General features: G+C 72.4%; 49 protein-coding genes and 2 pseudogenes (1 of these 51 cut by a window edge). 25 read left to right on the top strand and 26 right to left on the bottom strand.

The annotated features are described in order from the left end of the window. Positions 1-388: 388 nt before the first annotated feature. Positions 389-688: pseudogene (locus tag ABGB06_RS14655) on the bottom strand (integrase core domain-containing protein); the annotation flags it as partial. 73 nt (positions 689-761) lie between these two features. Between ABGB06_RS14655 and ABGB06_RS14660 the strand changes: the two are divergent. Continuing rightward, a pseudogene (locus tag ABGB06_RS14660) lies at positions 762-1480 on the top strand (helix-turn-helix domain-containing protein); the annotation flags it as partial. A gap of 329 nt (positions 1481-1809) precedes the next feature. Here the strand turns inward: ABGB06_RS14660 and ABGB06_RS14665 are convergent. The 9 genes from ABGB06_RS14665 to ABGB06_RS14705 form a co-directional block, all read right to left on the bottom strand. Beyond that, entirely contained in the window at positions 1810-2652 is an 843-nt protein-coding gene (locus tag ABGB06_RS14665; protein ID WP_347589213.1) for a TIM barrel protein, read from the bottom strand. Next, complete coding sequence (locus tag ABGB06_RS14670) at positions 2649-3605, bottom strand: VOC family protein (RefSeq protein ID WP_347589215.1); 957 nt, start codon at positions 3603-3605, stop codon at positions 2649-2651. The genes ABGB06_RS14665 and ABGB06_RS14670 overlap by 4 nt, the downstream gene beginning before the upstream one ends. Beyond that, positions 3602-4006 carry a carboxymuconolactone decarboxylase family protein gene (locus tag ABGB06_RS14675; RefSeq protein WP_347589217.1) on the bottom strand — a complete coding sequence of 135 codons (405 nt, stop codon included), beginning with the start codon at positions 4004-4006 and terminating at the stop codon, positions 3602-3604. The genes ABGB06_RS14670 and ABGB06_RS14675 overlap by 4 nt, the downstream gene beginning before the upstream one ends. Then, on the bottom strand, positions 3999-4199 hold the full coding sequence (locus ABGB06_RS14680) for a tautomerase family protein (protein WP_347589219.1): 201 nt from the start codon (positions 4197-4199) through the stop codon (positions 3999-4001). The genes ABGB06_RS14675 and ABGB06_RS14680 overlap by 8 nt, the downstream gene beginning before the upstream one ends. 2 nt (positions 4200-4201) lie before the next feature. Continuing rightward, entirely contained in the window at positions 4202-4993 is a 792-nt protein-coding gene (locus ABGB06_RS14685) for a fumarylacetoacetate hydrolase family protein (protein ID WP_347589221.1), read from the bottom strand. After that, a complete protein-coding gene (gene dmpG / locus ABGB06_RS14690; protein ID WP_347589223.1) occupies positions 4990-6045 on the bottom strand; it encodes a 4-hydroxy-2-oxovalerate aldolase in 1056 nt (351 codons plus the stop codon). Before dmpG ends, ABGB06_RS14685 begins: the two co-directional genes overlap by 4 nt. Then, entirely contained in the window at positions 6042-6953 is a 912-nt protein-coding gene (locus ABGB06_RS14695; protein ID WP_347589225.1) for an acetaldehyde dehydrogenase (acetylating), read from the bottom strand. The genes dmpG and ABGB06_RS14695 overlap by 4 nt, the downstream gene beginning before the upstream one ends. Further along, positions 6950-7762, bottom strand: a complete 813-nt coding sequence (locus ABGB06_RS14700; protein ID WP_347589227.1) for a 2-keto-4-pentenoate hydratase — start codon at positions 7760-7762, stop codon at positions 6950-6952. Before ABGB06_RS14700 ends, ABGB06_RS14695 begins: the two co-directional genes overlap by 4 nt. A 271-nt stretch (positions 7763-8033) precedes the next feature. Then, complete coding sequence (locus ABGB06_RS14705; protein ID WP_347589229.1) at positions 8034-8774, bottom strand: IclR family transcriptional regulator; 741 nt, start codon at positions 8772-8774, stop codon at positions 8034-8036. 66 nt (positions 8775-8840) lie between these two features. Here ABGB06_RS14705 and ABGB06_RS14710 point away from each other — a divergent pair, with 66 nt between their 5' ends. From ABGB06_RS14710 to ABGB06_RS14720, 3 genes are read left to right on the top strand one after another with little or no spacing between them, the layout of a single operon-like run. Then, positions 8841-9713, top strand: a complete 873-nt coding sequence (locus ABGB06_RS14710) for a shikimate dehydrogenase (RefSeq protein ID WP_347589826.1) — start codon at positions 8841-8843, stop codon at positions 9711-9713. Positions 9714-9762: 49 nt separating this feature from the next. Beyond that, positions 9763-10230: a type II 3-dehydroquinate dehydratase gene (gene aroQ / locus ABGB06_RS14715; RefSeq protein ID WP_347589231.1), complete on the top strand. Its 468-nt coding sequence runs from the start codon at positions 9763-9765 to the stop codon at positions 10228-10230. A 50-nt stretch (positions 10231-10280) separates the two neighbouring features. Further along, complete coding sequence (locus ABGB06_RS14720) at positions 10281-11717, top strand: Nramp family divalent metal transporter (protein ID WP_347589233.1); 1437 nt, start codon at positions 10281-10283, stop codon at positions 11715-11717. 485 nt (positions 11718-12202) lie between these two features. Here ABGB06_RS14720 and ABGB06_RS14725 read toward each other — a convergent pair whose 3' ends face one another. Beyond that, positions 12203-13396, bottom strand: coding sequence for a Gfo/Idh/MocA family oxidoreductase (locus tag ABGB06_RS14725; RefSeq protein ID WP_347589235.1), 1194 nt, complete (start codon positions 13394-13396; stop codon positions 12203-12205). A gap of 135 nt (positions 13397-13531) precedes the next feature. On the opposite strand from ABGB06_RS14725, the gene ABGB06_RS14730 reads away from it, so the two are divergent. Beyond that, positions 13532-14398, top strand: a complete 867-nt coding sequence (locus ABGB06_RS14730; protein ID WP_347589237.1) for a helix-turn-helix domain-containing protein — start codon at positions 13532-13534, stop codon at positions 14396-14398. Positions 14399-14507: 109 nt separating this feature from the next. On the opposite strand, the gene vanX is transcribed toward ABGB06_RS14730, so the two are convergent. From vanX to vanH, 3 genes are read right to left on the bottom strand one after another with little or no spacing between them, the layout of a single operon-like run. Beyond that, positions 14508-15116 carry a D-Ala-D-Ala dipeptidase VanX gene (gene vanX / locus ABGB06_RS14735; RefSeq protein ID WP_347589239.1) on the bottom strand — a complete coding sequence of 203 codons (609 nt, stop codon included), beginning with the start codon at positions 15114-15116 and terminating at the stop codon, positions 14508-14510. After that, a complete protein-coding gene (vanA, locus tag ABGB06_RS14740; RefSeq protein WP_347589241.1) occupies positions 15113-16153 on the bottom strand; it encodes a D-alanine--(R)-lactate ligase in 1041 nt (346 codons plus the stop codon). Before vanA ends, vanX begins: the two co-directional genes overlap by 4 nt. Then, positions 16146-17153, bottom strand: coding sequence for a D-lactate dehydrogenase VanH (vanH, locus tag ABGB06_RS14745; RefSeq protein ID WP_347589243.1), 1008 nt, complete (start codon positions 17151-17153; stop codon positions 16146-16148). The genes vanA and vanH overlap by 8 nt, the downstream gene beginning before the upstream one ends. Before the next feature lie 222 nt (positions 17154-17375). On the opposite strand from vanH, the gene murF reads away from it, so the two are divergent. Then, a complete protein-coding gene (murF, locus tag ABGB06_RS14750) occupies positions 17376-18719 on the top strand; it encodes a UDP-N-acetylmuramoyl-tripeptide--D-alanyl-D-alanine ligase (RefSeq protein WP_347589245.1) in 1344 nt (447 codons plus the stop codon). A 63-nt stretch (positions 18720-18782) separates the two neighbouring features. Here murF and ABGB06_RS14755 read toward each other — a convergent pair whose 3' ends face one another. The 3 genes from ABGB06_RS14755 to ABGB06_RS14765 all read right to left on the bottom strand — a co-directional run bounded on the left by ABGB06_RS14755 (position 18783) and on the right by ABGB06_RS14765 (position 21898). After that, complete coding sequence (locus ABGB06_RS14755) at positions 18783-19919, bottom strand: peptidoglycan bridge formation glycyltransferase FemA/FemB family protein (RefSeq protein WP_347589247.1); 1137 nt, start codon at positions 19917-19919, stop codon at positions 18783-18785. 252 nt (positions 19920-20171) lie between these two features. After that, on the bottom strand, positions 20172-21269 hold the full coding sequence (locus ABGB06_RS14760) for an endonuclease/exonuclease/phosphatase family protein (RefSeq protein WP_347589249.1): 1098 nt from the start codon (positions 21267-21269) through the stop codon (positions 20172-20174). Next, complete coding sequence (locus ABGB06_RS14765) at positions 21266-21898, bottom strand: M15 family metallopeptidase (protein ID WP_347589251.1); 633 nt, start codon at positions 21896-21898, stop codon at positions 21266-21268. Before ABGB06_RS14765 ends, ABGB06_RS14760 begins: the two co-directional genes overlap by 4 nt. Before the next feature lie 88 nt (positions 21899-21986). On the opposite strand from ABGB06_RS14765, the gene ABGB06_RS14770 reads away from it, so the two are divergent. Continuing rightward, positions 21987-22682 carry a response regulator transcription factor gene (locus ABGB06_RS14770; RefSeq protein WP_347589253.1) on the top strand — a complete coding sequence of 232 codons (696 nt, stop codon included), beginning with the start codon at positions 21987-21989 and terminating at the stop codon, positions 22680-22682. Beyond that, positions 22675-23775, top strand: coding sequence for a HAMP domain-containing sensor histidine kinase (locus ABGB06_RS14775; protein ID WP_347589255.1), 1101 nt, complete (start codon positions 22675-22677; stop codon positions 23773-23775). Before ABGB06_RS14770 ends, ABGB06_RS14775 begins: the two co-directional genes overlap by 8 nt. A 1-nt stretch (position 23776) precedes the next feature. On the opposite strand, the gene ABGB06_RS14780 is transcribed toward ABGB06_RS14775, so the two are convergent. The 7 genes from ABGB06_RS14780 to ABGB06_RS14810 all read right to left on the bottom strand — a co-directional run bounded on the left by ABGB06_RS14780 (position 23777) and on the right by ABGB06_RS14810 (position 34406). After that, positions 23777-25555 carry an ABC transporter ATP-binding protein gene (locus ABGB06_RS14780; RefSeq protein ID WP_347589257.1) on the bottom strand — a complete coding sequence of 593 codons (1779 nt, stop codon included), beginning with the start codon at positions 25553-25555 and terminating at the stop codon, positions 23777-23779. Beyond that, a complete protein-coding gene (locus ABGB06_RS14785) occupies positions 25552-27363 on the bottom strand; it encodes an ABC transporter ATP-binding protein (RefSeq protein WP_347589259.1) in 1812 nt (603 codons plus the stop codon). Before ABGB06_RS14785 ends, ABGB06_RS14780 begins: the two co-directional genes overlap by 4 nt. An 89-nt stretch (positions 27364-27452) precedes the next feature. Continuing rightward, positions 27453-28658, bottom strand: a complete 1206-nt coding sequence (locus ABGB06_RS14790) for an FAD-dependent monooxygenase (RefSeq protein ID WP_347589261.1) — start codon at positions 28656-28658, stop codon at positions 27453-27455. Between the two features lie 50 nt (positions 28659-28708). Further along, complete coding sequence (locus ABGB06_RS14795; RefSeq protein WP_347589263.1) at positions 28709-30295, bottom strand: S8 family serine peptidase; 1587 nt, start codon at positions 30293-30295, stop codon at positions 28709-28711. 14 nt (positions 30296-30309) lie between these two features. Beyond that, the gene (locus ABGB06_RS14800; protein ID WP_347589265.1) at positions 30310-32898 is read right to left on the bottom strand and encodes a M64 family metallopeptidase; all 2589 of its coding nucleotides are present in this window, start codon (positions 32896-32898) and stop codon (positions 30310-30312) included. Positions 32899-33165: 267 nt separating this feature from the next. Further along, on the bottom strand, positions 33166-33930 hold the full coding sequence (locus ABGB06_RS14805) for an NAD(P)-binding domain-containing protein (RefSeq protein WP_347589267.1): 765 nt from the start codon (positions 33928-33930) through the stop codon (positions 33166-33168). Continuing rightward, positions 33927-34406 carry a hypothetical protein gene (locus tag ABGB06_RS14810; RefSeq protein ID WP_347589269.1) on the bottom strand — a complete coding sequence of 160 codons (480 nt, stop codon included), beginning with the start codon at positions 34404-34406 and terminating at the stop codon, positions 33927-33929. Before ABGB06_RS14810 ends, ABGB06_RS14805 begins: the two co-directional genes overlap by 4 nt. Before the next feature lie 92 nt (positions 34407-34498). Between ABGB06_RS14810 and ABGB06_RS14815 the strand changes: the two genes are divergently transcribed. After that, the gene (locus ABGB06_RS14815; RefSeq protein WP_347589271.1) at positions 34499-35074 is read left to right on the top strand and encodes a TetR/AcrR family transcriptional regulator; all 576 of its coding nucleotides are present in this window, start codon (positions 34499-34501) and stop codon (positions 35072-35074) included. Positions 35075-35439: 365 nt separating this feature from the next. Beyond that, positions 35440-35994: a YceI family protein gene (locus ABGB06_RS14820; protein ID WP_347589273.1), complete on the top strand. Its 555-nt coding sequence runs from the start codon at positions 35440-35442 to the stop codon at positions 35992-35994. Between the two features lie 35 nt (positions 35995-36029). Here ABGB06_RS14820 and ABGB06_RS14825 read toward each other — a convergent pair whose 3' ends face one another. Next, positions 36030-37052 carry a zinc-dependent alcohol dehydrogenase family protein gene (locus ABGB06_RS14825; protein WP_347589274.1) on the bottom strand — a complete coding sequence of 341 codons (1023 nt, stop codon included), beginning with the start codon at positions 37050-37052 and terminating at the stop codon, positions 36030-36032. Between the two features lie 304 nt (positions 37053-37356). Between ABGB06_RS14825 and ABGB06_RS14830 the strand changes: the two genes are divergently transcribed. Both ABGB06_RS14830 and ABGB06_RS14835 read left to right on the top strand, forming a co-directional pair. After that, a complete protein-coding gene (locus tag ABGB06_RS14830; RefSeq protein WP_347589275.1) occupies positions 37357-38247 on the top strand; it encodes a helix-turn-helix transcriptional regulator in 891 nt (296 codons plus the stop codon). 150 nt (positions 38248-38397) lie between these two features. After that, complete coding sequence (locus ABGB06_RS14835; RefSeq protein WP_347589277.1) at positions 38398-39057, top strand: lytic polysaccharide monooxygenase; 660 nt, start codon at positions 38398-38400, stop codon at positions 39055-39057. A gap of 48 nt (positions 39058-39105) precedes the next feature. Here ABGB06_RS14835 and ABGB06_RS14840 read toward each other — a convergent pair whose 3' ends face one another. Beyond that, positions 39106-40638, bottom strand: a complete 1533-nt coding sequence (locus tag ABGB06_RS14840; RefSeq protein WP_347589279.1) for a serine/threonine-protein kinase — start codon at positions 40636-40638, stop codon at positions 39106-39108. Between the two features lie 238 nt (positions 40639-40876). Here ABGB06_RS14840 and ABGB06_RS14845 point away from each other — a divergent pair, with 238 nt between their 5' ends. The 13 genes from ABGB06_RS14845 to ABGB06_RS14905 all read left to right on the top strand — a co-directional run. Further along, positions 40877-42274, top strand: a complete 1398-nt coding sequence (locus ABGB06_RS14845) for a hypothetical protein (RefSeq protein WP_347589281.1) — start codon at positions 40877-40879, stop codon at positions 42272-42274. A 129-nt stretch (positions 42275-42403) separates the two neighbouring features. Beyond that, complete coding sequence (locus tag ABGB06_RS14850) at positions 42404-43630, top strand: MoxR family ATPase (RefSeq protein WP_347589283.1); 1227 nt, start codon at positions 42404-42406, stop codon at positions 43628-43630. Next, on the top strand, positions 43627-44991 hold the full coding sequence (locus ABGB06_RS14855) for a VWA-like domain-containing protein (RefSeq protein WP_347589285.1): 1365 nt from the start codon (positions 43627-43629) through the stop codon (positions 44989-44991). Before ABGB06_RS14850 ends, ABGB06_RS14855 begins: the two co-directional genes overlap by 4 nt. Before the next feature lie 13 nt (positions 44992-45004). Next, positions 45005-45418, top strand: a complete 414-nt coding sequence (locus ABGB06_RS14860) for a VOC family protein (RefSeq protein WP_347589287.1) — start codon at positions 45005-45007, stop codon at positions 45416-45418. A gap of 135 nt (positions 45419-45553) precedes the next feature. Then, positions 45554-46957 carry a condensation domain-containing protein gene (locus ABGB06_RS14865; RefSeq protein WP_347589289.1) on the top strand — a complete coding sequence of 468 codons (1404 nt, stop codon included), beginning with the start codon at positions 45554-45556 and terminating at the stop codon, positions 46955-46957. Positions 46958-47181: 224 nt separating this feature from the next. After that, positions 47182-48450: a sedoheptulose 7-phosphate cyclase gene (locus ABGB06_RS14870; protein ID WP_347589290.1), complete on the top strand. Its 1269-nt coding sequence runs from the start codon at positions 47182-47184 to the stop codon at positions 48448-48450. Between the two features lies 1 nt (position 48451). Next, a complete protein-coding gene (locus tag ABGB06_RS14875; protein WP_347589292.1) occupies positions 48452-49570 on the top strand; it encodes a sugar phosphate nucleotidyltransferase in 1119 nt (372 codons plus the stop codon). After that, positions 49567-50631 (top strand): ROK family protein, encoded by a 1065-nt coding sequence (locus ABGB06_RS14880; protein WP_347589294.1) that lies wholly within the window; start codon positions 49567-49569, stop codon positions 50629-50631. Before ABGB06_RS14875 ends, ABGB06_RS14880 begins: the two co-directional genes overlap by 4 nt. Further along, a complete protein-coding gene (locus tag ABGB06_RS14885; protein ID WP_347589296.1) occupies positions 50628-51593 on the top strand; it encodes a sugar nucleotide-binding protein in 966 nt (321 codons plus the stop codon). The genes ABGB06_RS14880 and ABGB06_RS14885 overlap by 4 nt, the downstream gene beginning before the upstream one ends. Then, positions 51590-52765, top strand: a complete 1176-nt coding sequence (locus ABGB06_RS14890; RefSeq protein ID WP_347589298.1) for a VOC family protein — start codon at positions 51590-51592, stop codon at positions 52763-52765. The genes ABGB06_RS14885 and ABGB06_RS14890 overlap by 4 nt, the downstream gene beginning before the upstream one ends. Before the next feature lie 46 nt (positions 52766-52811). Then, positions 52812-54086, top strand: a complete 1275-nt coding sequence (locus ABGB06_RS14895; RefSeq protein ID WP_347589300.1) for a galactosyltransferase-related protein — start codon at positions 52812-52814, stop codon at positions 54084-54086. After that, positions 54076-55107 (top strand): 2-oxoglutarate and iron-dependent oxygenase domain-containing protein, encoded by a 1032-nt coding sequence (locus ABGB06_RS14900; RefSeq protein ID WP_347589302.1) that lies wholly within the window; start codon positions 54076-54078, stop codon positions 55105-55107. Before ABGB06_RS14895 ends, ABGB06_RS14900 begins: the two co-directional genes overlap by 11 nt. 4 nt (positions 55108-55111) lie before the next feature. After that, a protein-coding gene (locus tag ABGB06_RS14905) for a glycosyltransferase (protein WP_347589304.1) crosses the window boundary here: on the top strand, positions 55112-56587 show its 5' portion. It continues 441 nt past the right edge of the window; the window shows 1476 of its 1917 coding nt (coding positions 1-1476); it begins with the start codon at positions 55112-55114; its stop codon lies beyond the right edge, outside the window.

Raw genomic sequence — 56587 nt, forward strand, 5'->3', positions numbered from 1 at the left:
TAGCGCACCTGACTGGGGGTCAGGGGGTCGTGGGTTCAAATCCCGCCGTCCCGACCAGCATCTTCGCAGGTCAGAGGCTGTCTCCGCGTTTCGCGGGGGCGGCCTTTCGTATGTGCGCATGCTCCCATGGGAGCATGGGAGCCCTCGTGCTCCCATGCTCCCAAGACGTCAACCACAGTGACGCCGAGCTTCACTCCGTCCGGTCATGATCGGTAGCCGCCCGTTGGCCTTGGGGGCGGTTGTCAACCGTAGGGGTCGGTAGTCACCCGTTTCGGATGCCGCACTGTGTCCTGGGTTGCCCCTTGGCTCTCGTTGGGCGGGGAACGCGTCAGGGGTAATCGGTGGTGTGGACGTGGCAGGGGCCTTGACCCCGAATCCTGGACACGGGTTATGCGGCTGGTGCCAGCGTAGGTGATGTTGTTTCGGACGCTGTCTCGTAGGCGATCGGGCTGCGCTGCCCGAGGTGGGAGTGACGGCGTTGGGTGTGTAGCGGTTCAGCCAGCGGAACGCGTCGAGGCGGGCCTCGCGCTCGCTGCCAGGTCGTGCGGCCCTGGAGCGTCTCGCGTTTGAACGTCGCGTTGAAGGACTCGGCGAGCGCGTTGTCCGCGCTGGAGCCGATCGCGCTCATGGACTGGTGGACGCCGGCTTGGCGGCAGGCGTCGGTGAAGGCCCGGCTGGTGTACTGGGCGGATTCAATTGATCGTCGCAACACCTCACGGAACTGGGAGGAGGTTGTGGTGCGAGGGCAGGCGAAGAGGAATCTGGAGGCCGCCCGGGCGGGCGGGCGCGCTCCGTTGCGGTCACCGGGGCGACCTCCGGCCAGCACCTTGGAGGATCAGCGCCGCTTCTGGTGGAGGATCGCCGAGGGGCTATCCAGCGAGGATGCCGGCCTCGCATGCGGTGTGTCGCAGCCGGTCGGGACGCGATGGTTCCGTTTGGCTGGCGGATGCCACCGATGAGCCTCGATCCTCCTTCGGGCCGCTACCTGTCGTTCGCCGAGCGTGAGGAGGTCGCTTTGCTGAAGGCGGCGGGCGAGGGAGTGTGCGCTGTCGCTCGGCAGTTGGGCCGATCCCCGTCGACGATTTCGCGTGAGTTGCGGCGCAACGCCGCCACCCGCGCCGGCAGTCTGGCCTACCGAGCGTCGGTCGCCCAATGGCAGGCCGAGAAGCGCACCAAGCGGCCCAAGACCGCGAAGCTGGCCGCCAACGAGCAGCTGCGCCAGTACGTTCAAGACCGATTGGAAGGCACGGTCGCCGTGCCGGACGGCGTCGCGGTGCCGGGCCCTGCGACGGTCTGGATCGGGCGGCGACACGGCCGGCGCAAGGACCGCCGCTGGGCCACGGCGTGGAGCCCGGAGCAGTTCGCCAACCGGCTGCCGATCGACTTTCCCGAGGACGAGACGATGCGCATCTCCCACGAGGCCATTTACCAGGCGCTCTTCATCCAAGGCCGCGGGGCGCTGCGCCGTGAGCTGTGCGCGTCCTTTCGAGGTCCCGAACCTGACCCCCTGCTGCGCGGACCACGAGGAGACCTTCATCGCCATGAAGGGCCCCTCCTCCCCGGCCCCACCGGGGCCGGGCTCAGAGGTGTCCACCACCCGGGGACAGGTCCCCCGTCCGGCTGGCGATGGTGCTGCTCACTGGTTACTTGGCTCACGTACTCCCCTAGATCTAGCCGCCGCCGGAGAGGACAGGCGCTCCCTGGTTGCCGAGGGAACCGGTGCGCGAGCAGGTACTACCGCGGTGTTCCGGAATACGCGGTGACCCCGCGTCGAGAGCGGGCCGCGGGTGTCCGGTGGACCAGGTGGACTCAGTGCGTGGGAAGCACCCCCAGGGCGGCTGATGCCTTCATGAACGCCTGGGTGGCCATCTCGTCGACGGGGAGGTCCCGGTAGCCGGGGTAGTTGACCTCGACGCAGTAGGGGCCGCGGAAGCCGCGTTCGTGCAGGCCCAGCAGCAGGCCCCTGAGGTCCAGTTCGCCGTCGCCCGGCAACAGGCGGCCGCGTCGTGCCTCGGCGAGGAAGTCGTCATGCACGATGCGGCCGTCGTTGAGTTGGACGGCCGTGATGCGGTCCGGGGGCAGGCCGGTGAGGTCGGCGAGGGTGGAGCGACTGTTGTAGAAGTGCCAGACGTCGATCATCAGTCCGGCATTGGGGGCACCCGACGCCTCCAGCACCGCGCGCGCGGTGGCCACGTCCTTCAGGCCGGACCAGGGGAACGCCTCAACCGCGACGTGCAGACCGTGTTCGACGACGGCGTCACAGATCGCACGAAGCCGGGCGCCCGCGGCGGTGATGTCGAGTTCGTCGCCGGCGAACTCGCCCGCTGTGACGTGATGGGGGCGGAAGGCGTGGCCGAGCGCGTCGACGGTGGCGAGGTGACCGCCTTCGGGGTCCGCCGTGGCCCAGCCGCCGAGGAACTCGATTTCGCGCAGGGCCAGTCCATGCGTGTCGAGCAGCGTGCGTACGGACTCGTCGCTCGTTCCGGCTGCTCGGATCCGCTGATAGTCGTCGATGTGCAGGCCGATACCCGTGAAGCCGGCGGCGGCCGCCGCGCGGCAACGCTCGGCGAACGGCACGCGGGCCGGCTGAGCGAAACCGGCGCCGGAGAGGGTCACGAAGCTCGCGGTGAGTTCGGGGAGTGTGGGAGTCATGGCAGGGTCGGGGTGGCGTGGGAGTGGAAGCTGTCGGGCACGTCGAGGCCCCAAGCGGTGGAGCGACCCCGGCCCTCGGTGGTCCAGGTGACCGGTTCCCAGTCGGGGGCGAAGATGTGGAAGCCGCCGGAGAACACCTCGATGCGGTTGCCGCCTGGTTCCAGGACGTAGAGGAAGAAGCCCTGGGTGCGCGAGTGCTTGGCTGGGCCGAACTCGATCTCAGTGTCCAGCTCGCAGAAGATGTCGGCGGCGCGGAGCACGTCCTCGCGGTTCTCGACCGCGTACGCGAGGTGGTGCAACCGCCCGGTGACCCCGGGAACGGGCTCGCGGGTGATGGCGAGGTCGTGGGCCTTGTTCATCAGGCTGAGCCAGGCGCCCGCCTCGGGCCGGCCGGGTGGGATCAGGTGTTCGCGAAGCTTGAAGCCCAGCGTCTCGCACATGAACCCACGCGTGGCGGGCACGTCCTGCGTCAGGACGTTGATGTGGTCGATCCGCGCCGCGCCGACACCGGCGGAGACAGAGGACTGGGGCTGATTGGGCAGGTATGACGCCTTGGCCTCGGGAGCGCGGTACTTCTCGGACTCGTAGTAGAGCTCCATGCGCTGGCCGCTCGGGGCGATGAAGGAGTACGCCCTGCCGTGCCCGAAGTCCCCGTCGGTCCACTCCCCGTCGACGCCGCGTTCCTCCAGGGCCGCGACCCGGCGTGTCAGGGCCTGCGGGCTCACCGCGCGCCAGGCGACATGACCGAGTCCGGCGCGGTCGGCCGCGGTCAGTTTCAGGGTCGTCAGGTCGTGGTCGCCCCATGCGCGCAGATAGGCGCTGCCGCCGGACTCGTGCACCAGGTGCAGGCCGTAGACCTCGGTGAAGAAGGTCAGGCTCTGGTCGTACACGGGGGTCAGCAGCTCGGCGTGGCCGAGGTGGGCGAGCTCGTAGAGCGGCTCAGTCGTTGTCACCGCTTCTCGCCTTCTTTCGCCTTCTCCGCCAGCTCGGCGATGTCGGCGAGCACCTGGGGGCCGCGATTGATCGCGGAGAATCCGGTGAACAGGAACGCCAGGTCGATGACGGCGCGCAGTTCGTCCCAGCTGGCACCGGCTCGTAGTGCGGCGAGACCGTGCAGCTTGGCGGCGTCGCTGAGTTTGGCGTGCAGGATGCCGAAGAGCACGAGCTGGACGGTCTTCTGGTCCAGCGCCTCCGGATACATGATCATATTGCGCAGGCGCTCGTGCGCGAGCAGGAGTTCCGGATCGGTCTTTCCCGACGCCTCGAACCGGGCGGCCACCCGTGGGGGGACGAAGCCCAGCATCCGCTCGTAGGTCGCGCGGTAGTCCTCGGGGCTCTCCGGTCGGTCAGTCATGGGATGCCTCCTGTTCGGCTTTGGTGACGTCCCCCACCGCCCAGTGCTCCGGTGGGATTTCGCGTACGAGGACACGGATGGCCGTGTCGGGGGCGTTCAGGGAATCCCGTACGGCGGCGTGCACCCGGTGGATGAGGTCGCGGATCTTCTCCGGGGGGCGTCCGGCGATGACGCTGATCTCGACGAGTGGCATCTTCAGGCTCCTGTCATGCGCAGCGTGCCGAGGTGGGTGAACTCGGCGCTGATCTCCCGTCCGGGCTCGACGAAGACTGCGTCGGTGAGGCCACCGGTGAGCACAATCCAGCCAGGCTCGATGGCGAGGCCGCGCGCCCCGAGGGAGTTCGCCGCCAGCGCGAGCGCCTCGGCGGGGTGGCCCTGTACGGCGGCGCCGGTCGCGGAGTGGGTGATCTCGCCGTCGATGCCGAGCAGGCATGCCTCCAGTGCGAGGTCGAGCCCCTGTGCCGGCAGGCCGTTGCCGCCGACGACGAAGCGGGCGGAGGAGGCGTTGTCGGCGACCACATCGGGGAGGGTGAAGGCGAAGTCGGTGTAGCGGCTGTCGATGATCTCGAAGCCGGGGTGCACGCTGCTGACGGCGGCAAGCGCGGTCGCCGCGGTCACGCCGGGACCGGCCAGCCGCTCGCCCATGACGAAGACGATCTCCGGCTCGGCGCGCGGGTGGATGAGCTCACCCATCGGCACCGGTGTGCTTTCCGGAAGCACCATCGCGTCGGTGAGCCAGGCGGTGAGCGGGGAGTCGATGCCCATCCGCTGCTGCTTGGCGCGGGAGGTGAGACCGAGTTTGACGCCGACGAGCCGCTCCCCGGACTCGAGCTTGCCCCGCAGCAGCGCGTCCTGCACCTGGTAAGCGGTGGCCAGGTCAAGGCCAGGCCACGCGTCGGTGATCCGGCCACCGTCCCGGCGGTCCGTCTCCCGGCTCAGCAGCTCGGTCACCGCGCGGTCGATGGTCCAGTCAGTCGGACCTGTCATTGGCGCACACCTTCCAGGGCCGTGGCAGGGACCGTGGCGCGCGACGACAGGTCGATCGCCACATCGATGATCATGTCTTCCTGGCCTCCGACGTATCCGGCTTCGCCGACCGCGCGCAGGATGGCGTGCGCGGGGACGCCGTAACGCTCGGCGGCGCTCTGCGCGTGGAGCAGGAACGAGGAGTAGACGCCGTACCGCCCCTGCTCGATGGCCGGACGATCCGCGACGGGCAGTCGCGGCACCAGCGGAGTGAGGACCTCGTCCGCGGCGCGCAGTATGCCGTCCACGTCCAGGCCCGTGGGGATCGCCAGCCGGTCGAAGACGGTGGCCAGCAGCTCCGTCGGCGCGTTGCCCGCCCCGGCGCCGAGCGCGCACAGGCTGCCGTCGATCTGGCGGGCCCCGGCCTGGTAGGCGGCGATCGAGTTGGCGATGCCGAGCGAGAGGTTCTGGTGGCCGTGGAAGCCGACCTCCGCGTCCGCGCCGAGCTCGGCGCCCAGGGCCAACACGCGGTCGGTCACGTCGGTGGGCAGCAGCCATCCCGCGGAGTCGACCACGTACACGCACTGGCACCCGGCGTCGGCCATGATCCTGGCCTGCCCTGCCAACGCCTCGGGCCCGATCCGGTGCGAGAGCATCAGGAAACCAACCGTCTCCAGGCCCAGCTGGCGGGCGGCCTGGAAGTGCTGCACGGAGACGTCGGCCTCGGTGGCGTGGGTCGCCACCCGTACGATCTCGGCCCCCGCGTCCCGGGCACGGTACAGGTCAGCGACCGTGCCCAGGCCGGGGAGCAGCAGGACAGCGATACGCGCGTCACGGGCCTCGTCCACCGCCGCCTCGACCAGTTCGATCTCGTCGGTGTGTGAGAAGCCGTAGTTGAAGGACGACCCGGCGAGGCCGTCGCCATGGGTGACCTCGATGACCCGCACTCCCGCGTCGTCGAGGGCACGGGTCACGGTCCGCACCTGTTCGACCGTGAACTGGTGGGCCACCGCGTGGCTTCCGTCGCGCAGGGTGGTGTCGGTGATGCGCACCGCCGGTGTGGTCTCACTCATGGCGTCATGGCTCCCTGTCGCAGCGTGATCAGCTCGCCGACGCGGACGGCGGCGGCGGTCATGATGTCGAGGTTGCCTGCCCACGGCGGCAGGTAGTCGCCGTTGCCGCGCACCTCCAGGAAGACCGCCACCCTGGCCCGTCCCTGCCAGCCGGGGCGCGGGTCGTCGTACTGCGGCTCGGCGCGCAGCGTGTAACCGGGAACGTAGACCTGCACCTCAGCGACCGTCTGGTGGATGGACGCGGTGATCGCGTCGCGGTCGGCGTCCGCCGGGATGGCGCAGTAGACCGTGTCGCGCATGATCATCGGGGGGTCCACCGGGTTCAGGATGATGACCGCCTTGCCGCGCTCGGCGCCGCCCACAGCCTCGATCGCGTGTGCGGTGGTCTCGGTGAACTCGTCGATGTTGGCGCGGGTGCCGGGCCCGGCGGACCGGGACGCGATCGAGGCGACGATCTCGGCGTACGCGACGGGTACGACCCGGGACACGGCCGCGACGACCGGGATGGTGGCCTGCCCGCCACAGGTGATCATGTTGACGTTCCGGGCCGCCGCGTGCTCGGTCAGGTTCACCACGGGGCAGACGAAGGGTCCGGTCGCGGCGGGGGTCAGGTCGATGGCCGTGATCCCGGCCTCCGCATAGCGGGGGGCGTTCGCCAGATGTGCCCTGGCGGAGGTGGCCTCGAACACCAGGTCTGGCAGGTGTGGTCGGGCCAGGAGCCAGTCCACGCCTCCGGCGCTCGTTTCCAGCCCCGCACCGGCCGCCCGGGCCAGGCCGTCCGAACCGGGGTCCACCCCGACCATGTAGGTGACGTCGATGTGCTCGTTGCTCAGCAGCTTGACCATCAGGTCGGTGCCGATGTTGCCCGGTCCGACGATGGCGGCGGTGGCGGTCGTTCGGGGGGTCATGCGTCCTCCTGTTCGTGGACCAGGTCGCGGACGAACCGGGCGGTGACGCTGCCCAGACCGCCGAAGGTCGCGGTGACGCAGTCACCGGCGGTGACGGACACCGCGGCGCAGACGGAGCCGGGCAGCACGACATGGCCGGCCGCCAGGGTGACGCCGAGCCGGCCCACGGTGTTCGCCAGCCACACCAGGGCGTTGAGGGGCGAACCGAGGACGGCACCTCCCGCGCCGGTTCCGACCACCATGCCGCGCCGGCTCAGCACGCAGCCGGCCAGCCGCAGGTCGACCGCGCCGACCGGAACAGGGCGGCTGCCGAGCACCACGCCGCCCGATGACGCGTTGTCCGCCACCGTGTCGACCAGGCCGATCTCCCAGTCCCGGATGCGGGAGTCGATGATCTCGATGGCCGGCAGGACGTAGTCGACCGCCGAGAGCGCCTGGGCGGCGTTCACCCCCGGTCCGCTCAACGGCCGCTTCAGTACGAAGGCGATCTCTGGTTCGACCTTGGGACTGATGAACGCGTCCAGCGCGATCGGCAGCCCCTCCAGGTGGAACATGCCGCCCATCAGGTGCCCGTAGTCGGGCTGGTCAACCCCGAGCTGGCGTTGCATGGCCGCCGAGGTGAGCCCCACCTTGTGTCCCTGGACGGGCTGCCCCTCCTCGGTCCAGACGCGGACCTGCGCCAGCTGGATCGCGTAGGCGTCGTCGACCGTCAGCCCGCGGTGGGACCGGCTGAGCGGGGGGATGGCCTCGCGGCTGCGCCGGGCCGCCAGCAGTTCCTCGGCGACCACGCCATGCGTGGCTCTGTCCATCCGTGTCTCCTCGGTCGGGCTGTGACGGTCTCCTCGAAGCATGTTCGGCGACCGCCCGGCCGACAAGCCGAGTGATCCGCTGAACGGATCATGATCACGAATGATCGACGCGAGATTATGTCCCGCTCAGCGGATCACCTTGCTTGCTCGCTCCGCGCCGCGGGGGGACAGTCGGTCTCCGCTAACGCGTGAAACACCACAGGCCGAACGCGATGGAGGGAACGGCATGAGAGGACAGGCGGCGCCCGGACAGGTCATGCGCCGTGTCCGCTCAGCGTTCGTCCGGGACGGAGCTGGGGCCCCGCAGTTCGCGACTGATGGCGAGCGCGGCCGTACGTACCGCGGGGCCCACCCGTCGCAGATTGAGCCGGCCGCTCCAGCCCGAGATGGACACCGCCGCGACCGCTCGGCCGCCCGCCCCCTGGATCGCACTCGCCACACACCCCACGCCGGGACCGGACTCCTCGCTCTCATACGCGAGCCCCGCCCCGCGGATCCGTTCCAGTTCGCGCCTGAGCAACTGCGGCGCCGTGATCGTCCGCGGGCCAACCGCGGCCAGTCCACGCACGCAGACCGCGTCGACCGCCTCGGGCTGGCTGAACGCGAGAAGGGCCTTGCCCACCGCGGCCGCGTGGGCCGGCAGCCTGCCCCCCACCTGCGATCCCATCCTTGGAGCGCCCTTGCTGCGCAAGATCTCGACGTACACGACCTCGGTGCCGTCCAGGACCGCGAGATGAACCGTCTGTCGGGTCGCCTCGCGCAGATCGGCCATGTACGGCAGGGCTATCGCCCGGAGATTCCGGTGCCGGGAGGCCAGCTCGCCGTACTCGAACAAGCGCGTGCCCATGTGCAGCGTCGCGCCGTCGCGCTCCAGGAATCCGTACGCGACGAGGTCCCGTACGAGGCGGGAGGTCGTGGACTTGGGCAGGCGGGACCGGCGGGCGATGTCCGACACCCCCAGTTCGGCGTGGAGCGCGTCGAAGGCCCCGAGCACGGCGGCGACACGGGCCACACCGGAATCAGGAACGTTCCGTTCAGCGGGACACATCCTCGGATCATGACGGGAGAACCAGACGGCATGCAAGCATGCGCGTACGGCCTCATCGGTGCCGGCATAGGAACATCACTGTCACCGGCCCTCCACGAGGAGGAAGGCAGGCACCACGGCCTGGGCGTGTCCTACGAGCTGATCGACACCGCCCGCCCCGGCACTCCGGACGAGTTGGGAGGGCTGCTGCGGGACGCCGAGGCCCAGGGCCTCGCCGGGCTCAACATCACGCACCCGTACAAGCAGCGGGTGATCCCTGAGCTGGACGAGCTCTCCCCCCTCGCCCGGGCGATCGGAGCCGTCAACACCGTGGTCTTCCGCGACGGGCGCCGGATCGGCCACAACACGGACGCCTCCGGATTCGCCCGATCGTTCCGGCGCGGACTCCCCGGGGCTGCGACCCGCCGTGTCGTCCAGCTCGGCGCGGGCGGCGCTGGAGCCGCCGTCGCGCACGCCCAGCTCGCGGCGGGAACCGGGCATGTGGCGATCGCGGACCCCGACCCGTCCAGGAGTGCGGCGCTGGTCCGCGCACTGCGGAAGGCGTTCGGCGACGAGCGCGCCGACGCGGTCGCCCCGGACGGGCTGCGCGCTTCTCTGACGGCGGCCGACGGGGTGGTCAACGCCAGCCCGGTCGGCATGATCAGCCACCCCGGCACTCCGGTCGCCGTGGAACTGCTACGGGACGACCAGTGGGTCGCAGACGTGGTCTACATGCCCGCCGAGACCCGGCTGCTGTCCGAGGCGGCGGCGCGCGGCCTGCGCACCCTGGGCGGCACCGGCATGTGCGTGTTCCAGGCAGCTGGGGCGTTCGAGCTCATCACCGGCCGCACCCCCGACACCGAGCGGATGCTCCGCCATCTTTCCCGGCTCCTCGACCAGCGGGAGGCGGCCACGCCCGCCTGACCGGCGCCCCGTATACCCACTTGCCCACATCCCCGTGAAGGAGCCGCACGTGAGCGATCGCACCGCCGGCAGCGAGGCTGGACGGACCGTCCTGTTCCTCAACGGCCCCAACCTCAACCTGCTCGGTACGCGCGAGCCCGACAGGTACGGGTCCACCACGCTGAGTCAGGTCCAGGAGACCGCGACGAAGACCGCCGCCGAACACGACCTGACCCCCCGCTTCGTGCAGAGCAACCACGAGGGCGTGCTGATCGACGCGATTCACGCGGCGCGCACCGAATGCGGCGCCATCGTCATCAACCCCGCCGGCCTCACGCACACCTCCGTCGCACTGCGGGATGCGCTCGCCGCCGTCGCCCTGCCGACCGTCGAGCTGCACATCACCAACGTGCACCGGCGCGAGGAGTTCCGGCACCACTCCCACATCTCCGCGGTCGCCGACGCCCTGATCGTCGGCGCCGGAACGCACGGCTACGTCCTGGCGACGCTGCACGTCGCGCATCTCCTCTCCCGCTGACCCCGTCCCCGCCCCCATCCCCAGGGGCACCGCACCGCTTGGAGAACGACATGTCACACGAAGGACCGACGACCGTCAGACCTCCCGGTTCCGGCGAACCCGGCGACGCCGAGATCCGGGACCTCCCGGAGCCGATGCCCCTGCGGCGGATGGTCGGCCCCGGTGTCGTGGCCGTCGGGATCGGACTGGCGGCGGGGGAGATCATCCTGTGGCCCTACCTCACCTCGATCGGCGGCCTCGGTCTGCTGTGGCTCGCCCTGACCACCCTGGTCGTCCAGACCGTCATCAACATGGAGATCGAGCGCTACACACTGGCCACCGGTCAGACTGTCGTCGCCGCCTTCTCCCGGTGGTGGAAGGGCTGGGGGATCGCCATCTGCCTGGCCGGCGCGTTCCAGTACGTCTGGCCGGGCTGGGCCACCAGCGGCTCCACGGTGTTCACCTATCTCGTCGGCGGCGGTGATCCGGTCTGGGTGACGGTGATCGCGCTGGGCGTCATCGGCGCCCTGCTCTCGGCATCGAAGGTCATCTACCGGACGGTGGAGCGGGTCGAGGTCGTCAAGGTCGGGCTCACCCTCTTCTTCCTGGCCATCGTGGTGATATTCGTGATCTCCGCCGCCAGCTGGGGCGAGGGAGCCAGGGAGACAGCCACCGGTTTCGGGCAGATCCCGGACGGCGTCACCTTCACCATGCTGCTCAGCGCGATCGGAGCGGCCGGCGCCGGGGGCGTGCACAACCTGGTGCTGAGCAACTGGATACGCGACAAGGGGTACGGGATGGGCGCCCACGTCCCCCGCCTCGTCTCACCGATCACCGGCCGGGAGGAGGCCGCGGGCGCCGACCGGTACGCCTTCCCGCAGGACGAGGCCAACCTCGCCCGCTGGAAAATCTGGTGGAAGCGCGCGAACACCGAGCACCTCATGATGTTCTCGCTCGTCTGCGTCGTAACGATCACCATCATGAGCCTGCTGGCGTACGAGACGCTGTTCGGCCGCGACGACCTCGACTCCAGCCCCGAATTCCTCAACATCCAGGGTGACATTCTCAGCGATCGCGTCGGGGAGTGGCTCAAGCTGCTGTTCTTCGCGATCGTCTCGGTGTCGCTGTGGGCGGCCGCCATGGGACTCCTCGACGTCATCGGCCGTGTGGCCGCCGACTTCCTCCGGCGCAGCTACCTCCCGAACTCCGCCTTCTGGACCGAGCCCCGGCTCTACCTCGTTGTGGTGTGGGGCGAGATCATCCTGGGGTCGTTCATCCTGCTGGCGGGATTCACCCAGCCGATCGCCCTCCTCGTGGTCTCCACCTGCGCCGCGTCCGTGGTGACCCTGCTCTACTCGATCCTGCTGGTCCGCCTGAACACCAGGGACCTGCCCAGCACCATCCGCCTGCGCGGCGCCAGGCTCGGCGGAATGGCGGTAGCCATCGGGTTCTACGGCTTCTTCGCCGTCGCGATGGTGGTAACGCAGATACGGGACAACGTCCTGTGAGCCCGTACTGAAACTGCGCCGAAACATCCCATAACCCAAGCCGTGTCTCCCGGCCTGGTCACCCTGCGGTGACCAGGCCGGGAGCTGTATCGCGAAGGCCACCGCCGGCACCGGCTGGGCGTAGTAGTCGGCCAGCATTTCTGCGGGCCAGGCGGATTCGCGGACCTCGCCGCGCGGCGACTGGACGTCGCCAGCATCGCGGCTGTCGCTGGCCGCGGTCCTGCCGATCGTCTACGGGCTCAGGCAGATCGCGGCCGAAGGCATCGACGCGGCGTCGGTCGCGGCGGTGGCGCCACACACCGGATGTTCCAGAGGATCAGGGAAGAGGCTGAGGTTGGGAGTCTGAGACCGCCTGGCTCGGAGCCGGGCAGGTGAGATCCTTGGTCGTGGGTTCGAATCCCGCCGTCCCGACCAGCTTTTTTCGCAGGTCAGACGCTGTCTCCGCATGCGGCGGGGGCGGCCCTTCGCGCGTCTGCCGGGTCCGGCTAGGCGGGGGCCTGTCCGAAATCGGGGATCTCCAGCCGGACGCCGCCCTGGAGGGCGGACCGGTGGGCGACGATGCCGGGCAGGGTGTAGCGGGCGGCGACCCAGGCATTGACCGGGGGGAGGGAGCCGGTGGTGACGGCCGTGACGAAGTCGTCCGCCAGGAAGTGGTGACTGCCCTCGTGACCGTTGGGGGCGTGGGCGAACTGCTTCGGCAGCCGGGAGCGGTCGTGGACGGGGGCCGTTCCGGACGCGAAGGCGTCACGCAGGGCCGGGGCGACGTGGGCCAGTGAGGGATCGTCCGAGGAGAGGGTGGGCCTGGGGCGCAGCTGGTCGGTGATGTCTTCCACGCCCTCCTTGTCCTGCCAGACGCTGACCGTCGCGAGCTGTTCCAGGCTCCCCGCGGTTCCGAAGAACCGGAAGCGCGATTCCCGTATGTGGGAGGGGTATCCGACCCTGCGGAACTCGTTGATGCGGAAGGAGCCGCCGCCGGCGGCCTCGAACAGCGCGGTGGCGTTGGAGAAGTCGTTGCCGAACTGGCTGATCTCCCGGTCGAAGACCCCGTCCCCGCGGTCGTCGACGACCCCGATCGCGCTCACGCTCGTGGCATGGGTCTGCCAGGCGCCCAGGATGCCGCCGAGGGAGTGGGTCGGGTACAGCAGCGGCGGGTAGCTGGCCGTGGCCTTCCAGTTCTCGCCGCCGCTGTACTGGTACGCCTCGTAGAAGCCGAGATCCATGTCGTGGACGTAGTCCCCCTCGGCGTGGAAGAGCCGGCCGAAGGCGCCCTCGGCGGACCGCTGGCGGGCGTAGACGGTCGCCGGGTTGTAGTGGCTGGTCTCGCCCATCATGTACGTCAGCCCGGTCTCGTTCACCGCCTCGATGATGGCCCCGATCTCCTGTTCGGTCACGGCCATCGGCACGGCCGAGTAGACGTGCTTGCCCGCCCGCAACGCCTGGACGACGAGCGGACCGTGCGACCAGCGCTGGGTGAAGATCGCGACCGCGTCGACGTCCGAGTCGAGCATGGCCTCGTACGACGGGAGGGTGCCGGCGAGGTCGTGGTCGGAGGCGAGCCGCGCGGCCCGCTCCGGCCGCAGGTCGCAGGCCAGGATGTCGCCCACACCAGGGTGCAGCCGCCACAGCTTGGCGAAGGACCCGGCGAACTGCCCGCATCCGACGATCCCCAGAGAGAACACGTCACCACTCCTCACCGCGGACTCGTCGCCGCGTCATCGCACACGGAACCGGCGGCCAACGACAACCGGTGCGCCACCATGTGACGATAGAAGCCTGGGAAGCGCGAAGTCTTCATCGATGAGAGCGAGGATTTCTTGGATCCTCAGGTACCGTCCCGGGTCGAGCCGTCGCGTCTCACCGGCTGGGCCGGCCAGCCCACCCTCATGGACGCCGCCCATCAGCACGACGATCTGGAGATCAACCTCGTGGCCGAGGGCGGCACGATGCTCTACCTGTTCGGCGGGGTGCCGGTGGAGGTCGGGCCCGGCAGCGTGGCCGCGTTCTGGGCCGCCGTGCCGCACCAGCTCGTCGCGAACTCGGCCACCCGCGTCCACTGGATCTACGTGCCCTTCGCGGAGTTCCTGCGCTGGGGGCTGCCCGACTCTCTCGTCAGTCGACTCCTGTCCGGCACGCCACTGGTCGCCGCGCCCTCGGCCGCCACGGCGACCGATCCGGCCAACTTCGCCCAGTGGGCCCAGGACCTGGCCAGCGGCAAGCCCGAGCGCCGCCGGATCGCCATGCTCGAGGTCGAGGCCCGGGTGCGCCGACTCGCGCTGGGCACGCTGGGCGAACCGGTGCGCCACTACGTGGGAGGTTCCCCCGCGCTGCGGCAGGTGATCACCATGGTGCGGCATATCGCCGAGCACTTCCGTGAGCCCCTGGCCGTCGCCGACATCGCCGCGGCGGCGCAGCTGCACCCCAGCTACGCGATGGCCCAGTTCCGCAAGGTCGTCCACACCACGGTGGGCGACTACCTCACGCGGTGCCGACTGGCCGAGGCCCGCCGCCTGCTGGTCACCACGGACCTGCCGATCGCCCAGGTGGCCTCGGTGTCCGGATTCGGCTCGGTCAGCCGCTTCTACACCGCGTTCACCACCGCGTGCGGCGCACCGCCGGCCAGGTTCCGGCGGGAACACCTGCATGACGGTGAGGCGTCGCAGGCGGGATCGCGTCCCGGATGAGCGGCGCGTTCGGAGGTGTGGCGTGCGGCAGCGTGACGGGCGGCCCGGCACGGTGTGTGCCGGACCGCCGGGTGGTCGGGGCTCGGGTGGTCAGCGCGACCCGGCCCGACTAGGTGATGGGGAAATCGAAATACGTTTCGGGATAGGGCTCGTCCTGGAGTGTGTAATGCCACCACTCGCACGCGTAGGGGCTGAAACCGCAGTCCTCCATGATGAAGCAGAGGTGTTGCCGGTTCCTCGCCTCCACGTGCGTCGCCCCCTTCGCTCCGTGGTGTGAGATCTCGTCCATCAGGTCATGGTCACCCCCCATGGGGACAAGATCACCGGTGGCCAGATGGTAGAGCGTCAGGTCCACGGTGCTCCCCCGGCTGTGGCCTGACTTGGCGGCCACGTAGCCCTTCTCGAACATCTCGACCCTGTCGATGTTCGGATAGTGCCGCAACTTCGTCCGGCCGTCCTCGGGCTGCTTCGACCAGTGCAGGAAGCGGTTCACGGCGCGTTGCGGGCGGTAACCGTCCCAGAGCAGCAGGCCGAAGCCGAGCGATTCGGCCTTTTCTCGCGCTCGTTCCAGGGCCACGCACAGGGCCCGCGTACCGACGATTCGATTCACCAGGTATCCGTCCACCGGTTTACCGGTGAAGTTGTCCCAGGTGGCGTACTTGGCGTCCCACCGTATGCCGGGAACCGCCTCGTCCACGTAGAGGAAATCGTCCCTCATCGACTTTTCCCGGTCAGGGCCAGGGACACCATCCGGTCGATCGACTCGGCGAGCGACACCCCGGCGGCTTCCATCATCCTCGGATAACGGCTGTACGAGGTCATACCGGGAAAGGTGTTGACCTCGTTGAGGACCACTCCCCCGTCGTCCCTGAGGAACATGTCCACCCGAGCCAGTCCCCTGCATCCGAAGGCACGGTACACGGCCCTCGCCGTCTCCTGAACGAGCGATCGCGACTCCGCCGAGATGTCGGCGGGGACGATGGCCGTCGAGTTGTCGGAACCGCTTTCGGGCTGGCTCTCCTGATGGATCTTGAAGAAGCCATGTGACAGCGCGATGCGATCCACCTCTCCGGCGGTCAGGTCCGGATCGTTGCCCAGGATGGCGCATCCGACCTCGCTGCCGACGACGGCCTCCTCGATCAGAACCTTCGAGTCGTACTGTCGCGCGACTTCCACCGCACTCGCCAGTTCATCCTCTCCGGACACCTTGCTGACGCCGAAGGACGACCCGGAACGGGCCGGCTTCACGAAGACCGGATAGGTGAACTGGTCGGGATCGACGCTCTCGTCCGCCGTGACGGTCCAGAAGTTGGGCGTGGCGATTCCCGCGCTTCGGGCGACGACATAGGCGAGCGATTTGTCCATGCACAGAGCCGAACTCTGGACGTCGCATCCCACATAGGGGATGCCGGAGAGCTCCAACAAGCCCTGCATCGCGCCGTCCTCGCCGAGCTTGCCGTGCAGAACGGGCAGGATGACGTCCAGGCCGATCGTCTCGTACCGCCCCTGGTCCAGAACGAGCAGTCCGGGCAGGCTGCTGTCCGGAGACAGCACGGCCGGACGGGAACCGGCGTCCTCCCAGCCCGGGCTCGGGCCGTCACAGAGCCTCCAGGCGCCGCTCCTGGTGATCCCGACATAGCACGGCTCGTACTTGTCGGTGTCGAGGTTGTCGGCGACCCGTCGCGCGGACTTGAGGGAGATGGGATGCTCTTCCGAGCGGCCCCCGAATATGATCCCGATCTTCAGTCTATCCATGCTGGTTCCCGCTTTCGAACTTAAGGCAGTTGGTGATGGAATTCTCGACGGTGTCGCTCAGGGCATGGTCCGTGTAGTAGGCCGTGTGCGGACTGACCAGGACGTTCGGGAGTTTCTGCAGCCGCAGCAACTTGCTTTCCACGGGCCTGTTTCTGCAGTCGGCGTAGAAAATCCCCTCCTCGCCTTCGAGGACGTCCAACGCCGCACCGCCCAGCCTGCCGCTTTCCAGCGCCGAGATAAGGGCTTCGGTATCGAGAAGCGGACCGCGTCCGGTGTTGACAACGAACGCGCCGGGCCGCATCCGCTCGATGCGCCGACGATTCAGGAGGTGGTACGTGTCCGCGGTGAGCGGCGTGTGGAGCGTCACCATGTCGCTCCGCTGCAGCAGCTCGTCGAGCGGGACGTAGTCGGCAGCGGTACTGGGCCGACTGTCATAGGCCAGTATTCGGCAGCCGAAACCCCGCAGCCTGTCCATCACCGCCGCGCCGATGCGTCCCGTTCCCACAATCCCGACCGTGAGATCGCGCAGCTCCCTCCCGCGCACGTCGTTCAGCCGGTAGTCATGAACGTCCGCACGACTGATGACCGATCTTGCGTTTCGCACCGCCATCAGCATCAGCATCAGCGTGTAGTCAGCAACGCTGTCGGGTGAGTAGGCGACGTTCCCCACGGTGATTCCGACGCGCTCCGCATACCTCATATCGATATGGTTGTAGCCGATGCTTCTCGTGGAGATGTACGCTACGCCGGCCTGACTGAGCGCGCGGAGCGTGGAGTTCGCGATCTGAGTCTTATGACCAATGCTGATGCACCGATTTCCGGAGGCAAGTTCGATATTGGCCTCGGATACCGCGGCCTCCGTGATAGTCAGCGTCACGTCGAAGCGAGGAGCCAGCTCCCGGAACAGGACGGCCTCGTCCCGCCCGCATCCGTAAACCGTGATTCCCGTCAGCGACGGGGCGCGGAGGTCCGCCGTTCGAGCTGGTTCGCTGTAGGTCATGCCACCACTCAAGGCAGCGTGGCGTTGCCAGGATGTATCCGATTTTCGATACGTCGAAGATATGTTACTTGCGGGTAAGTTATCGTCGGTATATCGAAAACCGGATACGTGCCGGCAACACCGCGCCGTCTTGACTGGCGGCGTGACCTATCGCGAACCAATCTCCGTCAACCGCCACCTCGCCAGCCCACTCCCGTGCAACGGCCCTCGCGCCGTCCGCGCATGATCCCGCTCAGCCTCGGCGAGATCGCCGCGGTCGTCGGCGGGACGGTCGAGGGCGACGGCGCCGTGACGGTGACCGCGCCGGCCGTGCTCGACGGCCGGCAGGCCGAGCCGGGCAGCCTCTTCGTCGCCTTCCCCGGCGAGCGCGTCGACGGCCACGACTACGCCGGCCAGGCCGGCCGGGCCGGCGCGGTGGCCGTGCTCGGCTCCCGGCCCACGCCGCTGCCCACCGTCGTCGTCAAGGACGCCCAGGCCGCGCTGCAGGCGCTCGCCACCCACGTCGTGGACCGGCTGCGAGCCGGGCTGACCGTCGTCGGGGTGACCGGCTCCCAGGGCAAGACCACCACCAAGGACCTGCTGGCGGCCGTGCTGTCGAGCGCCGCGCCGACGATCGCCACGATCGGCACGCTCAACAACGGGCTCGGCGTGCCCCTCACCATGCTGCGCGCCGACGCGGCCACCCGGTTCCTCGTCCTCGAGATGGGAGCCAGCCACGTGGGCGACATCGCCGAGCTCACCGACCTGGTCGCGCCCGACATCGGCGTCGTGCTCAACGTCGGCCAGGCCCACATCGGCGAGTTCGGGTCCCGCGAGGCCATCACCAGGACCAAGGGCGAGCTGGTGCGGGGACTGGCGCCCGGCGGGACCGCCATCCTCAACGCCGACGATCCCCGGGTGGTCACGATGCGCTCGCTCACCGAGGGCCCGGTGCTGACCTTCGGCCAGGCGGAACAACCCGACGTGCGGGCGCTCGACCTGACGCTGGACCGGTTCGGCCGGCCGTCCTTCACGCTGCGGACCGCCGACGCCTCGGCTCCCGTCGCGCTGCCGTTCGTGGGTGCCCACCAGGCGCTCAACGCGGCGGCCGCCGCGGCGGCGGGGCTGGCGGCCGGCGTGCCCCTCGACGTGGCCGCGGCGGCGCTGTCCACCGCCTCGCTGTCGAAGTGGCGCATGGAGCTGCGCGACCTCGCCGGCGGCGCGAGGCTGCTCAACGACTCCTACAACGCCAACCCCGACTCGACCCGCGCCGCCCTGGACGCGCTGGCGGCGATCGAGTGCGGGCGCCGCATCGCCGTCCTCGGCGAGATGCTCGAGCTCGGCGACGACAGCGCGGCCGAGCATCGCGCCGTCGGGGCGTACGCGGCCTCCCTGGCGGACGTGGTGGTCGCGGTCGGCGAGGCCGCCCGGCCGCTCGCCGACGGCGCGGGAGCGCGGGCGGTGGCGCTGGCCGACAACGACGCGGCCGTCGGCTGGCTGCACGGCCACCTCGCCGCCGGCGATGTGGTGCTCGTCAAGGCCTCCCGCGGGGCGGGCCTCGACGAGGTCGCCGCCGCGCTCACGTAGTTCCGCGGCGTGGTGGGCGGCTGCCGGCGCGCCGCGGGCAGCCGCCCACCACGGGATCCGGCCTCAGCGCCCGCGTCGCCTCATGTAGAGGTCGAAGGCCCGGTAGACGATCGGCCGCAGCGGCAGGTCCCATTCGCCGACGTACCGCACCGCCTGACCTCCGGTGCCGACCTTGAACTGGATCAGCCCGACGTGCGGATCGTCGGCGTCCAGGGTCGGGGTGATGCCGCGCAGGTCGTAGACGTCGCAGCCGGCCGCCAGCGAGTCGCGGATCATCGCCCACTGGCAGGCGTTGGAGCCGCGCACCTCGCGCTTCTCGGTGGAGGAGGCGCCGTAGGAGTACACCGCGTGGGCGCCGACGCGGACCAGGATGCTGGCGGCCACCAGGTCGCCCTGGTGGCGGGCCAGGTAGAGGCTGATCCGGTCGGGGTCCTCGGCGCTCATCGCCGCGAACATGTTCTCGAAGTAGCGCAGCGGCCGGGGGGTGAAGTGGTCGCGCTCGGCGGTGTGGACGTAGAGGTCGTGGAACGCCTTCAGGTCCGCACCGACCGTGACCTCGACGCCCTCCTTGGCCGCCTTCCTGATGTTGCGGCGCCAGAGCTGGTTCATCCCCCTGAGCACCTCGTCCTCGGTCCTGCCGGCCAGCGGAACCTCGTACTTGAACTGCGGATGCCCGACCCCGAAGCCGTCCTCCGGGCTCTGCGGCAGCCAGCCGGCGTGCCTGAGCTGACTGGCCACGCGGGCGCCGACGGGATAGACCCGCTCGCTGGGCAGGTCGGTGAGCCGCCTGACGTCCGGGTCGGCGACGCCCTCCTTGACCTGGGCGGCGCTCCAGGCGTCCGTCCACACCGGCGGCCCGAGCCGGATCGCGAACGCGCCGTGTGCCCTGAGGTGGGCCGCCAGCGGGTCGAGCCAGGTGTCGAGCTCGCCGGTCCAGTCGATGACCGGGCCCTCGGGCAGGTAGGCCAGCGTGCGGCGCTCCAGCCGCGGCACCGGGCGGTGCAGGACGAGCCCCGCACCGACCAGCTGCCGGCCGTCGAACCAGCCGAGGGACTCGCTGCGCCACTCGGTCTTGACCCGGGCCCATGCCGGGGTCTGCAGGAAGCTGGCCGACCGCTGGGTCCGCACGAACGCCAGGTGCTCGGCGTCGCTGATCGGCCCGACGGTCAGGCTGGCACCCGGGTGCGCGGTTGGGCTCACAGGTCCACCGTCCACATGTCAGCGGTCACGAACACGGCGCTCATGCACCCCGAGCCACCACGAGCAGGATAGTGCGCGCCGCCCTGGCCGAGGGCGCGCCGGGCGGCCGAGGAGGACGGGATCGCCAGAGGCTGGGCTGTTGTTCGTGCTGGTTCGCGGTAGGTCACGCGCCCAGTCAAGGCAGCGTGGTGTTGCCAGCACGTATGTGGTTTTCGATATGCCGACGATATCCGCGAGGGAGCGGGCCGCTGGTCACCAGTTGATGCCGGCCGCCACCGGCAGGTGGTCGCTGCCGGTGGCCGGCAGCACCCACGAGCTCCTCGGCTCCACGCCGCGGACCAGGATCTGGTCGACCCGCGCCACCGGGAAACCGGCCGGCCAGGTGAAGCCGAAGCCGTCCCCGGCCTCCTCCTGGGCGGAGAGCAGCCGCGAGGTGAGGTCGGCGAACGCGCGGTCGTCCAGGGCGCCGTTCAGGTCGCCGAGCAGCACCACCCGCTCGTTCCGCTCGGCGGCGATGGCGTCGCCGAGCGCCTGTGCGCCGGCGTCCCGCTGGGCGGTCCAGAAGCCCACCCTGGGAAACACCCGCACGGACCCCAGATGGGCGACGTACACCGCGAGCGGCCCCTGGTCCGTGGCCACCGTGGTGCGCAGCGCCCGGGTCGAGCCCATCCTGATGTCGACCGGCCGGGTGTCCGACAGCGGCAGCCTGCTCCACAGGCCGACGGTGCCCTGCAGCGTGTGGTACGGGTATGTCTTCGCGAGTTCCCTCTCGTACGTGCCGCTGGCCTGCGGGGTCAGCTCCTGGAGGGCCAGCAGGTCGGCCCCTGAGGCGGCCAGGTCGCGGGCGGTGCCGGCCGGGTCGGCGTTGTCGGCGCCGACGTTGTGGCTGGCCACGGTGAGGTCGCCGCCCGGCTGGGACTTGTCGACCAGCAGCCCGCCGAAGAGGTTCAGCCACACCAGGACCGGCAGCAGCAGCGCGGTCACCGCGGACGCGGAGCGGCGCCACAGCGCCCCGGCGAGCAGCACCGGAACGAACAGGCCGAACCACGGGAGGAAGGTCTCCACCAGGCTGCCGAGGTTGCCGATCCGGTTGGGGATCCTCGCGTGCAGCAGCAGGAACAGGCCCAGCAGCAGCGCCAGCGCCGCGAGCACCAGGCCTCGTTTCCAGGGCTCCGGCCGGGAGCCGATCAGGATCGCCCGGCGGACGCCCGCGCGCCACGTCCCGGCGCCGGTGGCCCGGCGGCCGGCCGCGCGCGGGGGGCCGGAGCCCGTGTCCCGGTGGCCGCCGTCGTGTCCGGTCTCCGCCGTGTCCACCAGCGCCACCGTCTGTCCTCCCTCGCCACCGGTCACTGCTGCGTCCTCGGGTCCTCGGTGGGGTCGGCGTACATGCGCGGGCAGCCACCCTCGATCGCGTCGGTGCGCAGTTCGTAGTGCCAGGGTTCGTTCCGGTAGATCTGGCACAGCCCGTACTCGGCACCGTGCGCGGACAGCCACGCCGTCGCGTCGGAGTCGCCGAGGTCGACCGCGTCGCCCGCCACGTGCGGGGAGGTCGCCGCGGTGGCCACCCATCGGGCGGCCTCGTCCTCGGATCCGTACTCGGCGACCGCCTCGCGTAGCAGGTGGTCCTGGTACTCCGGGGAACGCCAGCCGCTGTTGACGTAGAACTCGATCCCCTCGTCCGCGGCATCCGTCGCGGCCCGGCGGAGGGCCCGCAGGAGGCCCGGATCGAGGTTGGTCACGGCCGGAACCGTGTCGTCGAGGACCGTCACGCGGTCGGGGACGACACCGTCGGCCTCGCCGAGCAGGGCACCGCGCTCGCCGCGAGGCGGGTTCGGGGGTGCCGCGGCCGCGGGCCAGTGCTTCGGCGCCTGGTAGCCGAGGGCCACGGTGATCGCCGCCGTGACGGCCACCAGGCCGAGGACCAGGAGCCAGCGAACGCGGCGGGGCGTCGTTCGGGCGGATGGCGGGGTTCGAGGCATACCCGCAAGTCAAGGCGGGGCGCTGTTGCCAGCACGTATGTGCTTTTTGATACACCGACGATACGCGCCCGCTCGTAGCGTGAGAGCCATGCGAGTGTTGATCGTCGAGGACGAGCCCTATCTGGCGGAAGCCATCCGCGACGGTCTGCGCCTGGAGGCGATCGCGGCCGACATCGCCGGCGACGGCGACACCGCCCTGGAGATGCTGAGCGTCAACGCCTACGACATCGCCGTCCTCGACCGCGACATCCCGGGACCCTCCGGTGACGAGATCGCCACCCGCATCGTCGCCTCCGGCAGCGGCATGCCGATCCTCATGCTCACCGCCGCCGACCGGCTCGACGACAAGGCCTCCGGATTCGGACTCGGCGCCGACGACTACCTCACGAAGCCGTTCGAACTCCAGGAACTCGCGCTCAGGCTCCGGGCCCTCGACCGCAGGCGCGCGCACAGCAGGCCTCCCGTGCGAGAGATCGCGGGCCTGCGGCTGGACCCGTTCCGCAGGGAGGTCTACCGGGACGGCCGCTACGTCGCGCTCACCAGGAAGCAGTTCGCCGTGCTCGAGGTCCTCGTCGCCGCCGAGGGCGGCGTCGTCAGCGCCGAGGAGCTCCTGGAACGCGCGTGGGACGCGAACGCCGACCCCTTCACCAACGCCGTCCGCATCACCGTCTCCGCCCTCCGCAAGCGTCTCGGCGAGCCCTGGATCATCGCCACCGTGCCCGGCGTCGGCTACCGCATCGACACGCAGCAGGAGGCCGGGCACGTGGGAGCGGACCGTGGATAGAGCTCCCGGGTTGAGCGTCCGCCTCAAGCTCACCCTCAGCTACGCCGGAATCATCATGCTCGCGGGCGTCATACTGCTCGCCGCGGCCGGGGTGGTGCTCCTGCGCTACCGGCAGTTGGGCATCGACGCCCAGGGCGACCTGGAGATATCGGCGCAGGGCGCCTTCCTGCTCCGCGCCTTCGCCCCGGCGGCAGCCGCGGCACTCACGTTCCTGCTGCTGTTCGGTCTCGTGGGCGGATGGTTCCTCGCCGGCCGCATGCTCGCCCCGCTGACCCGCATCACCGACGCCACCCGGATGGCCACGAACGGATCGCTCTCCCACCGGATCCGGCTCCCCGGCCGCACGGACGAGTTGCGCGAACTCGCCGACGCCTTCGACACGATGCTCGCCCGGCTCGAGGCACACGTCGCCGAACAGCGGAGGTTCGCGGCCAACGCCTCGCACGAGTTGCGCACCCCGCTGGCGATCTCGCAGGCGCTTCTCAGCGTGGCCCGCACCGATCCGAACGGCGACACCGGCAAGATCATCGACCGCCTCCACTCCGTCAACACCCGGGCGATCGACCTCACCGAGGCGCTGCTCGTGCTCAGCCGCGCTGACCAGCGGTCGTTCACCCGAGAACCCGTCGACCTGTCCCTCCTGGTGGAGGAGGCCGTCGAGACGCTCCTCCCGCTCGCGGAGAAGCGCGACGTCGCCCTCGAGGCCAGCGGCGACATCGCCACCACGGACGGATCGCAGGCCCTGCTGCTGCAGCTGACCACGAACCTCGTGCACAACGCGGTCGTCCACAACCTGCCCGAACGGGGCACCGTGTGGGTCAGGACCAGCCTCCGCCCCGGGACCGTGGTGCTCACGGTCGAGAACACCGGCGACAAGCTCACCCGACAGCTGGCCTCGACACTCACCGAACCGTTCCAACGCGGCACCAAACGCATCCACGCCGACCACGCGGGCGTCGGCCTCGGCCTGGCCATCGTCAAGACCATCACCCACGCCCACGACGGAACGCTCACCCTCACCCCACGCCCCGACGGCGGCCTCCGCATCACCGTGGAACTCCCCGCGACGGCCCCGCACACGGGCAGGCACTGATTCAGCGGTAGGCGTTGCTCTGCAGGCGGTACAGCTCGGCGTACAGCCCCTCCTTCCCCATCAGTTCGGCGTGGGAGCCCAGCTCCAGGACTCGCCCCTCGCCGAGCACCACGATGAGGTCGGCCATCCTGACCGTGGAGAAGCGGTGGGAGATCAGCAGGGTGACGCGGCCGTCCGTGTCTGCGCCCCGCCTGGCGTCCCTGGCCACCTGTTCGAAAAGGGCCTGCTCGGTCTGTGGGTCGAGCGCGGAGGCGGGTTCGTCCAGCACGGCCAGTAGGGGCGAGGTGCGCATCATGGCCCTGGCCATGGCCAGCTTCTGCCACTGGCCGCCCGACAGCTCCACCCCGCCTTCCCACGAGGTGCCCAGCGGAGTGTCGACGCCTCGGGGGAGACGGTCGGTGAATCCCGCGCCCGCCCTCGCCAGCGCGGCGTTCACCGCGGGGCCGTCGTCGACGCGGGCGAGGTCTCCCACGCCCACCGACGCGCGGACGGGGAGCTCGAACCGGACGAAGTCCTGGAAGCCCGCCGTCAGCCGAGCCCGGTAGGCGTCGAGGTCCAGGTCCGCCAGGTCCGTTTCGTCCAGGAGAATCCGTCCCCCGGTCGGCGCGTACATCCCGGCCAGGAGCTTGACCAGCGTGGTCTTGCCCGCGCCGTTCTCCCCGACCACCGCCACCACCGCGCCCGCGGGGAGCCGGAGCGTGACGTCGTCGAGCACGGGCCGGTCGCGGTCGCGGTCGTAGGCGAACGAGACGCCGCTGAGGCTGATGCCGTCCTCCAGGCGCGCCGGAGGCGGCCGGCCGACATCGCCGTCCGCGGTGGCCGCGCGCTCCAGCCATCGGAAGTGACCGGCGACGGTGTGTACGCGTAGCGCCGAACCGGTCAGGGCATCGAGCTGCCCCGTACCGCCGACCACCGCGGCGGCCAGTCCCAGGGCGAGGGCGACGTCCCCGGTGGAGGCCGCTCCGACGGTCACCTGGTGCAGGACCAGGATCAGGGCGCCCACGTAGGTGGCGGCGAACAGCAGCCAGCTGCCCGCGGTGGCCGCCGTCGACCGGAGGAGACCCGACTCGGTGCCCCGGTGGACGCGGGCGTACGTCTCCCGGTGTCGTCTGAGCATCTCCTCCCGCAGCCCGTACACCCGCAGTTCCTTTCCCGCCGAGGCCGAGGTGACGAGCTCGAACAGGTGCTGCCCGACTCGTCGTCCCTCGGCGGTGCGCAGCTCGGCCGCCCGGGTGACGCGCTCGGCCCGCCTGCTGAGCCAGGTGGCCGGGAGCGCGACGGTGGGGACCAGCAGCAGCAACGGGTGCAGCCTGCCCAGCAGCACGGCCGTCACCGCCAGTTGCGTCACCACGACGGGGGCCACGAAGGCCAGCGCCATGCCTCCTGACAGGTCCCCGAACCCGCGCTTCAGCAGTTGCATCCGGTCGCGGAACTCGGCCCGCTCGAAGTGCTCCAGACGGGGCGCGGCCGACGACAGGGCGAGGATGCGGCGCTGCACGACCATGTGGGAGCGCTCGCGCATGCGGATGGTCGCCCACCGGTAGCCGATCGGAGCGAGCACGGTGAGCAGCAGACCGGTCCCGGTCAGCGCCGCGCCTGCCGCCACCTGACCCGGGCGTCCGGCGACGGCACCGTCGACGAGGGGGCGCAGGCCGAGGGCGAGCAGCAGCGGCGAGACGACGGCGGTGGCGCTGACCATGATGTGGATCAGGCAGACCGCCGCGCCGATCTCCTTGCCCATGGTGATCAGCAGAGCCCACGTGCGCAGCCACGACCTCATCGCTCGTCCCCCTCCACGCCGTCGGAACCGTCGGATTCGGCGAACCGCGCCGCCTGGATGCGGAACATCTCGGCGTAGACGCCGTGCTGGGCCATCAGCTCGTCGTGCGTCCCCTGTTCGATCAGCCGGCCGTCGTCGAGGACCGCGATGGCGGACGCCCGGCGCACCGTGGAGAACCGGTGCGAGATGACGACCGTGGTGAGGCCTGCCGTCAGCTCCAGGAACCGCTCGTGGAGCCGGGCCTCGGCACGGACGTCGAGCTGAGCGGCCGGCTCGTCCAGGATGAGCACGCCGGCCCCGTGGCGCACGGCGAACAGCGCGCGGGCCAGAGCCAGTCGCTGCCACTGCCCGCCGGACAGATCCGCTCCGTCCGCGAACTCGGGCGACAGGACGGTGTCCCAGGACGACGGCAGGGCCTCCACCGCGTCCGCGATGTCGGCGTCCCGGGCCGCGGCCCGCACCGCCGCCCGGTCCCCGAGCGCGGCGACATGGCCGAAGCCGACGTTCTCCCAGGCCGGGAGCGCGAACCGCGCCGAGTCCTGGAAGACCGCGGCGAGCCGGTCGCGCCACGAGGACGCGTCCAGGTCGGCCAGGTCGACGCCGTCGACCGTGATCCGGCCCGCCTGCGGCTGGTACAGACCGGCGAGTAACTTCACCAGGGTCGTCTTGCCCGCGCCGTTCGCTCCCACCACGGCCAGGGAACGGCCGGCCGGGATCACCAGGTCCAGCCCCCTGAGCGCGTCGGTCGCGGTGCCCGGATAGGCGAAGGTGACGTCCTCGAACCGGATCCCGTCCCGGGGAAGACTCTCCGCCGAACGACCGCCGGGCGTGGCACCCTTGTCGGCCGCCGCTCGTACCGCCCCGGCCGCCTCGTCGAAGCGACGCAGGGACGCCATCGCCAACTCAGTCTGCAGACCGGTCCACGACGCCTGCCGGGAGCCGGCGACGCCGACCCCGAGGGCCTGCACGCACACCGCGGCCGCCCCCGCTCCGACACCGCCCTCCGCGGCCTCGACGGCGACCCAGACCAGCCCTCCGAGGACCACCGCGGCCAGGACCGCCGTCGCCACGGTGGGCCGCACCGGCATCGGCGTCAGGACCGCGCCCATCGTCCGCCGCCAGGTCGAGGAGAAGCGCTCCACGAGGAAGTCGGACAGCCCGAAGACCCGCACCTCCTTGGCCGCGGCGGGGGTCGTCCCCAACTCGTAGTAGTACTCCAGACGGCGGGCCGTCTCGGTGCTGCCGTAGTGGTGCGCCGCCTCGCTCCGCGAGGCGGCCTTGTCCTCGTGCGCGGCCCACAGGCACCCGGCCAGCAGGGCGAGGCCCAGCAGCGGATCGAAGGCGGCCACGAGCACGCACGACCCGAGGAGGGTCACCTGCCCGGCCAGAAGGCCGCTGATCGTCGACGCCAGCATGCCCGGCCGGCCCCACGAACCGCGGAAGGTGTCACGGCCGACGCTCACCAGATCGGCGATCTTCGGGTCCTCCAGATGCGCGATGCCCTCCGGGGCCAGCACGGAGTCCATCAGCTCGCGCTGCAGCAGCGCGTCGATCCGGTCGCCGAGCGCGGTACCCGCCGCCGTGCGCAGCGAACCGCCGGACCACTGGAGCACCATGAACCCTCCGCCGGCCAGCGTCCATGCCAGCGCGGCGCGCCCGGGCGGCGAGTCCAGGCCGTGTGCGGCCAGACCGGGGACGTTACCCACCACGCCGCCCACCGCCGCCGCCACGCCCAGGGGCGCCAACGCGGCGACGGCGACGGCCAGACCGGTCAGCAGACACAGCCCCGGGCCGGCCCGCCAGGCCACCCTCAGAAACCTGGTGTACCCGCCGTCCGAGACAAGCGGTCGTCGCGTGCGTGTGGGTGTCGTCCCGTGGGTGAGCGAGGGGATGCCGCTCAGCCCCTGGCGTCGCGTCGGAGGGCGTGGCCGCCGAAGCCGCTGTGGCTGTCGGAGCCCTGGTTCAGCTCGCGCCACCACGCGGAGAGGTCGCCCTCCGTCATCGACGCCCAGTTTGGGGCGTGGTGCAGCTGGGCGCGGCCGAAGCGGCGGGCCAGGGCGACCAGGGCCGTGCCGACGGGGGTGCGGGCCGCGTCGTAGGTGGCCACGACCTCCTCCAGGGTGGCGCCGGAGTGCCAGGCGGACTCCAGGGCGGTGGCGTCCTGCAGCGCCTTGACCGCGCCGCTGCCGATGTGGGGCCGGGTGACCGTGGCGGCGTCGCCCAGGAGGAGCAGGCGGCCGGCGGCGTAGTGCGGCACGGACAGGTCGTGGATGGGCTGGACGAACGTGGACTCGACGGGCGTGTCCAGCAGGGTCGCCGCCCACCGGGGCGGGAAGTGCTCGGCGACGAGGCCGCGGAGGAACGCGGCCAGTTCGCCCGTCTCCCGGTCCGCGGGCTGGTCGGTGGGGGGCGTGGCGTAGAGCACCCAGTTGAGGCGGGTGCGGCCGCCGGGCGCGGGGATGAGGTAGAGGATGCACTGGCCGCCCGGGAAGACCACCATGTGCGCGTCCGCTTCGTCGGCGCCGGCGGGTAACGCCTCGGCGGTGCCGCGCCACCCGACGTAGCCGGCGTATTCGGGCGCGAGCCCCGGGAACATCGCCGCCCGGACGACCGAGCGGTAGCCGTCGGCGCCGATGACGGCGTCGAAGCGCTCCCGCCGGCCGTCGTCGAGCGTCAGGGACACTCCCCCGTCGTCGGGCTCCGGTTCGACGGCCGTCACGGCCGCGCCGGCGCGGTAGTCCACGTCCGCCGGGACGCGGCGGCGCAGCCCGTTCCAGAGCGAACCCCAGTCGTAGGAGCGGAAGGGGAACGGCTGGGCGCCGATCGTCCGCCCCAGGCCGCCGGCGCCGGTGCCCGCGCCGTCCCGCACCGTCCACACCCGCCGGGACAGCCGCACCCACGGCGTGTCGGGGTCCACGTACCCGGCGGCCGCCAGCTCCGCGAACCGGTCGTTCTGCAGGCCGAGGCCGACTCCGCGGTCGCGGAGCGCTCCGCCGGTGCGCTCGAACACGGTGACCTCGGCGGAGCCGGCGCGCGACAGCGCCCGGGCCGCCGCGCAGCCCGCGATGCTCCCGCCGACCACGGCGACGGCTGCTCCGCGCATGCCCACTCTCCCTTCGCTTCGGAGGGCGTGCCGTCATCGGCGGGCCGACGTCACCGCGGACCCTCGGTCTCCGCCCCGAGCGAGCCCAGCGCGGCCCGCAGGTCGGGCAGCGGCCCGATGTGCTGGCCGGCCGTGGACGCGCCCTGCGGCTGGCCGGTCTCCACCAGGAGGTCACGGATCTGCTCCGCGGTCAACGGCTGTTGTCCCGTGGAGGTCACATAGGACTGGATCGCGGCCACCGCGGCCGTCACGATCGGGCCCGCGCCCGACGTGCCGCCGAACGAGTCGGTGTAGCTGATCCCGTGGTCGGCCTGGTCGCAGTGGAGCGTGCAGTATCCCGTGGTGACGATGTCCTCGCCCCAGCCCTGCACGTCGAACCGCGGGCCGTGGTTGGAGAAGCCGAGGCGCTCGCGGGTGCCGCTGTCACCGGCGCCGACGAGTATCGATCCGGAGCTGTTGTCGGCGCGGAACCAGGGCTGTCCGTCCCTGGTGTAGGCGGGGTGGTCGGTGCTGTTGAAGCCGTTGCCACCGGTGGCCACGACGGTGACGCCGAGGCCGGTCAGCACCTGGATCGCCTCGTGCACGGCGGCGTTCCACTCCAGCGGCGAGTAGCAGGTGCCCGGCGTGGCGGGGCAGTCCGCGTTCGGGATCACCTGGCCGCCCTGCTGTTCCAGCAGCACCACGTCACCGGGTTCGAGGAACAGGCCGCCGTCGTCGCCCGGCAGCGAGGCAAGGAAGGCCAGCGCGGGTCCCGGCCGCCACGACGTGCCGCCGGTGGACAGCTGCTCGACCGGTGAGATGCCGTAGATCTCCGCGTCGGGGACCCCGCCGGTGACGCCGTAGCCGTTGTCCAGGCCGACGAGCTGTCCGAACACGGCCGTACCGTGCTCGTCGCCGTACGTGTCGTCGCGGACGAACCGGCCCTGGCCGATGTCGGTCGACCAGTCGAGCTGGAGGTCCTCGTGGAAGGGATTCCAGTTGTACTCGAGGTCGACGATCTTCGTTCCGTCGCCCCGCGCCCCCGGGGTGGCGCGGGAGTAGTCCGCGTCGATCCCGTTCATGGCGGCCGGGTCGAAGTAGCGCTGCAGCGCCGTGAAGTCCGGGGTGGCGACGGCCTGTTCGGTGGCCGCGGGAGAGCCGGTGAGCGCGGGCGGTGGGGCGGGCTCCGGAGCCGGCTCGGCGAACTCGACCTCCGGCAGCGCGCGGAGCTCGGCCACGACCGCGTCGGCGTCGGTGTCCGCCGGAAGTATCAACGTGTACCAGGAGCCCAGGTCCGGCACCGGTGCACCGTCGAGGCGCCGCGTTCCCTGGGTGGCGTCCCGCAGCCGGTCCACCGTGACGTCGTCCAGGAAGGGCGTGAGGGCGCGGGCGTCATGGCGGTCCAGCAGTGCCTGGACGCGCGGCAGGTCGTCCCCGTCGGCGCGGCGGACGGCCGCGCCGGAGCCGCGGATGTCCAGCGCCTCGTCGAACTTGACCTCGACGAGGACGTCGTCGGTGGTCAGCCCGGACGCGACGGCGGGCTCCCGGTCGACGGCGCCCGCGGGGCCGGCCGCGCCCGCGTTCGAGCCCACGGCGCCGGTCAGGGCGACCGCCGCGATGGTGGCGACGGCGACGGGCAGTACGAGACGTCGAGCCATGGGGTGCTCTCCTCTCACAGGTCGGCGCAGTCGCCGGAGGCGCTGCCGACGATGTCGTTGGCGGCCTCGAAGTCGTGGGCCGCGGCGCTGTTTCCGGTGCAGTTCAGCTGGCCGGCGAAGGTGTTGCCGGCCAGCGCGGGACCGTAGGCCTGGCCGAACTCGCTGAACCGCTCGGCCCATTCGTTCGGCGGCACCTGTGCGTTGTCCGTGAGGCTGACGGAGCCCGCGAACGTGTTGCCGGCCGCCGTGATCCCGCTCGTCGTTCCCGACACCCGGACCTGGCCGGCGACGGTCGAGCCGAAGAGCTGGATCTCGTCGGCGCCGTCGGCGACGAGTCGGCCCTCGATCGAGCTGTCCCGCACGACCAGCGACGCCCCCGGAAGAATCGTTACGTCGCCGCTCACCCGGGCGTTCTCAAGGCAGGTCACGCCGTCCGCGACCAGGATGTCGCCGCCGCGGGCTCCGGTGACCGTGCTGGTGCAGTCCAGGGACTCGCCGGGCAGGACCGTGGCCTGGTACTCCTCCGCCTCGCCGATGTTGCCGGACGGGTCGATGGCCCGGTGCTCCACCGTGTGCGTCCCGTACCCGGGAACGAAGGGCCCGTTCGGGTCGTCCGGGCCGTAGTCCTGCTCGAACGCGGCCTTGGACAGCCCTCCCGTGCCGAGGTTGCCGTAGACCAGCGCCTTCACCTCGGTGCCCGCCTGGCGGAAGCGGAACGGCGAGTCGGGCATCGGCTCCTCGGGGAAGCCGAAGTAGTTGTACCAGCCGTCGCCGTCCAGCCGGAACTCGCCGACGACGTAGGGCTCGCCGTCGTAGCCGGTCCGGTCGTCCTGCGGCTCCAGCTCCATGTCCCAGCCCTCGAAGTACACGGGGTGCTCGACGTCGCCGGCGTCCAGTGTGGTCAGCGGCTCCGACAGGGTCCGCGGGGCCGTCGGCAGGGCGTTGTCGACCGTCCAACGGACCGTGTCCGAGGCGCCGTCGGGGGCGGCGGGATCGGTCACCGTGGCCGTCAGCTCGTGCGTCCCGGGGTCCAGGTCCAGCGCCCCGAGGTCCAGATTCCGGTCCGTGCCCGGCGTGTCGACCGCCGCACCGTCCAGCCGCCACGCGACGTCCAGCACCCGGTCTCCCGGGTGCGCCGTCACGGCGTAGACGGCCTCGTCTCCCGCGACGGGCTGGTCGTTGGGCGTCCAGGAGGTGAACTCGGTGGGTGTCGAGGTGTCGGGCTGGACTGTCCGGGAGCCGACCGCCCACTCCCGGGTCTGCACGTAACGCGGGCCGTTGTAGCCGGAGTCGGTCGCGCTGCTGCCGGTGGACGGGTTGCGGACCCAGTCGATGCCGTCGGGTCCGACCGGGTCCCGCACCTCGGCGTGGACGACAGTGCCCGGCTCGAGGTCCAGCTCGGCCAGGTCGAGGTAGCGGTCGTCCTCGGGCTCCATCAACTCCCCGTCCGGGCCGCCGATCCGCCACTCCACGTCGATCTCGTGGAATCTCGGCTGCATGGTCTCGACCCACAGGACCCCGTCCCGCGGCACCTCGCCCTCGGGCGTGTTCCGGAGGTTCATCTCGCCCTCCAGCCGCTGACCCGCGATCCGGCCGGTCATGTGCTCACGGCCGATCTGGTCGAAGTAGAACCCGATCCACCGCATCATCGAATGCTCGCTGGGCCGCCAGACGTTCGAGCCGCTGTAGACGCCGCTCTCGTGGCCGTCGGCGTCCGCGGCGCCGATGACGCCGCCCGACTCGCTCTCCTCGCCGAGCCAGCGCCACCACTTGGCCTCGTTCGCGATCATCTCCTCGGAGGACATCTGCGTGTGGTGGAACGAGTCCGGCTCGCCGTCCTCGTGCGGCGGCCCGGGCTCCGGTCGGCTCGAGTACGGGTACTCGTCCTGCATGGTGCCGAGCGAGTGCCCGAGCTCGTGCATCGAGATGAGCGGACCCTGCGGGCTTCCGCCCGACGTCGTCGCGTCGAAGCCGCCGATCCCGCCGTAGGTGGACGTGTTGAAGATCGCGAGCGTCTGGAGGTTGTCGGCGTCGGCCGGGATGCCGATCTCCGGGGCGACGTAGTCCTCCAGGTACATCGTCCGCTGCTCGTCGCCGGTGGGCGTGCCCTCGGGCAGTGCGGTGCCGGGGCCGCCGGGGCCGCCGTCGCCGCCGACGGCGTTGTTGTAGACGGTGCCGCGGGCGAGCGGGTCGACGCATCCGTCCTGGTAGACCAGCCGCAGCGGGGTGAGCTTGTCCGGATCGGGACCGCCCTCCTCGTCGGGGTCGCAGCGCACGCCCGACTCGCCGGAGACGATCTCCAGCAGGTAGACGTTGACGTAGTGCCGGTAGGTGCGGAACGGCTCGACCGACCACTGGACGGCCTGGTTCCGGTCCACGTCCTCGCGGCACTTCTCCATCTCGTCGGCCTGGTAGCCGTCGCACATGATGACCAGGTTGAGCCGCTCCTCGGCGGGCCCTGTCTCCTGGAGCGTGACCAGGCGAGCCGACCCCACCCCCGACCACTCCGGTGGCCCCTCCTGTGCCTCTCCGGCCGTCGGCACCGACATCAGCAGCCCGGCGGCACCAGCCATCGAGAAGAGTGCCGCGACTCCACGCCTCACCCGAGCCACCTCCGCGGTGTGTCCGACGTCGTGCGCCCGTCGGTGCTGCGAACTCTGCGAACCCTGCGAACGCCCCAACCGCCGGTCGGAGTACGGGGATCGTGCCTGAGTCCGGGTCGGGTGACAACCCTCCCTGGGCGGGCCCGCGGACCGGCCGTCGCCGATCGGGTGCCGCGGGGGAAGGAGGGTGAAGATGTCGTGACGCCGATGCGATGTCCGTCGTCACGGCGTCGGGATCGCTGGTCGCTGGGCCCCTCGTGCCCGGGGCTACCTCAGGTCGGCGAGGAGGTCGTCGAGGGCCCTCCCGAGGGCCGCGGAGTTGGCCGGGTCGAACCAGGTGGTGCGGATCCGTTCGTTGTTGCCGTTCGGGGTCTCGTGGTCGGCCGCGAGCTGCCGCAGCGAGCGGGTGTCGTCGCTCAGGGCGCGGCCGACCCCCTGGAACAGGCCGCGGACGTAGCGGTCGGCGTCGTCGGGGGCGATGCCGTGGCCGGCGGCCCACGAGGTGAGCATGGCGAGATACGAGAGGTGGGTGGTGAGCGTCCCGGTCAGCGCGGAGAAGACGTCGAAGGCCGCCTCGTCCGCGGCGGGGAGCGCCCCACCCATCCGCTCGAAGAGGGCGTCCACCTCCGGGTGCGAGGGCCACACCACCGTGACGGAGCGGCGTTCCCGGATGACGGGCAGGGGGATGGCCCGGACCAGCGGGGCGTCGGTGGCGAGCGTCCGGCGCAGGTCGTCGTTGCGGACGCCGGCCATCACGTTGACCACCACCCTGTCGCCGGACACCCGCAGGCCGGCCAGGGCCTCGTGCCGGTCCTGACGACGGACCGCGACGATCACCAGCTCGGAGCGGTCCAGCACCTCCTGGTTGTCGGCGCACACCCGCACGCCCTCGTAGCGCTCGGACAGCTCCGCGGCGGTGCGGGCGCCCCGCGGGGAGAGGAACACCTCGGGCGACGCACCGCCCTCGTGACGCAGCCCCGCCACGAGGGCGCGGCCGATCTCGCCCACTCCGATGATGCCGATGCGCTTCACGGTGTCGTCCTCCATGGCGTGCGGTGGCTCGAGGTATACAGCAGCACGACCGCCAGGGCGCCTGCCAGGCAGGGGGCCATCCCGGCCCAGCCCAGCGCGGGCGGCAGGCCGGTTTCGCCCGAGGTGTCCCTGGTGAGCAGCCCGGTGAGCCCGAGGCTGGTGCCGAGCACGAACATCACGATGGCGGTGGGGCGCGCCCATCGCTTACCCGCCGTGACGGCCCAGGTCGTGCAGAGCCAGGCGGCGACGCCGAGCGCTCCGATGACGGTCAACAGGACCAGGTAGGTGGTGACGGCCGAGTCGATCCGGGTCTCGGTGTACGTGGGATAGCCGGCCCGGATGTGGTCGGCCAGCAGGTGGGTGGTGGCCCGGTCGACGTACGGGGCGACCGTCGCGACGACGGTGAGCGCGAGGCCCGCGTACATCGCCACGGTGGCTCGTCGATCGTGACGTGTCTTCGCGCTTGTCTTCGCCATGGGAGTGCCTTCCCTTCTTTCTGGTCATGGGTCCAGGTATCGAGACTCAGAGTATCGAAACCTATGGTAGCGAAACCCGGTATCGTGCGGGTATGGCATCGACCACACCCGCCAGACCGCCGGGGCGTCCGCGCGCCGGCGTCAACGCCGTGGTGTTCGCCGCGACGCTGAGCACGGTCCACGAGCTCGGCTACGCGCGCGCCACCGTGGAGCGCATCGCCGCCGCGGCGGGCGTCGCGAAGTCGACGGTCTACCGGCGCTGGCCGTCGAAGGGCGCGCTGATCGTGGACTGCCTGCTGGACTCGTTCGGCCCGGCGCCGCTGGAGGGCACCGATCGCGCCGAGCTCATGTCCTCGACCATCCACTGGATCGCGGGGAAGATCGGCGAGCCCGGGGTGGGGGACGCGTTCGCCGGCGTTTTCAGTGACGCCGTCAGCGACCCGGCGCTGCGCGAGATCCTCTCCGCGCGGTTGCAGGACCCGTATCGGCTCGCGCTCCAGGAGGCGCTCGGCGAGCCGGAGCGTCGGGTGCTGTTCTTCGTCGACGTCGTGGTCGGCACGTTGCTCCACCGGATGGGCATGACCGGCGAGCCGATGGTCGACGCCGACGTCGCGGCGCTGGTCGAGTTGGTGCTGCCGCACTTCGCCGACGACCCCGGCCCCGCGTAGGGCGTGCCTCGCGGAGCCTCGTGGGGCCGTGCCGGTCGCCTCGGCGCTCGTCGGCGGCCGTACCCGCTGGTGGTCCGGTACGCTCCTGGTCGGCGGCTGTTGATCACGGCGGCGGGGATGGGATGGTTGACGAGGCTCGGCCCGGACAGCGACTGACCCGAGCACGCTCCCCCGGCGCTGACCCTGGCGGACCGCCGCGTCTCGCCCACTCCCCCGACCGCCCGTGCCGCGTCGATCCGACCCCGTGACATCCACGACGCCGACGACCTCGTGATCTGACGTCGTCCGCCGCCGGTCTCCCGGTTCCCTCGCCGCGCCAACGCACCCGTCAGCACACCTCCGTCAGAGTCAGAAAGGACCGCGACATGTCCCAGCCCGCAGAGATACCCGGCTACGCCGTCGGCCGTTGGACCGTCGACCCGGTGCACTCCGATGCCTCCTTCACCGTCCGGCACCTGGTCAGCAAGGTGCGCGGCCGGTTCCGGGCCATCGAGGGAACGATCACCACCGCCGAGAACCCGCTCGACTCCGCCATCACGGTCTCCATCGACCCGAGCTCGATCGACACGGGCAACGAGCAACGCGACGCGCACCTCAGGTCGGCGGACTTCCTCGAGGTGGAGAAGTACCCCCGGCTGACGTTCACCTCGACCGGCATCCGGCAGAACGGTGACGGCTACCTCGTCGAGGGCGACCTCACCATCAAGGACGTCACCAGGTCGATCACCGCGGAGCTCGAACTCGGCGGGTTCACTCCCGGGCCCGACGGCGTCCCCCTCGCCGGATTCACCGCGAGCTTCGAGATCGACAGGAAGGACTACAACGTCAACTTCAGCGCGATCCTGGAGACCGGTGGCGTGGTGGTCGGCGACACGATAGCGATCCAGCTCGAGGTCGAGGCCGGCCTGGACCAGGGCTGACCCTCCCCCCTCGCACGGGACCGGCCAGCCGGGGGTCACACGGTCAACAGGGCCTTGACTGCGCGGCGTTCGTCCATGGCCCGGTAGGCCTCGGCGGCCTGGTCGAGCGGCAGGGCGAGGTCGAAGACCCTGCCGGGATGGATCCTCCTGTTCCAGATCAGCTCGATCAGCCGCGGCAGGTACTGCCGGACCGGGGCGGGGCCGCCGTGCAGGTGCACGTGGGAGAAGAACAGCTCCCGCCCGTCCAGTGTGACGTCGTGGGAGACGCCGACGTAGCCGATGTGCCCGCCCGGGCGGGTGGAGCGGATCGCCTGCAGCATCGACTCCTGGGTGCCGACCGCCTCGACGACGGAGTGCGCGCCGAGGCCGTCGGTCAGCTCCCTGATCCTCGCCACGCCCGCGTCGCCGCGTTCGGTGACGAGGTCGGTGGCGCCGAACTCCAGGGCGAGCCGCTGCCGCGGCTCGTGGCGGCTCATCGCGATGATCCGCTCCGCGCCGAGTTGTTTCGCCGCCAGGACGGCGAGCAGGCCGACCGCGCCGTCGCCGACGACCGCGACCGTCCTGCCCGGGCCGGCCTGGGCGGCCACGGCCCCGAACCAGCCGGTGCCGAGCACGTCGGAGGCGGCCAGGAAGTCCGGGATCAGGTCCTCGGGGGGCAGGTCAGGGGTGGCGACCAGGGTGCCGTTGGCCAGCGGGACGCGCAGCCGTTCCGCCTGGGCGCCGAGCGGGTTGATGGGCTCCCGGTGCACGCAGGAGGACTGGTAGCCGGCCCGGCAGATCTCACAGGTGTTGTCGGAGGCGAAGAAGGAGCCGATCACGAACTGGCCCGGCCTGACGTTGGTCACCTCGTCGCCGACCTCCTCCACCACGCCGACGTACTCGTGGCCAACCGGGGACGGACCGTCGAACGCGTCGAGCCCGCGGTACGGCCACAGGTCCGACCCGCAGACGCAGGTCGCCGAGAGGCGGATGACCGCGTCGGTCGGGGCGAGGATCCTCGGGTCCTCGCGATCCTCCACCCGGATGTCGCCGGGGGAGTGCATCACGACACCGCGCATGGGTTGCTCCTTGTGTGGGAGGGAACGGCCACCGGCGCGGCCGGGCCCGTTCCGGGTCATTAAAGGACGGGGCCGCACGGGCCGGGCTGTCGGGCGCCGGGTGTCGACCGCGTTGTCACCCCCGTGCCCGCCCCGGGCGCCGTCCGGCCGGGACCGCGGCTCGCTCCCCCGGCCCGTGCGGGCCGGCGGTTCGGGAGTGCCGCGCCCTCCAGGTAACCGGCCTTCGGCGCGAGCGGGGAGTTCCTGGTGAGGGGTGTACTGGCAGTACGTCCCACGTGCGGGGCGCGGGGCGTACGGTCGAGGGGTGGACAACCGCGACGAAGTCCGCGAGTTCCTCGTCTCGCGGCGCGCCAGGATCACCCCGGAACAGGCCGGTTTGCGGTCGGGCGGCAAACGCCGCGTCCCGGGGCTGCGCAGGAGCGAGGTCGCCGCGCTGGCCGACGTCAGCGTCGAGTACTACGCCAAGCTCGAACGCGGCCAGCTCGCCGGTGTCTCCCCCGGCGTGCTCGAGGCCGTGGCCGGCGCGCTCCGCCTCGACGACGCCGAACGGGCCCACCTGCTCAACCTCGCCCAGGCCGCCAACGGCTCCGACGCCCTCGCCCGTCCCCGGCGCCCTGTCACCAGGCGGTGGACCCCGCACCGGACCCTGCAGTGGACCCTGGACGCGGTCACCGAGGGGCCCGCGTTCGTCCGCAACGGCCGCCTGGACGTGCTGGCCGCCAACCGGCTCGCCCGGGCCCTGTTCCACGACGTCCACGCCACCGGCCAGCAGCCGCCCAACCTCGCCCGTTTCACCTTCCTCGATCCCGCGTCCCGCCGCTTCTACCCCGACTGGGACTCCGCCGCCGACGTCTCCGTCGCCATCCTGCGCACCGAGGCCGGCCGCGACCCCCACGACAAGGGCCTCCACGACCTGGTCGGCGAGCTGTCCACCCGCAGCGACGCCTTCCGCACCCGCTGGGGCGCGCACAACGTCCGCCTCCACGGCACCGGCGTGAAGCGGTTCCGGCACGCGGTCGTCGGCGACCTCACCCTCGCCTACGAGGGCCTGGAGATGCCCGCCGCCGCCGGCCTCACCCTCACCATTTTCGCCGCCGAGCCGGGCTCGCCCTCCGAGGAGCGGCTGCGCCTGCTCGCCTCCTGGGCCGTCACCCAGGAGGCGGACACCCCGACGCGACCGCTCCCGAACGGCTGACGCCGGCGCGGGGCGAGGGGGTGGCACGCGGTCTCCCCAGGTGGTGTTCGTTTCGCTACCGTGGTGTCCGGGAGCGCTCCCACCGGTCTGGTGTGCTCGTACCAGGACCGGTGGCAGTCATGTCGTCGATCAACGGAGTTGTGGCGGTAGATGATGCTCTCCCCCAGCAGAACCACGATCTGGCGGGTGCTGACGGCGCTCGGGTTCTCCCTCGCGCTCGTGGCCACCGTCGGTGTCGGCAACGCCTCGGCCCACGGCGCCATCAGCGACCCGCCCTCGCGCGCGTACGACTGCTACACGCGCTGGGCCAGCGAATGGCAGAGCCCGGACATGGCGACCGAGGACCCCATGTGCTACCAGGCCTGGCAGTCCAACCCCAACGCCATGTGGAACTGGATGGGCCAGCTCCGCAACGGCGTGGGCGGCAACCACCAGGCGGCCGTCCCGGACGGCACGCTGTGCAGCGGCGGCCTGACGGAGAACGGCCAGTACGCCGCCATGGACCAGCCCGGCGCCTGGAAGACCACCCCGGTGTCCAGCAGCTTCACCATGAACCTGCTCGACAACTCCCACCACGGCGCGGACTACATCCGCGTCTACGCCACCGAGCAGGGCTTCGACCCCACCACCGACCGGCTGGGCTGGGGCGACCTGGAACTGGTGGCCGAGGTGACCGACATCCCGACCAGCCCCACCACCCCGATCCAGGTGAACGCCCCGGGCCGCTCCGGGCACCACATCATCTTCACGGTCTGGCAGGCGAGCCACCTCGACCAGTCGTACTACTGGTGCAGCGACGTCGAGTTCTGATCCGTCCACGATCCACCCGGGGCCGGGGTCGGGCGACCCCGGCCCCTCTCACGCCCCGGAGCGCACGGAAAGGTCGGCGGTCAGCGCGCGGTTGAGTCGCACGAGCGCGGCTGCGGCGGCGAACGGGGCGACGGCGGCGTTGACGAACAGGCCCAGTCCGACGCTCATGTCGAGCACGATGTAGGCGGGGCTGACGTGCTCCATCGCGTCGTCGCCGTTGAAGCCGTCGTCCATGCCCAGATACCAGACCGTGTGCAGGCCGACCAGGACCGCCCACAGCAGCCAGTAGCACGCGCTGGCCGCGACCCACGCCCGGACGCCGCCCTCCCCGTAGAGGTGCAGCCGGGCTCGCAGGTACTGGAGCAGGGGGAGGGAGAAGACCAGCAGCCCGGTCACGGCCATGAACCAGTGGGTGTGCTCCGCCCACGCGGTCAGCGAGGCGAAGTCGATCCCGTCGGCCGTCTCCGGGTAGTCGTCGACGAGCTCGTGCTTCTGCGGCACGATCGCCGCCAGGGCGAGCATCGGGACCACGCCCCACAGGCTCAGCGTGGGCCGTCCCAGGGACGGGCCCCGGATCCAGCCGGGCTCCGGGGCGCCGTCGGAACCCCGCGTCGTGGTCAGCGGTCTGGTGGGGGCGGCGGCCCGGCCGACCACCTGGGTGGGAGCCGTGGCCGGGTCCCGGTGCCCCGCCTCGATCTCCGTCTCCAGGTTGAGCAGGTGCTCCGCGCGGCGGGCGATCCGCGCGGTGACGGATCCTGGCAGCCAGTCGCGTTCCCCCCGGTCGTGCTCGGCGGCGACGGCGCGCAGTTCGGCGAGCGACGGTCGGTCCGCCGCGCGTTTGGCCAGGCAGCGGCGCATCACGGCCGCCAGCGATGTCGGGACGGCGCCCAGGTCGGGCTCGTGGTGCACCACGCGGTACATCACGTCAGGACCGGAGCCCGTGCCGAAGGGACCGCGGCCGGTGGCCGCGTACACCAGCACCGCCCCGAGCGCGAACACGTCCGCGGCCTGGGTGACGTCCCTTCCCTCCGCCTGCTCGGGTGACATGTAGCCGGCCGAGCCCACGGCCATGCCGGTGGCGGTGAGCCCGGTCTCGTCGGCCGCACGCGCGATGCCGAAGTCGATGAGGCGGGGGCCGTCCTGTGACACCAGGACGTTGGAGGGCTTGAGATCGCGGTGGACCAGGCGGCAGGCGTGCACGGACCCGAGCGCCTCGGCCAACCCGGACAGCAGGCGCCACACCGCCGCCTCGGGGAGCGGGCCGTGCTCGTGGACCACCTCGGCCAGCGAGGGCCCGGGCACGTACGCGGAGGCCAGCCACGGCGTCGCCGCGTCGGCGTCGGCGGCGACGACCGCCACCGTGCCCGGCCCGTCCACCGCCCGGGAGGCGCGCACCTCGCGGGCGAAGCGCTCCCTGAAGCCGGGAGCGGCGGTCAGTCCCGGGTGCACCAGCTTCAACGCCACGTACCGCCCGCCGCTCGACCGTCCGAGATACACCCGGCCCATGCCTCCCGCGCCCAGGCGGTACAGCAACCGGTATCTGCCGACCTCGCGCGGATCCTCGTCGGCCAACGGCTCCATGTCGCGTCCCCCTCCCCGCCCCGTGTCCCGGCGAGACAATACTTACCCCTGCGAGGTCTGAACAGCTGGTGGCGGCACGCGCGTTGGGGCGTCCGCGCCGTCCGGCGCGGTGCGGACCGCGCCGTCTCCGGCCGGCGGAACGGTGTGGCGTTGGTCCGGGAGGGGGCGCTACCATCGCCGCGATGACTACTCACTCCAGTAATGGAATGGGGGTCCCGTCCGCGCAAGGTGAGTGCTGATGCTCACCCACCTCGCGAACGGGGAATCCCGTACCTCCTTCTGGCCGCGCGTGCGCGAGTTCGCCGTGCCGGCCGCCATGATCGAGACCGCGACCGCCCGTCGCCGCGCCGGTGACTGGGCCGGGGCCTGTGCCGCCGCGGCCGTCGACGTCGATCTGAACCTGCGCTTCGTGGCGAACCGGCACGGCCGCGAGCTGGCGGCCCGAGTCCGGGCCGATCTGCGGCGGTTGGCGCCCGATCTGCTGCGCTGGCACCTCCCGAGAATCGCCCCCGACGGGCTGCTGCGGCCGGGACTGACGCTCTCCCTGGCCCGGTACGGCGGCCTGGGGCCCGACCGGGCGGGCGCGGTGCACCTCGTGGTCCGGACGCCGCCCGCCTGGGCCAACGCCGGGCAGCGGATCAGCCTCGCCGTATGGGACGGGTCCCGCGCCGGGACCGGTGCGTGCCGCCCGCCGCATCCGCGTCCCCACCGGCGTTACCGCCTCGACCTGCACCGCCACCTCTGGGACGCGGACCGCAGCGGGGAGTTGCGGTCCCGGTCCGGGGCGGATCCGTCCTCCTCGGAGCCCGCCGCGGCGGAGCGCGTCGATCCGGAGGCGTGGGGGATCCCGCCGGGGCTCCCGTGCGCCGTCGACCGGTGGGCCGCCGAGGCGGGGATCCTGCTCGCCACCGAAGGGCGGGACGCCGGACGGGTCGTGGTGTGGCTCGGGGCCGGGCGCCGGCTCGTGCTCCACGTGGTGAACGCGCCGACCGCCCCGCGGATCGCGGCCGTCGCCAGGCGGGGCGCCACCTCGGCCGCGCTGCCGGTGCTGCCGGACGCGGCGACCTGGATGCCGCCCGACCTCGACCTGGTGCGCCGCGGCGCGATCGGGCCCGGGCGGCTGCACCCGCTGGTCGCCGCGGCCCTCGTCCCGGGGCACGCGCCGGACGCCGGGTCCCCCCGACCGGATCCGGCGGGCGGCCCCCGCATCGTGGAATGCCGGGGTGCCGCGCACCGGATCGGCGTGGTCGACGGGGTGCTCGTCCCGTTGGACCACGACCCGGACGAGCTCCGGCGCGAGGAGTTGCTGGTCGCGCTGACCGGAACGCCGCTGCCCTGCCTGCGGGTCATCGACGAGGCGCACCGCCGTCCCGACTGCCTCCCCGACGTCCGCGAACGGCTGCACCACGGCGACGTCGCCGGTGCGCTGGCCGTCGTGGAAGGGCTGTTGGGGCCGGACGCGGTGCTGCGGCACGGCGCCCTGCGGGACGAGTTGGCGGAGGCCGCGCGGCGCCGCGTCGCGTACGGGCTCTTCCGGGCCGGGCTGGTCGAACCCGGTGTCACGCCCGGGGAGCCGCCCTCCACACGGCACCGCCACCGCCGCGCCCGCCGCAGGCGGACCCCGCTCACGCGCTGAGGCGCGCGCGACGCCACGCGCACGCCCGGGCAACCGCCCGGTCCGCTCGGCGTTCTTCCCGGTCTTCCCGGTCTTGCCGCTCTTCCCGCTCTTCCCGGTCTTCTCCGACGAACCCTGAGGTGATCCGTTATGACTTCTGCCGCCCCTGCCGCCCCCCTGGACGTCGCCGACGAGCTGCTGGCCCTGTTGCGCGACACCACCACCGAACCGCGCCCCGATCCCCAGCTGGAGGCGCTGTGCCTGGCCGTGACCGCCGACCTGCCCGTCCTGTTGTGGGGCGAGCCCGGCATCGGCAAGACCGCCGCCCTGACCCACCTCGCCGAGGCGCTCGACCTGCCGCTGACCACGGTGATCGCGAGCGTGCACGAGCCCTCCGACTTCTCGGGGCTACCCGTGGTGGGGGACGACCCCGCCGAACAGGGCGTCCCGATGGCCCCGCCGGACTGGGCGGTGCGACTGGTGCGGGCCGGGCGCGGGCTGCTGTTCCTCGACGAGTTGTCCACGGCGCCCCCGGCGGTGCAGGCCGCCCTGCTGCGGTTGGTGCTCGAACGGCGGGTCGGCGCGCTGCGGCTGCCGCCCGGGGTGCGGATCGTGGCCGCCGCGAACCCTCGGGCCTCGGCGGCCGACGGCTGGGAGCTGAGCCCGCCACTGGCCAACCGGTTCGTCCATCTCCAGTGGATCCACGACCACGAGGTCGTGGTGCGCGGCCTCGGCGGGACCTGGCCCCGGGCCACGCTGCCCCGGCTCGACCCGGCGGAGCTGCCCGGGGCCGTGGCCTTCGCCCGTCGTGCGGTGTGCGGCCTGCTCGCCGCCCGGCCCACGCTCGTGCACCGGCTGCCCGACAACGAGGCCCGGCGGGGCGGCGCCTGGCCGTCGCCCCGCAGCTGGGAGACGACCCTGCGGCTGATCGCCTTCGCGACCGCGTCCGGTTCGTCGCGGGACGTGCTGTCCGCGCTGGTCAGGGGTGCCGTCGGCGACGGCCCGGGGTTGGAGTTGCTGGCGTCCCTGGACCGGCTGGACCTTCCGGACGCCGAGGACGTGCTCGCCGACCCGGAGGGCGCCCTGCTGCCCGAACGCGGCGACCTGCGGCAGGCCGTGCTCGACGCCGTGGTGGCCGCGGTCCGCGCGCGGCCGGAGAAGGCGCGTTGGGACGCGGCATGGGCGGTGCTGGCCCGGGCGTTGCGGACGGGGGCCCCCGATCTGGTGGTCGTCCCCGCGACCACGCTGGCCTCGCTGCGCCGGGAGGACTGGGACGTCCCGGAGTCCGTCGAACGCCTCGCCGACGTCGTGTCCCTCTCCCGGCGGGCGGACGAGGCGGCGGCGCGCGCCGCGGTCCCGGCGAAGGTGAGCCGATGACGGCGGGACGGCACGGCACGGCGTCGACCACGTACGCGCCGAGCGAGACGGGAGAGACGGGAGAGACGAATGAGGTGAGTGAGGGGAGTGAGGGGAGGGAGAGGCGCGAGGCGTACCAGGCGTCGCCCCGGCCGCTCGACCGCGACAAGCTCTTCTCCGCCCGGCTGCACGCCGCCCGGGTCCGGCCCTACCTCGCGACGGCGCTCTTCGCCCTGCACGTCGTGGAGTCGCGGCGGGTCCCGACGATGTCCGTCGACCGGCACTGGCGGTGCTACGTCTCGCCGGGGTTCGTCGACCGGATGCCCGTCGAGGAACTGGCCGGGGTGTGGGTGCACGAGGTGTCCCACCTGCTGCGCGACCACCACGGGCGCGGCGACCGGGTCACCAGGGAGCGCGGGCTGACCGGCCCCGGCGAGCGGTTGCGGGTGAACATCGCCGCCGACCTGGAGATCAACGACGATGTGTACGGCGACGGCCTGGCCCGGCCCGAGGGCGGCGTCGACCCCGACACGTTGCTGTTGCCGCGAGGGCTGCTGATGGAGGACTACCTGCGGCTGTTCACGCTCGGGCCGCGCACCCAGGACTTCGTCTGGCTGGACTGCGGCAGCGGCGCCGACGGGCTGGGCCGGGAGTGGGACCTGGGCCCGGACGGCGCGCACGGCCTGAGCGAACAGGAGCGGGACCTCGTCCGGTTCCGGGTGGCACGGGGCATCCTCGGCCGCCCGGGCCACGCCCCGAAGGGGTGGCGGCGGTGGGCGGAGGAGGCGTTCCATCCGCCGCAGCCCTGGCGGCAACTGCTGGGGGCGGCGATCCGCTCGGCGGTCTCCGGCGGTGGCGTGGGCGAGGACTACACCTACGGCCGCCCGGCGCGGCGCTCGGCCGGCATGCGGGGCGTCGTCCTGCCGAGCCTGCGGCGCAGACCGCCCCGCGTCTGCGTGGTCATCGACACCTCGGGATCGGTCAGCGACGCCGAGTTGGGCAGCGCGCTCCTGGAGGTCGCGGCGATCTCCCGTGCGGTGGGCGGCCGGCGCGATCTGGTGTCCGTGCTGTCGTGCGACGCGGCCGCCGGGGCGGTGCACCCGCTGTGCCGCGCCGAGGGCATCCCGCTGGTGGGCGGCGGGGGCACGGACCTGCGCGGCGGCTTCGCCACGGCGCTGCGGACCCGCCCCCGCCCGGACGTCGTCGTCGCCCTGACCGACGGGCAGACCCCCTGGCCCAGCGACCCGCCACCCTGCCGGACGGTGGTCGGGCTCTTCCCCCGCACGAACACCCCGCGATGGCGCGAGGACAACCCCGCCTACGTTCCGGACCTGCCGCCCGCATGGGCACGGGTGGTGGAGATCGGAGCACCGGCCGTCTGAGGAGAATGAGGAGATGACGGGACATCACCTGACGATGAACGCGCTCGTGATCGACTGCGAGGATCCTGAGCGGTTGGCCTCGTTCTGGGCTCAACTTCTCGGCAGGCCGGTCGCCTCGCGGCGGGGCCCGTACGTCTGGCTCACCCGTGTCCACGGCCTGGTCGTGGGCTTCCAGCGGGTCGCCGAGCCAACGGCCGGGAAGAACCGCCTGCACGTCGACGTCAGCGCGCCGGACCCGGCGGCGGAACGGGAACGGATCGAGGCGTTGGGCGGTCGGCTGCTTCCCGAGTACGCGGCGGGAGGATTCCTGGTGATGGCCGATCCCGAGGGGAACGAGTTCTGCGTCATCCCGGAAGGGCCGTTCGAGATGGACGACGAGGGGCGGGCGAGCTATCTGGAGGCGGGCGGCGCACGTTCCCCCTCGTGAGGTCTGCCCGCCGGGCGCTCCCAGATGCCGGCCGGCCGGTCCGTATCGGGGGCGTATCGCGCGCGGCCAGCGTGGGGGCAGCACCCTCGACGGGCCCGCCTGGCGGGCGTCACGCCACACGCGGAGGTTGGAACGGTGAGGACCGAGGCCACCACATACCCCCTGTCCGCCAGTCAGGAACTGCTCTGGGACCACATGATGGCGCTGTCCCCGGGTGATCCCGGGGCCGTGCCCGAGGTCGCGGTGTGCCTGCGGGAGGTGCTCGGACCGCTCGACCCGGAGCTGTTCCGCCGGGCGGTCGCCCGGGTCGCGGCGGGTCACGAGCCGCTGCGCATGGGGTTCCGCACCACCGGCCGCGACCCGCGCCTGGTGATCGAACCCGGTGTCGAGAACCCGCTGGACCTCGTCGACCTGAGCGCCGTGCCGGACGAGCGGCAGCGGCGGGAGCTGGCGGCGCTGCACGCGGACGCCTGCGGCCGGCCCTTCGACCTGCGCCGGCCGCCCCTGTGGCGCGCCCGTCTGGTGCGGCTCGCGCCGGAACGCCACGTGCTGATCGCCGCCTTCTTCCATCTGGTGGCGGACGGCTGGTCCACCCGGCTCTTCGCGGAGGAGGTGGCCCGCTGCTACGGGAGCCTCGCCGGCCGGTGCCCCGCGCCGCCCGCGGCCGGCGTCGGGTTCCGCGAGATCGCCGCCCTGCAGGGCCGCGAACTGGCCGCGACCCCCGAACGGGTGGAGTTCTGGCGGCGCTCGCTGCGGGGAACCCCGAGGCCGGTGCCGTTTCCGGTGCGAGCAGTGCCCCCGGAGACCGACGTGCGGGCCGCGGCGGCCACCAGGTTCCGGCTCCCGGCCGAGGTCGGGCGCCGGCTGCGCGGCGCCGCGTGGCGGGCGAAGAGCACCGAGTACGTGGCGCTGATGGCCGCGTACCACCTCCTGCTGCGCCGGCGGCTCGGCGCCGAGCGGATCGTGATCGGCACCACGACGCTCGGCCGCCCCACCGCCCTGGCCAGGCGCCTGATCGGGCAGTTCACCAACGACGTGTACGTGACCGCGGACATCCGCCCCGAGCACTCGCTGGTCGACACCGTCCGCCAGGTGCACCACGGCCTCGACACGGCCATGCGCAACGCCGTCGCCTTCCGGAGCCTCGCCCGGGCCGCCGACCCGGACTTCGACCGGCGGCCGTGGCCGGACGTTCAGCTCTTCGACTCGTATCTCCAGGCGGAACCGCCGGCGGCGCCCGAACTCGAGGTCGCCGGCCTGCGGCTGAGGCAGATAGAGATCGACGAGCCGGACGCCGGCGCGGCGGGCGGCGCGCTCCCGGCCGGCGCCGTTCCGGCGTCCCGCCTGCCGATCTGGGCCAAGAAGACCACGCCCTTCATGATCGTCGACGACGACCGGCGCGGCGGCGCCCTGGTGTGCAACCCCGGATTCTTCGACCCGGGCCTGGCCGGGGACCTGGTCGCCGAGTACGTGGAGATCGTCGAGACCCTCGCCGCCGACCCGACCCGCCCGGTGGGGTCGGTGACCGCCGCCGCGTGACGGGGGGCGGACGCGTCGCGTGGACCCCCGCGCGTCGGGGCCGTATCGGCCGCGTACGGGTGACGTATCGGGACACACCAGCATGGCCGGCATGGCATCCACTCCCCCACACCCCGGCTCCGCGCCGCGGCCGCCCGGCCGCACGCGCCCGCGGACCGCCATGGACCCGCTGCCCGCCGAGGCCTGACCCTGCCGGCCCACCGTTGGAGGAAAGGCTTGACGGCATGACAGTCCAGCCCGATTCGACGTCAGAGGCGCTCCGCCCCTGCCCGCGCACCGTGGCGGAGCCGCCGCGTCCCCCGTGGCAGCCGCACCGCGCGTGGCAGGTGAGCAGCAGCAGAACGGTCAGCTACGAGGTCGTGCTGAGCTCCGGCCTGCTCGACCCGGCGAACCCGACGCTGGCCGCCGCGGGCGTTCCTGACGGGGCCGGGCCCGGACGCCGGCTCGTGGTGGTCGACGCCACCGTGCAGGCGCTGTACGGCGCGCGGCTCTGCGCGTACCTCACCCGACGCGCGGTCGAGCACGAGTTCTGCGTCGTCGACGCGCACGAGTCCGTGAAGAGCATGGAGACCGTGTTCGGGATCCTCGCCGCGATGGACGCCTTCGGGATCTCCCGCCGGCGCGAGCCGGTCATCGCCGTCGGCGGCGGCGTCCTCACCGATCTGGTCGGACTGGCCGCCAGCCTCTACCGCCGGGCGACCCCCTACCTGCGGGTGCCCACCACCCTCATCGGCATGGTGGACGCGGGCATCGGCGCCAAGACCGGGGTCAACTTCCGCCAGCACAAGAACCGCCTCGGGAGCTACCACCCGTCCTCCGTCACCCTGATCGACCAGGAGTTCCTGGGGACGCTCGGCCCCCGGCACCTGCGGAACGGGCTCGCCGAGATCCTCAAGATCGCCCTGGTCAAGGACGCGACGCTGTTCGAGCGGCTCGAGGAGCACGGCCCGCGGCTGGTCGAGGAGCGGATGCGGCCCGCGGGCTCGGCCGACGGCGCGAAGGTGGCGGAGGAGGTGGTGGAGCGGGCCATCCACGGCATGCTCGAGGAGCTCCAGCCCAACCTCTGGGAGCACGAGTTGCGGCGGCTGGTCGACTTCGGGCACTCCTTCTCGCCGGCGATCGAGATGGCGGCGCTGCCCGCGTTGCTGCACGGCGAGGCCGTCTGCGTCGACATGGCGTTCAGCGCCGTGCTGGCCCACCGGCGCGGGCTGCTCGACCGCGGCGACCTGGTGCGGCTGCTGCGCGTCATGGACCGGCTGGAACTGCCGACCTGGCATCCGGTCTGCACCCCCGATCTCATGGCGCGCGGGCTCGCCGACACCGTCAGGCACCGGGACGGCCGGCAACTGCTCCCGTTGCCCGACGGCATCGGCCACGCCCGCTTCGTCAACGACGTCAGCCGCGCCGAACTGGACGCGGCGCTGGGCCTGCTGCTGGACCTGGGCGGGCGGTCCGACGCGCTGGCCCTGACCTCAGGAAACCGAGGAGCGTGACATGGACGGTGTACGCGCGGTTCTCCTGGCCGGCGGCGAGGGCCGCCGCATGGGCCCGCTCGGCCGCGGCCGGCTGAAACCACTGGTCCCCTTCGGCGGCACCTGCCGGCTGATCGACTTCAGCCTGGCCAACGCCCGCCGCTCCGGCTTCCGGGAGGTGCTGCTGCTGTCGCAGTACGAGGAGCGGCGCCTGATGGACGATCTGCACACGGTGTGGAACGGCGACCCGCGGAACTTCCGGGTGCACTTCGGGCCGTACGACGCGGCCTACCGGCGGATCCCGGCGGGGATTCCCGACGCGCTGCCCGACCGCGCCTGGCCGCCGGAGCGCGGCACGGCGGACGCGCTGATCAGGAAGGCCGAGCACGTCTTCGGCGGGGACCCGACCGAGGTGCTGGTGCTGCACGCCGACCACGTCTACCGGTTCGACTACGCCGACATGATCCGCCGGCACCGGGCCAGCCGGGCCGCCCTGACCATCTCGTACCAGCGCATCGAGCGCCGGTACGTGCACCTGTTCGGCATGGTGGACTTCGACGCCGCGGGAGATCTCACCGGATTCGTCGAGAAGCCGGCGGAGCCGACCAGCGACCTGGTGTTCGCCGCCTTCTGCGTCTTCGACGCGCGCACGCTGCGCCGTTGTCTGGAGCGGCTGGACGGGACGGACTGGCGGCACGACATCAGCCGCGACGTCATCCCGGCCCTGCTGGCCGCGGGCGAGCGGATCCGCGGGTACGAGGTCACCGGCTACTGGGCGGACATCGGCACCGTCGACCGCTACCACCGGGCGCACCGCGGTCTGCTGGGCGCGAGCCCGACGCTGCGCCTGGCCGAGCTGCCCCGCACCCTGCGCCCGGCGGTACCGCGCCGGTATGTCGCGTGGGAGGGGGCGGTGCGCGACAGCATCGTCGCCGCCGACCTGGTCAACGCGGGCCGGGTGGAGCGCAGCGTCGTGTATCCCGGCGTCACCGTCGGCGCCGGTGCGAGCGTGCGGGACTGCGTGCTGCTGCCCGGGACGGTGGTGCCCGACGGCGCCCGGCCGGAGTCGGCCGTCCTCCTGGAGGACGGGACCGTGCAGCGGTGCGAGCCGGCCCCGGTGCTCGGGGGTGTCGCCCGATGACCGCGCTGTCCTACGCGCCGGGCGCCCCGCGCGGGTACGTCGTCGCCGATCTGGGCGGCACCACGTTGCGGATCGGCCGGATCGCCGCCGGGTCGAGCTCGGTGGAGGCGGTCCGCCGGGTGGCGACCGACGGCCTGGGCAGCCACCGGGGGCTGCCCGCCCAGGCGCTGCAGGACCGGGTGCTGGCCCAGCTCGCCCGGGAGTTGGCGGCCTACCTCGGCTCCCCCGAGGGTGCGGGGGCGAGCGCGGTGGGCGTCTCGTTCGCCGGGCCGATGACGCGGGACGGCACCGTGCTGGCCGGGCCCACGCTGTGGGGCGGGGCCGCGGCGCCGCTGCCCGTCGCGGACATCCTGACCCGGCGGCTCGGGGTGCCGGTCGTGGTGGCCAACGACATCACCGCCGCCGCCTGGCGCTACGCGGACGCCGAGCCCGACCCGTTCTGCGTGATCACCGTCAGCTCGGGCATCGGGCACAAGGTCTTCCGCGACGGCGAGGTGCTCGTCTCGGGCTCCGGGCACGGCGGCGAGATCGGCCACTGGCGCGTCGACCCGGCCGAGGACGCCCCGCTCTGCGAATGCGGCGGCCGGGGCCATCTCGGCGGGATCGCGTCGGGGCGCGGCGTGCTGCTGGCCGCCCGCCGGGCCGCGGCGGTCGACCCGCGGGGCTTCGGCCGTTCCGCGCTCGCCGGACCCGCGGGCGGCGATCCGGCCGGCGTCACGAACGCGGACCTGGCCCGCGCCGTCCGCGCGGACGACGCGTTCGCCACGCGGGTGTTGCGCGGCTGCCTGGCCCCGCTGGCCCTCGCGGTCACCTGCGTCTTCACGGCGATCGGCGTGCGGCGCTACCTGTTCATCGGCGGTTTCGCCGTGGCGGTCGGGCCCCGGTTCGTCACCCTGCTCGGCGACGAGGTGACGCGGCTGGGCTGTTTCGGGCTGAGCGACGAGGAGGCGCGCGGCATGCTCGCGCTGGGCGCCGCGGACGACGACCACGGCCTCATCGGGATGGCACGGATGCTGGTCCGGACGCTGCCCGTCACGGCGGGCACCGGAGGGGGCGCATGAGGGCGCTGGTCGTCGGCAGCGGGTTCGTGGGCCGCGCGCTGGCCCGGCGGCTGACCGGGGCGGGCGCCGCGGCGGTGCTCGCCTCGCGGACGCCTCCGACGCCCCCCGGGGGCCTCGCCGTCCGGGACTGGATCCGCCTCGACATCACCGACGACGGCGCCTTCGCGGACGCGGTCGAGCGCACCGGCGCGGACACCGTCGTGCTCGCGCACGGTCCCTCGGACGTGACCTGGTGCGAACGGCATCCCGCGGCGGCGGCGCACGGCCATGTCGAGGCCGCCAGGCAGGTGGTGCGGGCGGCCGGGGACCGGCGCGTCGTCCTCGTCTCCACCGACCAGGTCTTCGACGGCACCGCCGAGGCGCCCGACGAGACCGTCCCACCCCGGCCCGCCAACGCCTACGGGCGGGCGAAGCTCGCCGCGGAACGGATCCTGGCCGAACTGCCGGCCGTCACCCTGCTGCGGGTCAGCCTGATCTACGGATGGGAGCCCGCCGACAGCCCGAAGTGGCTCAACTTCTTCGCCGCCTGCCTGCACCGCCTCCGGGCCGGCGAGCGGGTGACCGCGCCCGTCGACCAGTGGACCACCCCCGTCCTCATCGACGACGTGGCCGCGGTGACCGCCGCGCTCGTCCGGGCGGAGGCGCCGCCGCGGCTGCTCCATCTCGGCGGCCCCGCGCGGATCTCCCGGGCCGACTGGGCGGCCGTCATCGCCGAGTTGTTGGGCGCCCCGCCGGGACTGGTGCTCGGGGAGCCGCGGGCGAACGGCCGCTACGCCGACCGGCCCGCCTCCTCCTGCCTGTCCAGCGGACTGCTCGCGACGCACCCGGCCACCGCCGGGCTGGCGCCGCGGTCGGTCCGCGAGGGCAGCCGCCTGCTGATCGACCGGTTCGCCCGGCACACCCCGCGCACCTCGCCGACCCGGACCCCGACCCCGACTCCGACTCCGAGGAGCACCGCGTGACGACCGACACCGGCGCGCCCGGCGCCGCACCGACCCTCGCCCCGCCGGTCGGGACCGCCGCGTTGCCCGGCGTGCCGGGCGCCCGCCGGGTCGACCATGTGGCCCTCACGGTGCCGGACCTGGACCGGGCGACGGACTTCGCGGTGCGCGTGCTGGGCGGCGAACTCGTTTACCGGCTGCCGCCGTTGGCCCACGACGACGACTGGATGCGGGACCATCTCGACGTCCACCCCCGGGCCAGCGCGGAGATCGCCCTGGTGCGCCTCGGGCCGACCACGAACCTGGAGCTCTTCGCCTACCGGTCGCCCGACCACCGTGACGTGCCGCCGCGACCGCACGACCCGGGCAGCGTGCACCTGGCCCTGTGGGTGTCGGACGTGGACGCCGCCGTGTCGGCCCTGCGGGAGCGCGGGCCGTGGCGCCCCTACGGGCCCGCGCGGACCGTGCCCCGCGGACTGCCCGGCGCCGGGATCCGGTGGGTCAGGGTGACCACGCCCTGGGGCGGGCCCCTCGAACTGCGCTCGGTGCCCGCCTCGCTGCCGTACGAGCGGCGGCACGCCGCGCGCCGTTTCGGGCCGTGCCCGGAGTGGCGCAACCGCGACGACGGAGCGGACGGACCGGGAGCGGCGGCCGGCGCGCTGCCCGGGGCGCGCAACGTCGACCAGGTGGCCTACACCGTGGCCGACCTCGACGAGGCTGAACGATTCTTCACGCGGGTGCTGGGCGCCGAACCGCTCTACCGCACGACGGTCGACCTCGCCGATCCGGAGCTGGCCGCGGCCCTGGGGGTGCCGCCCGGCGGCACCCTGCACCAGGCCGCCCTGCGCCTCGGCCCCACCGACAACGTCGAGCTCAACCGCTTCCCCGACCCGCCCGGCGCCCGCCGCGGCTGGCCCCGCAACAGCGACGTGGGCGGCAACCACCTGGCGCTGTACGTGGACGACGTGGACGCGGCGGCCGGCTATCTCGCGGCGCAGCCCGGCTGCGCGGTGCTCGGCGCCCCCGAGACCATCCCCGAGGGCCCGCTGGCGGGCGACCGCTGGGTGTACGTGCGCACCGGAATCGGGCTGTACGTCGAGGTGGTGCGGATGCCAGACGGCAGCCTGCCCTACGAACGCGGCACCGCCGCCAGGCGCCGGGCGGCCCGCGGCGAACGGTGGTGGGACCGGTGAACGCCGCGCGCGGGACCCGACGCCTCGACGAACGGAAGGACGCACCGTGCTAACGCTGACACCCACAGAGCCGGAACTCCTGGCCGCGGCCGTCGTCACCACGCTGGCCGTCGACTTCGACCCGCAGGCCCGTGAGGCCAGCATCTTCTACTGGGAGCGCGGCCGGTCGTACCGCCGCGCGGTGGTGGCGGCGGCCGAGCGGACCGGCGACGAGACCGTCGCCCTGCTGGTCGACGAGTTGCGGGCACGCCCCGCCGATCCGGCCCTGCACCTCGCCCTGCGCACCCGGCTGGTCCGGCTGGCCGGCGAGAGCGGCGACGGCGGCGGGCCGGCCCTCGGCACCCTCTTCGAGCGGGCCTGGGAGGCGGAGTGCAACTCGCGTCTGGGCTACCACCTGGGCCGGCACTACGGCGGCACCGGCCAGGCCAGCGTCGACGCGGAGCGGCTCGGCACGCTGCCGCCGGGCGACGGGCTCGGGCCCGGCGACGCACCCGGGGTGCTCGTCGTGGTGCCGTTCCGGGACCGGGGCCCGGGGCTGCGGCTGCGCAACCTGCTGGCCTGTCTGGCGGCCCTGCGGGACCAGTCCGTGCCGCGCGGGAGCTACCGGGTCGCGGTGGTGGAGACGGACGACGCCCCCCGCTGGCGTGACGCCGTGCGGCCCCGCGCGGACCACTACCGCTTCGCGTACAAGCCCGGCGGCTTCAACAAGTCCTGGGCGGTGAACGTCGGTGTGGTCAACGCTCCGGGCCGGGCCGAGATCGTCTGCATCCTGGACGCGGACGCCCTGGTCGACCGCGACTTCGTCGCCCGGAACGTCGCCCGCTTCCGGCGTCCGGGCGCCATGGGCCACCTCAGCTACCGCGACATGTGGTGCCTCGACGAGTCCGCCACCTCCTGGGCGATCGAGGAACGGCTCTGGCGGCGCGCCGCCGCGGCGGACCCGGACCGGCTGCGGGCCTTCGTGCTGCGCCGACCGCCCGGGTGCTGCGTCTGGGTGCGGACGAGTGCCTTCCACCGGATCGGTGGGATGGACGAACGCTTCGAGGGCTGGGGAGGCGAGGACAACGACTTCGCCTACCGGATGGACGTCAACTCCGCCTTCGACCACTACCACGATCCACTGCTGCACATGTACCACCCGTCCTCCGCGGTGCTGCGCGAGGACGGCGAGCTGGTCAACGCCCACATCCCCGCGCTGAGCTGGGGGCCCGCCTCGGCGGCCATCGGCGACGCCGACCGGTTCGCGCGGACGTCGGGACCCGGCCGGCACCACGAAGGAAGGCACCCGCACGAACGAAGGGCAGGCAGCCATGTCGCGTGACATCCCCGTTCTGGACCTGACCGAGTGGCGGGCCGCCGACGCGGCGCGCCGCTCCGAGACCGGGGCGGCGCTGGACGCCGCCCTGCGCGCCACCGGCCTCTTCCTCCTGCGCGGGCACGGCGTCCCGCCGGGGCTCACCGACCGCATGCGCACGCGGGGCCGGGCGTTCTTCGCCCTGCCCGACGAGGTGAAGCGGCGGTACGCCGTCGGCCGTCCCTACGACAACGGCTGGCGGGGCCTGGGCGGGCTCGACGTCGGCGCCGTCAACGGCCAGGCGGGCGCGCCCGACCTGCACGAGGCGTACCACGTCGGGCCCTCCCTCCCCCAGCCTGGCGGCTGGGAGGTGCCCCCATGCACCGGCGACCCGTCGTTCGACGCCACGTACTACCCGCGCAACCGGTGGCCGGCGGAACAGCCGGGGCTGCGGGACACGGCGCTCGCGTACACGGAACACATGACGCGGGTCGCCCACGAGGTGCTCGGCGTGCTCGCGGCCGTCCTCGGCCTGCCCGGGGACTTCTTCACGTCCAGGTCGCGGCGGGCGACCTGGACCCAGAACGTCAACTGGTACCCCTCCCTCCGGACCGTCGGCGGCGTGTCGGAGGGACAGATGCGGGTCGGTCCGCACACCGACTTCGGCACGCTGAGCCTGCTCGACCGCCAGCAGGGGATCGGCGGTCTGGAGGTGTGGAACGAGGAGGCGGGCTGGTTCCGGCCGCCCTTCGAGCCCGGCACCCTGGTCGTCAACCTGGGCGATCTGATGAACCTCTGGACGGACGGCCGTTGGCGCTCGCTGCGGCACCGGGTGCTGGCGCCCAGCGACGCGGCCCCTGACGAGGAGCTGGTGTCCCTGGTGTACTTCTTCGAGGCCGACCCCGACGCGGAGATCGTCCCACTGGCGGCTCCGGTGGGCGGCGGCGCGGGGATGCGTCCGGTGATCGCCGGCGAGTCGATCCTGGAGAAGGTACGGGGGTCGCTGACGCTCGACCTGGTGTCGTCCGCCCGGGAAGGGCAGGGCTGATCCGGTGCGGATCGTCGAGTGCTACCACGACTTCACCGGCTTCGACGACCGCCTCGTCCGGGCGGGGACGTCGGTCTATCTCTGGAACCTGGTCCGGAAGTTCCGGGACGCCGGGCACGACGTCAGCGCGGTCACGCCCGCGCACGGCCTGCTGCCGTCCCTGGCGGCGACGCACCCGGTCGAGGACCTGCCGTGGAAGATCGACGAGGAGGTGCCGATCCGGCTGGATCCCCGCGTCTGGCCCGGGCACCCAGAAACGGTCCGCCTCCGCCTCTCCGTCCGGGCCTCGCGGATCACGGTGGACGGGATCCCGATCGTTTTCCTGAGCGGCGGTCTGCTCGACCTGTTCCCGGACACCCGCCTCCCCCCGGCGGACCTCGAGGGCGAGGACCTCGCCTTCCTGAAGCCGCTGGCCTTCCAGTTCGCCGCCGCCCGCTACCTGACGGACCGGGAGCCCCCGGGGACGGTGGTGCACCTCCACGAACCCCGGTATCACTACCTCCTACCAGCCGCGCTCGCGGGCCGCGGGCTCACCGTGGTGTCCACGGTGCAGACGAACCATCCGGTCAACCAGAAGGTGTACGCGCCCGAGGTGCGGGCGGTGCTCGACCAGCTGGGCGCCGACGCCTCGGTGACCGACGGACTCGTCGACCCGCCGCTGGACTCCCCGCTGCACCGGGCGATGCGCGCGTACCTGCCGCGCACCGCGCTCTACGCCGACGCGACCTCGGACTCGGCGGCGCCGGCGGCAGATCACATCAGCATGCTCGCGGTGGTGCTCCGCTCGGTCGCGGCGATGGACTTCCTCTCCGAGGGCCAGCTGCGGCACCTGCTCACCCAGGGCGGCACCCCGTTCGAGCAGCTCTTCGGGGAACTCGCCGTCGCGCACGAGCTGCGCAGGTACCGGGACCGCCTGGTCGTGTGCGGTTGCGCCATCGGCGACGAGTGGCTGGCCGCCGAGCGGAGCGACGACCGGCGCCGGCGCACGCTGCGCGGGCTGGGCCTGGACCCCGACCTGCCGACCATCTATCACAACGGGCGCTACGCGCTGCAGCACAAGGGCCAGAAGGAGGTGTTCCGGGCCGTCGGGCGGCTGCTCGACGACGGGGTGCGCTGCAACGTGCTCCTGCGCTGCCTGACCGGACGACCGCTCGACGACGCGGACCTCGCCGACCTGACGTCCCGGCATCCGGATCTCGTCCGGGTCAGGACCGAGGCGGGGACCACGGCCGAGCTGATGGACTGGGCGCTCGCGAGCGACCTGTCGGTGTTCCCCTCGAAGTTCGAACTGGACACCTTCCTGATGGCGATGGGCGAGGCCATGGCGGCGGGCACGATCCCGGTGGCCACGGCGCAGCGCGGGATGGCGCATTTCCGGCACGCCTTCGACCTCGCGTCGCCGGACGCCGCCGGGCTCGCGGTCCGGCGCTCCTTCCGCGTCGACGACCCGCTGCTCGTCGAGGAGGTGCACGCGGGCCTG

Origin of the sequence: Streptomyces sp. B6B3, from assembly GCF_039871525.1 — a bacterium.
Taxonomy (GTDB): Bacteria; Actinomycetota; Actinomycetes; order Streptomycetales; family Streptomycetaceae; genus Streptomyces.

What these genes read in the sequence shown, in the direction of transcription:
- ABGB06_RS14665 (WP_347589213.1), bottom strand. Translation starts at nt 2,652, where the DNA reads ATGACTCCCACACTCCCCGAACTCACCGCGAGCTTCGTGACCCTCTCC.
- ABGB06_RS14675 (WP_347589217.1), bottom strand. Translation starts at nt 4,006, where the DNA reads ATGACTGACCGACCGGAGAGCCCCGAGGACTACCGCGCGACCTACGAG.
- ABGB06_RS14680 (WP_347589219.1), bottom strand. Translation starts at nt 4,199, where the DNA reads ATGCCACTCGTCGAGATCAGCGTCATCGCCGGACGCCCCCCGGAGAAG.
- ABGB06_RS14685 (WP_347589221.1), bottom strand. Translation starts at nt 4,993, where the DNA reads ATGACAGGTCCGACTGACTGGACCATCGACCGCGCGGTGACCGAGCTG.
- dmpG (WP_347589223.1), bottom strand. Translation starts at nt 6,045, where the DNA reads ATGAGTGAGACCACACCGGCGGTGCGCATCACCGACACCACCCTGCGC.
- ABGB06_RS14695 (WP_347589225.1), bottom strand. Translation starts at nt 6,953, where the DNA reads ATGACCCCCCGAACGACCGCCACCGCCGCCATCGTCGGACCGGGCAAC.
- ABGB06_RS14700 (WP_347589227.1), bottom strand. Translation starts at nt 7,762, where the DNA reads ATGGACAGAGCCACGCATGGCGTGGTCGCCGAGGAACTGCTGGCGGCC.
- ABGB06_RS14710 (WP_347589826.1), top strand. Translation starts at nt 8,841, where the DNA reads ATGCAAGCATGCGCGTACGGCCTCATCGGTGCCGGCATAGGAACATCA.
- ABGB06_RS14720 (WP_347589233.1), top strand. Translation starts at nt 10,281, where the DNA reads ATGTCACACGAAGGACCGACGACCGTCAGACCTCCCGGTTCCGGCGAA.
- vanX (WP_347589239.1), bottom strand. Translation starts at nt 15,116, where the DNA reads ATGAGGGACGATTTCCTCTACGTGGACGAGGCGGTTCCCGGCATACGG.
- vanA (WP_347589241.1), bottom strand. Translation starts at nt 16,153, where the DNA reads ATGGATAGACTGAAGATCGGGATCATATTCGGGGGCCGCTCGGAAGAG.
- vanH (WP_347589243.1), bottom strand. Translation starts at nt 17,153, where the DNA reads ATGACCTACAGCGAACCAGCTCGAACGGCGGACCTCCGCGCCCCGTCG.
- murF (WP_347589245.1), top strand. Translation starts at nt 17,376, where the DNA reads ATGATCCCGCTCAGCCTCGGCGAGATCGCCGCGGTCGTCGGCGGGACG.
- ABGB06_RS14765 (WP_347589251.1), bottom strand. Translation starts at nt 21,898, where the DNA reads ATGCCTCGAACCCCGCCATCCGCCCGAACGACGCCCCGCCGCGTTCGC.
- ABGB06_RS14770 (WP_347589253.1), top strand. Translation starts at nt 21,987, where the DNA reads ATGCGAGTGTTGATCGTCGAGGACGAGCCCTATCTGGCGGAAGCCATC.
- ABGB06_RS14780 (WP_347589257.1), bottom strand. Translation starts at nt 25,555, where the DNA reads ATGAGGTCGTGGCTGCGCACGTGGGCTCTGCTGATCACCATGGGCAAG.
- ABGB06_RS14790 (WP_347589261.1), bottom strand. Translation starts at nt 28,658, where the DNA reads ATGCGCGGAGCAGCCGTCGCCGTGGTCGGCGGGAGCATCGCGGGCTGC.
- ABGB06_RS14795 (WP_347589263.1), bottom strand. Translation starts at nt 30,295, where the DNA reads ATGGCTCGACGTCTCGTACTGCCCGTCGCCGTCGCCACCATCGCGGCG.
- ABGB06_RS14810 (WP_347589269.1), bottom strand. Translation starts at nt 34,406, where the DNA reads ATGGCGAAGACAAGCGCGAAGACACGTCACGATCGACGAGCCACCGTG.
- ABGB06_RS14815 (WP_347589271.1), top strand. Translation starts at nt 34,499, where the DNA reads ATGGCATCGACCACACCCGCCAGACCGCCGGGGCGTCCGCGCGCCGGC.
- ABGB06_RS14820 (WP_347589273.1), top strand. Translation starts at nt 35,440, where the DNA reads ATGTCCCAGCCCGCAGAGATACCCGGCTACGCCGTCGGCCGTTGGACC.
- ABGB06_RS14825 (WP_347589274.1), bottom strand. Translation starts at nt 37,052, where the DNA reads ATGCGCGGTGTCGTGATGCACTCCCCCGGCGACATCCGGGTGGAGGAT.
- ABGB06_RS14835 (WP_347589277.1), top strand. Translation starts at nt 38,398, where the DNA reads ATGATGCTCTCCCCCAGCAGAACCACGATCTGGCGGGTGCTGACGGCG.
- ABGB06_RS14840 (WP_347589279.1), bottom strand. Translation starts at nt 40,638, where the DNA reads ATGGAGCCGTTGGCCGACGAGGATCCGCGCGAGGTCGGCAGATACCGG.
- ABGB06_RS14845 (WP_347589281.1), top strand. Translation starts at nt 40,877, where the DNA reads ATGCTCACCCACCTCGCGAACGGGGAATCCCGTACCTCCTTCTGGCCG.
- ABGB06_RS14850 (WP_347589283.1), top strand. Translation starts at nt 42,404, where the DNA reads ATGACTTCTGCCGCCCCTGCCGCCCCCCTGGACGTCGCCGACGAGCTG.
- ABGB06_RS14855 (WP_347589285.1), top strand. Translation starts at nt 43,627, where the DNA reads ATGACGGCGGGACGGCACGGCACGGCGTCGACCACGTACGCGCCGAGC.
- ABGB06_RS14860 (WP_347589287.1), top strand. Translation starts at nt 45,005, where the DNA reads ATGACGGGACATCACCTGACGATGAACGCGCTCGTGATCGACTGCGAG.
- ABGB06_RS14870 (WP_347589290.1), top strand. Translation starts at nt 47,182, where the DNA reads ATGACAGTCCAGCCCGATTCGACGTCAGAGGCGCTCCGCCCCTGCCCG.
- ABGB06_RS14875 (WP_347589292.1), top strand. Translation starts at nt 48,452, where the DNA reads ATGGACGGTGTACGCGCGGTTCTCCTGGCCGGCGGCGAGGGCCGCCGC.
- ABGB06_RS14880 (WP_347589294.1), top strand. Translation starts at nt 49,567, where the DNA reads ATGACCGCGCTGTCCTACGCGCCGGGCGCCCCGCGCGGGTACGTCGTC.
- ABGB06_RS14885 (WP_347589296.1), top strand. Translation starts at nt 50,628, where the DNA reads ATGAGGGCGCTGGTCGTCGGCAGCGGGTTCGTGGGCCGCGCGCTGGCC.
- ABGB06_RS14900 (WP_347589302.1), top strand. Translation starts at nt 54,076, where the DNA reads ATGTCGCGTGACATCCCCGTTCTGGACCTGACCGAGTGGCGGGCCGCC.